Origin of the sequence: Yersinia sp. 2540 StPb PI (assembly GCF_052217165.1) — a bacterium.
GTDB classification, from domain to species: Bacteria; Pseudomonadota; Gammaproteobacteria; order Enterobacterales; family Enterobacteriaceae; genus Yersinia; species Yersinia enterocolitica_E.
In genome coordinates this window covers 57,672-115,342 of record NZ_JAZGQC010000003.1, presented here as the reverse complement: position 1 = coordinate 115,342, position 57,671 = coordinate 57,672, and the positions used below count along the sequence as shown (strand labels likewise).

Sequence of the window (57,671 nt, the reverse complement as noted above, 5' to 3'; positions counted from 1 at the left end):
CGCCGCCTTGCAGTCTCGGGATTTTTCACAGCGCCTGGAGGGTTCGGTGGTGCTCAGTCGTGGTCGTCGTGATATGGCAGACGAAGCTCCAACCTTGCCGCGTATGTTGTTGATGGTGGGAAAGAACAATGAAATTGCCGAGGTGGAGTGTTACCTGCCGATAACCCAGGCGGAAAGGATGCCGTCAGGGGGGCTGTTGCATTAAGGCGTCGTCAGGTAACAAGTGTCAATTATGGTCTAAAAGGGTTGTGTCGCATGATGGCGTTGTCCGGTAACATGCTTTTTTTTGATGTTGCCAGCCCATGCATCTGATCCGAAATGCCTTCAGTCGCCTGCATTACCCCGCCGATATTATCGCTCAGTGTGTCCGCTGGTATCTTGCTTAGTGCACATGATACGTAAAGGGCAACTCTAACATCCCGATGGCGAGGAGTTATCACCATCGGAACAGTTTTATCTGTTGGCTGCCTAAAAAACCGACATAGCACCTTTTGCTGACTTGCCTGCACTAATGCGACAGAGCCCTTTGTTTTCACTCGGTCGTAACGCCTTTCAGAATCCAGTCTTAAATAATCCTATCCTGAGGACAGTCTTATGCCTTACTCCAATGAGTCGAAGGAAAAAAAAACAACGTCAAAAGAAACCGAAAGGGATCACGTTGACGAGGTCTCCCAATGGCTTAGCCAAGGTGACGCTGGCCCCTCGTCGCCTGATGAGGGAGGAGATATCTCTGTACGGCAGAAGGCCGGAAGCGACAATGACAGTTTGTTCTCTTTTATTCGTAAGGCACATCTACAAGAAGCTCAGGAATTCAGGCGTAAGGGGTATAACAGCCAGGTGCCCGAGGTTGACCCGAGGTTAGTGACGCAGCTGCATGACGCCGTGACCGCTGCCAAATCCCGCATATACCTCCAGGCAAGCGTTGGGGGACCGCTGGGTTCCCTATGGCTACTGGAGCAGATAGGAAAAATAGAGCGCTTCACAGGCAGGCTTTCAGACGACCGCATACAAGACTGGGTCGAGCATGAACTGCCGCGCAAAAACAGTGAGGGAGCAGAGGAGACTTCATTGGGGAGCAGGAGCGTGGCCCAGTCGTTGGTAAGGCGGCTGGAGTTAACCCTGCAGACGTTGATACGTGTTGTCCATACCCTGCGTGCTATTGATGACTACAGCACGCCGGAAAAACGGCGCGACCTGCTCGTCACTGAGCTTACCGACGCGTTCTCTTCCCGTGATGACAATACGGTGATACAGGCTCTGGGGAGGATGACCGCAGAGGTTGCAGGAAATGCCGCCTGGTCTTCCCTTATACAGGCCCGGGCAGCGGCATGGGAGGCCGATAAGCCGATCACCTTCGGTGTGATGATCGAAACCACACGGCACGAAGCAGAAAAAGCCAATAAAAAAGCCCGTGAGCTGCAGGGCGCTTCGCAGGCTTTCTTTAGTGATGTTGCCGCCTTTCTCCAGAGCCTATCCCGCGATTTGGCAACAGCATCGATTAACGTAAGTCAGAGCGTTTCTCCCCAGGTCATGCCGCCTGTGAATAATGATGAGGTGGCTGCGCCGTTGTCACGATCAAACACACTCACGCAGAGAATCAAGACGGGTTTTGCTAAGAAAAAGGAGCAAGGGCAAGTGGTGCTTGCGGTGGCGAAAAGCTATGCGTATAGGGGCGCTGGGATCCTACGGCATGGTCATACAACTGAAATCCCATCAAAAGAACCCGAACACGTCATTGCCGATTCCATCATCAGAAGCATTTTATGGCAGTGGCAACAGCCGGCAATAAAAATTCAATACGCCAGCGCTGCGCTGTTGTCAAAAGTGGATGAGCTGCAAAAAATAGAAGGGATACTTTCATCCTACGCTGTGACGCCTGGCAAGGGAAATGAACAAGAGGGCAGCGATATTTCGGTCAGTCAGCCGGGTGAGGATGAAATGGATGCACAGGTCAGGCAATGGGTGAATGACAGCCTTGAACAGGAAAACCCCGAAAACCAACTGACAGCAAAAGTGGCGGTGCTGGAGCAGTTGCTGGGCGGTGATATCAACCACGCTCAGACCGTTTTGGCGCGTCTGGGTAACACAACCGAGAATATTCAGAATATGCTTCGGCGGCAGCGGTTTGCTGTTCTGAAAATGATTGTTGAACACCTCCCCGATATTGCCCTCTCCCTAAAGGCGGTGGATAAACTGCTGCCGGATATTGCCAAGGACCTCACTGCGAGTATTGCTGCCTTGGATAAAGCCCTACTGGCAGTAGCATCCCCCACACGCGACTTTGCCGAAGCTAAAAAACAGGTTGGCTATGCGCAATTGCTGGCGACAAAGGTTAAGGAAAATATATCGGCAGAGTCCGCACGGCTTACCGAAAGGCCGTTGGATGAATATTCTCGGGGCTCACGCCTTGCCAAACATTGGGCTAATCTTGCCAAAGAACAGAACCTGAGCAATTATCCGCCGCTTGATGCAGAACATGCATTTTCCTCACTGAAAAAACAGGGTCTGTTAGACGGGGTTCTTTCAACCGGAGACCCGGAGGGGTATCTCTTCGCCACCCGGCTTGCCGGTGAGCTTGAAAATGCCCGCAATGATGAATTGAGATTACCGATGAGTCCGGAGCAATATACTGCATTAGAAAAGGATCTTGTTGAGTATATTGTGAAGTGGGGGCAAAAGAGGATCTCACACGGGGGAGCTCGTATCGTTATTGAACTGTCTTTTGAGCAGGCATTGAATACGGTGGCATTCAACTTGTCTAATCTTGCTCGAGTACCATATAAAATCCTTAAGGCATCGATAAAAATACCTTACAACGTTAACAAGGTAAACAATTATACCATGCCCGGTCACGATAAGCCCTATAAGGCTATTTATGGCTTGCTGGGAAAGAAATTAAAGCAACTTGGCTTTAATTTAATTACGGCACCTGTGCCTGGGGTGGTCAAGTTTGCAGCCGGTTCTTGGGTGGCTGCAGGCGCAACTTTGTATAATTTACATGTTGGGAGTAGAGAGAAAACATTTAGTGCGATTTATCAACGAATAGCGGAAGGGAAAAAAAGGGAAAAAATAAAAATGGACTCACCGGGGGGGATGCTTTTTGATTCTGTGATTGATGGCACTTCTACGGCTGCTTTTAAAGGGATACGCAGGACCTGGCAATCAGAGGGAAGTGAAAGCGGCGTTATTTTCGATAAACAGTACGTTAACGAACATGTTGGTGACGCTAATGAGGAAACACTTCCGCAAGCGCAATGGGGTGAAATGGCGGCCGAAAATGATAACGCTGCATGGGCGAATGCTGCGGCGAACGAAAGAGAAGTCGAGCCGGTGAGTCATTCATCGTCATTACAGCAACAAACCGATGTTAAGCCGTTCTCTGATAATCGTGACCCGACTTCCGACCAACCCCGAGTCAGACGTAAACGGACAGTGGTGAATGAGGCTACCGCTCAATCTCATCAAGAACCTGATACAGCACCAGTCAACGCGACTCTAGAGTCAGAACATTTTGATTTTGATCGTGGCATACGTTATCAGGACTTCTCCGATGAACAGAAAAAACAAACCTATTTACATGCCATTAAATTCGTATTACTTCAAATAGAAAATGATGAAAACTTACGACAAGAAATTAGGAGTAAGGCCTCTCTTGCCAGGATAGGTGCCAAGATCGCAGTTCCTGTTGATATAAAAGGATACAAACTGAATAACACAATTTTCCTTCCTGATAATGCGGGCTCCAAATCGGGGGTTCTTATCCGTTTAGATTCGGAAATACCTTATTACTATGTCAGCGAAGGGAAAGACCTTTTAGCAAACATTGAATGGGCCATGCCTTACAATGCTGCTGAGCGTGGTCCTGTGAAATTTTATCTCAACTCTAAGGTGCCTAATAGTAATCACAGTGGAATTGATATACTCAATTATATCAGGACAGGGAGGTTCAACTTTGAAGAATACTTTAATTATAACGATCCAGAGCCGATGGATATTGCGAGTCTTTCTGAAAGACTCGCTAATACTATCGAGGCCGATTATAAGCTTAAGAACGCGACCCCAACAAACAAACTATTAATTTCCAGAGCGATTGTAGGCGCCCACATTCCTGACCCTGGGGTCAGTGCAACCGAAGCAGGATATCATCTTGACTTCACCTGGGCTAACTTGACTGCCGCAGAGTATCTGAGGTCATTCGCACGACCATTCTCTACCCTCAGTGGGGAGATGCAGTTAATTTCCAGCTCCATTAAGGGGGAAACGGTACAAGAAACAGAGTTGCATGTACATCAGGCTGAATATATAGGAAGCTGGGTTGACGCCACGGTAGGGGCTTTCACATCATTTACACCGGCAGGGTGGGTTCTCAATACCGCGCAATCAGCAGCGGACATTGCAGCTGATGTGACAGAGGGTAAGGAGCCTGACCCATTAGCGATTACTGCTTTGATTGTAGGGTGCATTCCTGGAAGCAAAATTGCAGCTAAAGTAGGGAAATTCAGCCGTATTGGCGGTAAGGCTGTTAAGTACGGCTTGATGCTTGGAAATAAAACTGTCGATCTGGCAATCGTGGGGAAAAGCATTAAGACAGCCGTAGACACTGGTGAACCCCTTGCCATTTATCAGGCATTTCTGGCCAGCGGCATGAGTGTTAAGAATTCTTATGACATGGCGAAAAATATGTCATCAAAGCTAAAAATAAGTAGAAAAATGGAAGAGAGTGCTCCACTGGAAAAACTTGAAGCGCTCCAAAATAATGCTCCCGAGTATTCTTTAAGCTCGACAATGCCCGTGCGCACATTCAGCGTTGGGGCGACAGAAATGCTCGGGAAAATAAACCATGGGGGAATTGAGATATCCAGGAATAACGGAGTCACCTGGGAGAGGGGAAGTAAACTTCATTTGTTAGCGTACAGGCTACAAAATGCCGGTGGGGGGCGCCAGCTTCCTGCAGAGGGTAAATCAACATATCAGGACCCTACACAATCAGATGAGAATCCATCGGAATATGAAAAAGATGCTCGGGTGATGGAATATTCAGGTCCCTCCGGCAGTAATCGGCTAACATTTGATCAAGTCACTAAACACTATATAAATCTTAATATACCTACCAGAGTTATATTATCCGGAAAATTTGCTAGGACAAAAATTCAGTCTTTTGATTCTAACTCTTCGAAATTTAAAAACAGTAATGACTTTACTCTTGCCCGTGCTAAATTTTCCACTAAAAAAAGCGTTGAACTTATGCCTTCGGACTCACTGACCGCTTCGCTTGACGATATGGAAAGTAAGACACTAACCTTAACAAGTCAGCTTGAACAATACTCAGGAAGTGATAAAGAAGCCATTACCGAAAATCTGAAGATTATCGGAGAGGCTCTGGATGACATAAGGAATAATATTAATTCATCTGATAGCTCCATTTATGGACTGGTTAAAAAAGGTGTATCGCCGGGAGATATAAGTAATCATTATGGAATGGTTCATTTCAAATATACAATTGAGAATGCCCATCTTTATTTGAGTGACCTTATTGCTCATCCTTATGTTATTGTTAATAAATATCCTATTTTTAAGGAATATTTGATCAGTAATAAACCCACTCTTGAATCTGATCTGTCTCGATATAACATAAAAAATATAGCCCGGTATCTTGGCGTTAAAGCCGCGCGCCGCGAGATTCATTATTATGAATCCATTCCAGAAGTCAAAGTGGAGACATTTTCGTTTAAGGGTGCTAATCCGATTACTCAAAGGATGGGTTATAAACTTGAAAATATTTCTAATTTGTTTTCAAAAAAACAAATTTATGACAAACAGTATGACAGCGGCGATCTGGAAGAGAGCCGTTCCCGTCAAATTAGTAACGATGATTTTCAAAAGAAAATAGACAATCTGAAAGCTAATGTAAGAGATTCATTTACACCCGTCCAGCCTATAAAAGTAATATCCGATGAAGCAACTGATAGGGAGATAAAGAGAATAATGACGAACGAAAATGCAGACATAATTTCCCACAATATTACTGATAGAGAAAACAGTATTGATAATGAGATAAAGGTTTTTTCTGATAAAGTTATCAACTCTGTTAATAATGCATATGACAAAGTATCTAAAGTGAAAGCCATTTTTGATTTGGCAGAATCTCGACCAAAAATTAAGGCCAAATTTAAAAAATTGCTTGATAAAGCTGCTGGATTGAATGATGAAGTTATCATTGATATTGATAAAGTAGATGTTTCTGCTATATCAGACATGGTCTACAACAGATTTAAAGATAATGTCAATAATCTATACGATTTCCTTCACTCACAAACGAAAGGGAATTATGATTCCTTTGTTTTATTTAAACATCGGCATTTTAATTCATCCCAACCTGATGCCTTTGCCCTGCCCTTTGACAGTAAGAAAAGAATTCTGCTGGCTATGTTGCCAGACAATCAGCGCCACGGCGGGTTAGTTGACACGGTGGTCCATGAAGCTTCACATAATGCTGCTTACACACGGGATCATACTTATCTCGGGAACGTGCGGGCTGACACCGGTTCATTTCCTTCCTCATTTGAGGATTCATCAGTTCGCGAAACGAAATATTTTTTTGCAGACGAACGGATACGTGGGCTGAGTACAAACTATGCTCTCGGTTTACCAGAAAATGCTAAACCCAACAAAACGCAAGCAACAGAGGCAAATGTTCTTTTGCAAAACAGCAGGCTGATAAAAGCAAACACACTTCTGGATGCTGCAGAATATAATACATTTATGATTGACGTTTTAAGTAGAGCCAGAATAAACGGCTCACGTATTGATTTCGACGCTGCTGTACCCAGAAATAAACGCTCTGTTTACGATGATAATCATAGGCTTGATGATACAATCATGCTGGCTTCATTGAGAGTTTCTCTTTCGGGCACTATTGCAAAAATCTGGTGATGGTAAGCTGCTAAAGCGCCATTTTGGCTGAAGGAGTAACACATAACCCCATTCAAAGGTCGACATTTTCAGAGTGCTATTATCTTCTGGGCAGTGCGCTGGTACTGCAAATACGGGATTGGGAACAGCCACGACGTATCCTTACCGATAAAGCACCGATCTACGGCAGAGCGCTGGCGTTGTTGAAACGAGAAGGGAAATACTTGCCGTATGTAGAGCACCGACAGATGAAATACCTTAACAACGTGATTGAGTGTGACCACGGTAAGTTGAAGCAGATAATCAATCCGATGTTAGGCTTCAAAACCATGAGGACAGTTTACCCTCTAAACTGAGCAAGCTGCCACGGCGCAGACGGGGATGGGCATAAGTCATATGCCAGCATACAGAGGCTTGTTGGTCATGGTGCTGAATGTCAGTGAGGGTAAAGCTACAAGTGCTTAAGTTACTGAGCAGCAATTGAAAATAAGCTTCAAGTGAACTCAATCCCTGATGTTCTCCGACGGGATCGATAAAGTGGATATCGCGATGATAAACATCAGATAGCTTGACCAGACGTGCTGTATCCAGCGTGGTATAAAATTGTGAAAAACGTGCCAGCAGTGCTTCAGCATTACTCATGGCGATGCTCCGCAGTATGGGTTAGCAGAGCGTGGTTATCGATAAACGTAATATTCAAGCCAGCATCGCACCAAGCGGTTGTGTCGCATTAAGGTACAGTCCGGTAGCCTGCTGTTTTTTTGTGATGTTGCCTGCCCATGTCTCTAATAAGAAAATCCTACAGTCGCCTGCGTTACCCCGTCGATGTTATCGCGCAATGTGTTCGCTGTTATCTTACGCCCTGAGCCTTAGCAACCTGGAAGAGATGATGGCTGAACGCGGTATTACCGTTGACCATTCCACGTTACACCGCTGTGTCATCCGTCTGGTGCCATTGCTGGATAAGGTATTTCGCTAACATAAACGCTCAGTGGGTCGTCGGTGGTGAATGGATGAAACCTATATCAAAATCAAAGGCCAGTGGAAATATCTGTACCGCAAGGTGGATGCTGCAGCTGCATTACGCATCTTTCGCAAGGGCATTCGCCACCACTATGAACCTGAGATAGTGACCCTTGATAAAAGTGGCGGCAACACGGCAGCGCTGACTACACTCAACGCCGACAAACCAGAAGAAGAAACCATTACTGTCAGACAGAACAAGTATCAGAGTAACTGGGTTGAGTAAGCTCACCGGAATATAAAACGCCGCATACGACCCATGCAGGGATTCAAATCGTTTAGATGGGCACAGACGATCCTAGCCGGCATCGAACTGATATATATGATACGCAAAGGACAATATCAACATCCGCAAAATGAGGGATTGTCAGCAGCAGAATAATTTTATCGGTTAGCTGCCTAAATAAACGGCAATACCACTTTTGCTGACCTGCCGACGTTATCGCGACACAACCTTTTGCGGCCCCGCAGGTAGAGGTAGCTATCGGAGTGGAGGTATTGAATCGCCTGCTGACCCCGCGCGACCGCATTGTGTTCGCAAGAAGGCTAAAACTGCCTAAATTAAAGTGGGTAAGGGAAATTTTAACCTTACTCTATCCATGCACCAACACCATTTAGAGTGGCTTAAGGAACGGTAATCCACCTTTGGTATTCATTCCCTATACATTGGAATACCTGAATTGGCGCATTCAAAACACCATCACCGAGCGCATCCATACAGAGTCCAGTTCCCGCATTAAAATAAACTCTTGTACTGTCTACTTTTAACCACTGCTGCTTAGCGCTATTATTACAGATATCCGTTACGACTCTTGAATTACTGTTTACCGTGAGACACCGTGTTGGCTGGTTTGCTTGGTGAAATCGGTAAGTCTCATCTTGCGAGAATACTTGATTACTGTTTACAGCACAATGCCATAGCCCCGCGATTGCTCCTCCCCCCAATAAATCAAGACAATATCCATTTGCATCATTTTTCAATTGCCTATCAGCCACCGGAATCCCGACATTATCACTCAGTGTGCATACTTGTTCCGCCGTACACACCGATTTTGCAATGGCGGCGCAATCTCCATAGGTGTAAGTGGAGCTACTGGTGGGTAACACCGTACCTCCATTGGCTTTAGGAATGCCATACACCGCTATAGTTCGAGGGACCTGAGCACAGGTAGAAGGTTGCTCATTACCCTGCGCAAAATTTTCCACCCATTCAGATAGTCGCGACAATCCTCCATAGCTTGCTGGAACTTGGATCGTAGCAACTGTTGTGGTGATGGCTGTCGTCGTATCTGTAATAGTAGCCATCCAGCCATTGCTGCCTGATTTGGCAACTTTAATTCTATAAGTGATACCTTCTTTCCAAGGATAGTTTATCCAGCATTGAACTCCACTTCCTTCATGACCAAAGAAAGCACACTGAGAACCTGTCGCTTCTTGCCATGCTGTAGCTCCCCAGATAGAAAAATTCAACGCCTTTTCATTGGCATTCCTGCTTTGTAAGCCCGCATACCCACCTTCTTGACTGCCAATGAAGCCCCACTGATGTGCCCAGTAAGTCCTTCCGTTATATCCCGGCTCAGCGGTTATTGTAATTGTGAACTCCATATCATTAAAACCCTGTGATGTGGCTGGCCAGGCACGATTGATTGTTGCCATTCCTCCCGCAACGATAGCATAAGCTGTAGAGTGCATAAGACAAAAAAGGAGTAGAATTATTGTGTAGAACACTGAGTGTATTATTTTCATTTTTGTATAACCTCTCAAGGTCTTTAGTTAATTTGACGTCGTAATCTTCATGCTTCTACGGAGTATATTGGAGATATCCTAATACGACTAAGATCAATGTATTCTAGGATATTGATAACATAAAATAATTACGAAATAAAAGTTAGCGAGATAATTATATTAGTGAGAGACAAAAGTAACGCTGCGACAACTTTACAATCGTTTATAAATTAATTTAATTTTTAAAATCATGTGCAATTCTATAATCTGGCGTCCTGTAAATTGTAGTTCATCGAGTTGGCTTTTCTCTCACTACTTAAAAACTATTTTTTGATTATGAAATATTAAAATTTGAATTTGAATATACAATTTAATTTTGTGATTATTGCTTTAGACTTTAATATGATTATTTTGGTAATTTATCCAATTAGTAGAGCATGTTTTTTCAATGAAAGCCCTGATGACTTTTTCATGCGACTCAAAAGAACGGCAGAAGCCGAGAGTTTTACAAGCCAGTATTTTGATGCGTGCGTGGAGGGGCATACTTTAGCGTTCAATGTGCTAAACCTTTAGGATTTTGGTCGTGGGGAAATATAAAAGGTTCATATTGTGCAACATATTCAAATAATTGTAGGTATCATCATGAAATGAAGCTAATAGTTGCAAGTTAAATAATTTCATAGTTAAAAAATGACGGCGGATTTATAGGAAGACACTATAAAAACCTGCACCATAAACATGAGGATTTTTAGAAAATGAAAAAATCATATAATTTACTGGTAAAGTTCAAACAGGAAGAAATATCCTGTGTAAAAGATGGGAAGTTATATTTTATTGACCATGATAAAACATTAAGAAATAACGACTTCTTACTTAACCTTAGTTATCGGATCGCTATTCCTGACTTGGCAGCTACCGGTGAAATAAAATGCACAGAAAACAATGTAGATTTCTCTCAATATAAAGGACTTGTTTATGTTGAAAATGATATGACATATTGTGAGCTGGAAGAAATCGCAGAGAAATTCAGACAGCTGAATATTGTAGAATATGTCGTCTTAGAGTCAGCAGAACCTATTATACCACCATACATACCTGACCTAGATGCCCCTTGTATCAGTGTATTGTCCAACACACCTGACTTCACAAGTAATCAGACCTATCTTCGCGCACAGGCTGGAACAAACGTTTATGGTATTGATGCTGACTACGCTTGGTCAATAGGCGTTACCGGGAAAGGCGTTCGATGCGCCGATATTGAATGGGGTAACATTTATGATCATGAAGATTTAAAAAGTGATAATTTCATAGAGCTTATTGCTACAACCAACCATGGCCATGACGATCACGGCGCTGCCGTGACAGGTGTCATTTTCGCTAGAGATAATGGCTTTGGCATGAAAGGGGCGGCCTTTGATCTTGATTACTTCTATGGCATATCTGAAATCACTTATGGCAGACCTGCGGGCATTGCTAAGGGACTGCAGTATCTTCGATCGGGCGATGTTTTCTTATTTGAGATGCAAACTGGAGGGCAAAATGGCAGGTATGTACCACCTGATTTTAATAGGGCTGTTTGGGATTTGACAAAAGAGGCTACAGATAAAGGAATTATTGTTGTTATGACGGCAGGGAATGGGAGTGAGAATTTGGATGATCCCTTTTACGCAGAATATAGGAACCGAGGAGACAATGGCGCTATTCTGGTAGGTGCTGGGTCAAGAGTGGGACGCAATCGGTTATCTTTTTCTACTTATGGTAGTAAGGTTCACGTGCAAGGTTGGGGTGGAGATGTAGCCACTACTGGATATACCAATCTTTTTAATGGTGGTCCTTTAAGGGGTTATACTTATACTTTTAATGGCACGTCGTCAGCAGGACCAATAGTCACCTCAGCAGTTATTGCGATACAGTCATGGTATAAAGCGAATCATAATGGTGCAGTATTATCTCCCCATGAAATGAGAAGTCTTTTAATCCAGACGGGTACTCCACAAGGAAGCGGCGGACATATTGGTCCTCTTCCTAATATCAGAAGGGCGATAGAAGTGCTCAAAGGTGGTGTTGTTGAGACTCCAGCGCCGTGGTCACCAAATGGCGTTCGGTACGAACTCGGTGATCTTGTTTCACACAATAGTTACATCTGGAAGTGTATATATGCCAATACTTCCAATGCAGGGTGGGCGCCGGGTGCACCGGGTGTGTATTTATGGAGCAGGGTAGTCGTGTAGTATTAAGCATGTTTTTCGAACACGTTATTCTGAAAGATAAGCCATATTATCACCGGGTGTCAATGCACCCGGTTTTTTGTGAATCATGCCTAAGAGTCTCTCAGTGTCAGCATAGTTGTCACCCCTTCTGAAAATGAAGGTTCCGTCGCATTAACCGCGAAAGTTGCATTGCCCGGTTTTCAGGCAGCTAACAGGTAAAACTGTTTCGACGAGGAGGATCCGTCCCCTGCTGGATGCCGATATTGCCTTTTGCGTATCATGTGGATCAGCTCAATACCGGCCATAATTGTCTGCACCCGACAAAACAACTTAAATCCCTGCATCAGACATATTCGGTGTTTGATATTCCGGTGATCCTGCTCCACAAGGTTATTCAAGTAATTACTCTGCCTGATGGTGATACTTTCACCTTCTGGTTTGCCCGCTTTTAGCGTAGCCAGCGCGGCCATGTTGACACCACTTTTATCGATGGCCATTACCTCAGATTCGCCACAGTGGCGAGTGGCCCTGCGGAAGCAGTGCAGTACAGTTGCGGTAGCCAGCTTAGCCGTCAGCAGGAAATCGATGGTCTGGTCTCAGTATCAACAGCCCAGTACCGGTATTTCCACTGGCCCCTGATTTTGATATAGGTTTCATCTATACGCCACCGGCGTTCCACGTGACGCTTATGCCGTCGAAATGCCCTGTCCCGCAATGGCACTAGGTGGATGACCCAGCGGTGAAGTGTGGAATGTTCAACGACAACACCATGCTCAGCCATCATTTCTTCGAGGTTGCGCCATCTCGAGGTATAGGTGAGAAACCAACGAACACATTTCGCGATAACATCGACGGGGGTGATGCCAGCGACTGAATGCGTTTCGGATCACAGGCATGGGCAGGTAACATTACGAAAGAAAAACAGGTTACCAGATAAGGCCTTAATGTGACAGAACCCTAAAAAAGCCTAAGCGCACAACAATTAGTTGATAGTGTAAGTTCCTTTACCGGCAGATTTCGCGCGATACATTGCGGCATCAGCCTTGATCAACAGTGCCTTCGTGGTTATCTTCCCATCAGGCGAGATTGCCGCACCGATACTGGCCGACAGCTTCACATGCTGATGACCAATCTGCTCTATTGCCGCTAACTGTGTCAGCACTTTCTCGCAAAATTCACTCACTTGCCACCGTGGTTCTGTTAACGGCCAGAGGATAACCGTAAATTCATCGCCCGCTAGGCGTGAGACGCTGTTATGGGCATGAGTACAATCGCTGAGCAATTTGGCAAAAGTTTGCAGGACCCGGTCACCAAAATTATGACCAAAGTTATCGTTAAGTGTTTTGAATCCATCCAGATCAATTAACAGTAATGCCATCTGCTGCTGAGGGCCACAATTTGGTAATATCGTGTTCAACTGACGTAGAAACGCGCGTCGGTTGGTTAATCCGGTCAACATGTCGTGGGTGACATCGTATTCCAAGCGTTGCTGCAACTGTTTAAGCTCGGAAATATCCATAGAAAGAATATAAAACCCTTGAGTTTTACAGGGTACCAGTGTGGTATGAATTGCCAGTGTTCCTTGGCGAGTTTGCAGTTCATTCTCAAACGTCACGGTTTCACCACGCAGCACTCGTGCAATCATCGGTTTGGCAGTTGCATAAGCTTTATCCCCCATAAGCTCATGTACCGTCATCATTTTGAGTCGGTCTGCATCCAGACCAAACCAGGTTTTATAGGCACTGTTTACGAAGAGATAGCGTTCATTAACATCGATCTGGCTGATCAACGCTGGCATATTGTCGGTGATCGCCTGTAGACGCTCTTTTTCCGTTCTAAGTTGAGACTCCGTGAGTATCCGGTCCTCAATCTCCAGATTAAGCCGATTGACCACAACATTCAGTTCTTGAGTTCGCACTTCTATCTGGTTTTCGAGGCCATGTTGCAGTGTAAACAGAGATGCTTCTGCTGCTTTGCGCTCACTGATATCCATAACGACGGAAATAAAATGATGGGGATGTCCGTTGGGCAATCGATTTAATGCCACCGTGAGTTGCACCCAAGTGATTGAACCATCAGCTCGAAAGTAACGTTTCTCTATCGAGTAGGTATTTATCTCATTGTCTAATAGCTGTTTCAATAAGCTAAGGTCGGTGTTCAAATCATCAGGATGCGTGATATCCTGAAACGTGCGTCCCATTAGCTCTCGTTCTGAGTATTGTAGTATTTCACAAATTCGCGGGTTGACGCGTAACCAGTAGCCTTCCAATGAGACTAGCGCCATCCCCACGGCCGTCTGAGAGAATATTTGTTCAAATAAGGCTTCGGTACGCTGCAAGTCTGATTTCAGGCTATCGGTATAGATATTGAGCTCAATACCGTGCAGATACTCTTCAATAATCGTGGAAAAATCACGTAAGTCAGACGCCATATCAAGCGGGAATTCCTGTGGATGGCTGTCAATAATACACAGAGTACCCAGCGGAAGACCCCCCAGTGAAAACAACGGTTGTCCGGCATAGAAACCTATTTTGGGTCCACCGGTGACCAATGGGTTGTCAAAAAAACGCGGATCGGCCGCGGTGTCAGGCACAATCAGCGCATCCCGTTGCAAAATGGTGTGACCACAAAACGAGATGTTACGAGGCGTCTCCTGCACATCGAGACCCGACCGAGATAGAAACCATTGACGATCCCGGTCAATCAGCGAAATCAATGCAATACTGACGTTAAAATACTTTGCAGCCAACCGGGTTATACGGTCCAGTTTTTCCACCGAATTCGTGTTCAGTACGTTCAGCGACTTTAAGACCGACTGCCGCTCGGCTTCATTGTCGGGAAAGTGTGGCTCGAGCATGTGTACTCCTGCTTAATTTTTCAAAGGCTATTTGTAGCGATATGCAATAAAAAACAGTTGGGATCATAATTAGAGAAAATTTTCGTTCACCGACATACATAGGGTGCAACCAACCATCAGTATATTGTGGTATATAAATTGCGTTACCATCGATGGTCTTATTCTTGTTCAGTTTCAAACGTCAAAATAACTTTTTGAAATATGCATTGCGATAATATAAAATATTTTAGGTTAAATAACGTACAATCTTCTCGGTACGCAAAGCGGGCTGGTTTTTTACTGGTGACTGGAGATCACAATTTCATTGAACCAATTAACCCAAATATTATCATTAGCAAAATTAGCTTCTTCAACCACTACATGGAGGTTGCTAAGAAAGAAATTGCCAGAACGGATTAATGAACCACTCCCCTACGTTACAAATTTTACCGTTGTTACTGACAAAGAATGCTCATCGATATTTTCGTCAGAAAAGCACATAAATGGCTTCTGCTGATCTTCTCCTATTTTTTATAAACTATCGATAAGTTGTATTTCAATTTATACTAACTTCATAAAGTACTCTTTGGTATGCTACCTGAATGGTATATATAAAATTTTGGAATGCCTCTAGTTGTTTTAACTTGATGTATAACTTTATCTTTTGAGATATGCCGATGGTTTGCCTGCGTTAATGCAATGCCCCTCAGAAAAATAATGAAGTACAACCAGATTCATACTGCGTTAATTAATTAAAACTATCTTGTTTATTTCATTATTTCATTATTTCATTCTTCATCTTTTCTATTAACATATTATCAACGTAGGCCTTGATTTTATTAGGGCCGAGAAGGCCAATAATTACCCCAATTAATGGCTCAGTCTTTTCTGGTATTTGTAGTAATTCCATAGTGGATACTACGCCCAAAGAAATAAGTGCACTCATCATTGATAGAGATACTTTTATTCTCATGGCGCTGTTAATGTTTGATTCCCATAAAAAACATATGAAAAATGATATTATAGATGCCCAGAAAATAGAACAGTTGTTAACTATCCATTGCAATGATAGTTCGATAATTTTTTGCATTAACTCAGCCATTCGGTAATCCATTTATTATCTGAATGTGACTAGACTACAATACGCCATGTCTTTTCTAGGCGACATGAAGTTATTTAATATTCTAACTTATTATTTTAATGAAACTAATAGTTTATTTTTTAGTATCAATTAGTGATGCCCTCTGGGAATAAATAAATTAATGTGGCTAATCTTCGGTAAACCATAATTTCCCTGAGTTGTATGTCATCTATGGTTATTCCGTTGTATTTATATTCCTTGATGGCGTTTTAATACGCCAAGATGGAATTTACAAAATAATTTTTCAGAGAAATTATTTTTATATTAAAAATCATGAAATTAACACCTGGATCTATTAATTAGTTTACGAAATTTTTTAAATAGGTATGTTTTATTTTGCATTTTTAATTATTTTTAGGTGAGGGATGAAATTATTTATAGTCACCGATCTCTCATGATGATAAAAATAATCACCTTCCCTGCCAAGTAAGTTAATTCATGTACTCTATTTCTTTAATTATTTCAATTCCAATCGGAGTATGAAAATAACCGGGCTGTACCTTTATTACTCCCATAAAGGTGGACATATTAAACATGTCTAGAGAAGAAAGTCACTCAAATCTAGTAGTAATTAAATAAAATAATAATAAATAACGTCATAATTAACCTTGAATTTTTTATTTGATGTTATCAGTACTGACTGGTTTTTATAAAACATAATCTACTTGTTACTAGAATAGTCCATGTTTTATTTTTAGTGTGAATATTTTCATTTCATATTTTATAACATCAATTATATAAAATGAAGGGTTCTGTCGCATTAAGGCCTTATCTGGTAACCTGATTTTTTCGTGATGTTACCTGCCCATGCCTGTGATCCGAAACGCATTCAGCGGCCGGCACCACTCCCGTCGATGTTATCGCGAAATGTGTTCGTTGGTATCCCACCTAGGCCGAGCTGCCGCAACCTCGAAGAAATGATGGCTGAGCGTGGTGTTGTCGTTGACCATTCTACACTTTACCGCTGGGTCATCCACCTGGTGCCATTGCGGGACAGGGCATTTCGACGGCATAAGCGTCATGTGGAACGCCGGTGGCGTATAGATGAAACATGCATCAAAATCAGGGGCCAGTGGAAATACCTGCACTGGGCTGTTGATACTGAAAACCAGATCATAGATAACAGTGGTGTCAACATGGCCGCGCTGGCTACGCTAAAAGCGGGCAAACCAGAAGGTGAAAGTATCACCATCAGGCAGAGTAATTACTTGAATAACCTTGTGGAGCAGGATCACCGGAATATAAAACGCCGAATATGTCTGATGCAGGGATTTAAGTTGTTTTGTCGGGTGCAGACAATTATGGCCGGTATTGATCTGATCCACATGATACGCAAAAGGCAATATCAGCATCCAGCAGGGGACGGATCCTCCCCGTCGAAACAGTTTTACCTGTTAGCTGCCTGAAAAATAGGCAACGCAACTTTCGCTGTTAATACGACAGAATCGTATGTTTATCTTCGCAGAGAGTATTTTTTAATATCTTAATTATATTAAATAAAGTTTAATTTAATTTAAAAAAACAAATGCCTGCTATACTTTAAAAATAATAAAAAATGCTCCCATCATAATATATTATTTTCTCTATAAAAATATTCAATGCTAATGTGATCAATATCAACACTCTACTCTTTCATCGTTTTTTCTAAGTCATTAACAAAATGGAGTAAACAATATACTAGTTACAGTGAGAAAATAAAATTGGATATTCGGAGGTGTTTTCGTGATTAATTAAACAACCATTTTAATATAAAGCGGATGAATTTATTTTTTAGATAAAGATTTGTGCTCAGCACAATAGTTTCAATCTGGGTGTTTGGAATGATTATCGTATTGTAATACGGTTATCATACTCAATAAATTCATTTAAGGATTTAAATCATGGACGATATATTAGACGACAGTTTTCAAATTAATTATTTCAAGGATACTATTATGCACACTAACGATTTGTTAATTTTTAATACAAATAGCACTAGCAATGATTTACAGGGAACCTTACAGGCCAGTATACAGTTTGTGCAAAGCCAGATTATTCCTGTAACACCTAAGCTAGGAGACCCTCAACCTTATTTAACAGGAAACCGTAAGGCATTAATGATGGTAAAACCAAACATCATCCTAGATAATCTGCTTGCTACCATTTCAGACAAAAATAAACAGGTTATTGGCAGTTTGCAGCTAAACCCTCCAGGAGAATTGCCGGACACGGTATATCATTTTGAGCCACTACCCGGCAATACTTACGTTATCAATACCAGCAGCCAATTAGCTAGTTTGGCAGATCCGGATGGTAACTATCTTAAATCACTACTATCAACATACTCTATTGTTGATATTCGAACCGCCGATGGCTTATTCGTCGATCATATTTACTTGCCAAATACCACTGAGCAACGAAAAATGGTTCGTATGACGTCCAGGGCAACCTATAGCTCAACGATCCACTACAGCGGTCAAGAATTCATCATTACTCAAGGAAATACGGTACAATTCCAGTTCTTTAATGGTCGTTGGTATCGTAGTGGGGAAGTAACAAATCAATGGTTAATTTACTCGCAAAATACTTGGAGTATTGATCTCCCTGCCGAATGGATAAAACCCGGTATGACCATGGCTTTCACCAGTGGTTCGTTGGTGGGGCAATTGAATAATATCCGAGTTGGTGCGCCCACAGAGCTCATACTTAACACGATCGACATCGGTATGCTCACAACTCCTCGTAACTCGTTTCGTTTTGCAAAACAGCCTGATACCCACAGAGAGTATTTTCAGACAGTTCCTGTTTCGCGGATGATAGTGAATAATTATCAATCAATACATCTACAGGAAGTTATGCTTCCTACCGGAAATTTATTGATCAATTATGACCCTAGCATAGGGGATTGGCACAATGGCACTATGCGACAAAGTATCGGTAAGGAACTTATTTCCTTAGGAATAAATCATGCAAGCTATGGGCTTAATTCTACCGCGGGGGAAGGTGAGGATTCTCCCTTTACCGTTGCTCAACTCTCGGCTCATAACAGTATAGGGCGTTATTCCAATGGTGTTGTTGTTCATGGCGGTTCTGGCGGCGGGAGTATCGTCACGCTTGATAATTCACTTGGCAACGAATTTAGCCACGAAATAGGTCACAATTACGGGCTAGGACACTACCCTAACGGCTTTAATGGATCTGTGCACCGGGGTGCAAGCGAAATCAATTCCACTTGGGGATGGGATATGGACTTACATAAGTTCATACCCAATTTTAAATTGGATGTAACCAATCAGCCTTCCTGTTATGAAAATACCTGTGAGCTCCCATTCTATGGACATTCTTTTGGGTTTGATCCTATGGCGGGTGGCGAGCCAATGACATCACTAAATAATTTTACATTACATACTCCTTATACTGCGACGCTCGTGCAGCAGTTTCTGGAAAGCAAAGCAATTTTCTCCAGTGATTCACCCACAGGTTTTAGTAAATGGGATGAAAAACAAAAAAGTATGGTTCCTTACTTTAATCGGGTTGATATTGATAGTCCAACGACTGTTCCCATCAGCGATCTCAGTGCAAATGGTATTGCTGTTCTACTGAATAAATACAGAGTAATAAAAATCGCAATGCAGGATGGCCATTGGACTAAAGCAATTGACGTTCCAGAAGCAAGTCAGAATAACAAGCAATGCATCATATTAATAGATCATAGGGCTGGATATAATAGTGAACTTTATATAAACGGTCAGATAATCACGGTAACAAAAGGCTTCAGAATGGGTTACCTGTCAGACGGGCAACGCTGGAATGAAACAATTTTGCTAGACTCAACTTTAACGAGAATTACCGCATCAAATCAAGACCTAAGTGCCCCCGCGCTGAAAATTTTGCTAACCACATATAAGGTGCTAAATATTGCCATGCAGGATGGTAATTGGGCCAGCGAAGTTCACATTCCTCCTGCGTCCCAAGATAACAATCAGTCTATATTAATAATTGACCAAAGCGCTACCTATAATACAACCCTTTATATTAATGGTTTAATTATAACGTTAGCAAAAGGTACCCATAAATATTACGTCTCTGATGGAAAAAGTTGGAGAGATATTGTTCAGGCAACAGATCTAAGTATTGAACGAGTTCCTCAGTTAAAAGGTGTAGCAGTAACAACACTGATAGGATATTACGATCCTGAGGGAGTATTAACAAGTTATATATTCCCTGCCTTGCACGGCGCATATGGATTTATTTATTCAGATAACACTAATATTCTAACGAGCAGTGATATGCAGCTATGGGTCGAGTCGGCAACAGGAACCCTTCGCTTCAAACTTCATAACAATCGTCTCGCTACTAAGGTGATGAATAAATTCCATATTAATATTCCAGCATCGACACAAAACCGGACGGTATCTATTGTTCGTAACGGAGTGAAATTAGTTTCACGTACGATTACACCAGCAACGGAGACGTTAACTTACACCATCAATGGAGAATAGAATCCGGCATATTTACGATCCGCCTGTTCTCTCAGCTACTGACGGTTGTGTAGAATTAGCATAGGCAAGTCAGCAAAAGTTGTGCTGCCGGTTTTTTAGGCAGCCAACAAATAAAATTGTTCCACCAGTGATATCCTTCTCCATCTGAATGTAGGAGTTGCCCTTTGCGTTCTGTCGCATTAACAGTGAAAAGGCAGCAAAACACGGCCAAGAACAAGCAATCACATCACTATTTTATTGATATTAAATCAGATTTTATAAATTATTTTTGTACCCGACTGGTCACTCCATTGGTCCGCAAGCAACCGGTAAACTCACAAGTGAAGGTGTTATCACCTGTCTTGACAGTAGACCAAATGGACTATGTGATCCTGACAAGCACGTATGCTAAAAATCTCCGTTCAGATAACCAGGTTATGGGTGAGAACCATCTTCGTGGCGAACTGGGGCGGCGATTGATTTCTTTATCCTAGGGACCTAAGGTCATCTCCTCATTAATTCCAGTCTTTCTTTCCCTTTGAGATCTTTTTCGGTTTTTGCGTTAAAGCCCCGAATTCTCCCCACCTTACCCCCTTTTTCTGTGGATAAGGCTGTATCTTGTGTTTCTCATCTCATCTTCATACACTATGATGTGCCGAGAGGCACAGGGTCACGGCATGACGGGCGTCGGTTGTGGCCCTTTCTTGTTTTCTTTGCTCGGTATTTAATCCATTATAGAAAAATAACCGAATGATCCCGGTTCCGATCAGGGAATTATTGCGCTCGGCTGAGCGTGACTTTTACGGCACAATGGTGATAACACTTGGCAATATTGAGGGCGCGTTGTCACATGACGGGTCATCAGTCCGACGATCGCGGAGATTAAAAACGTGAGCCTTATACCCCACGAACCGGAAAACTTTTCGCGTAGCGCGATCGGCAGTTATTTTGACTGGCAGGGCGCAGCCGAACTGCGCAACATGGCGCTACGGGCCAATCTTGGTACGCCGGCATACCTGTTAGCCCCGGAAGTGTCGGTGCTGCTCGGGTATTTTGCTGACTTACATCAACGGTTGCTGATGGAAACGCTGTGGAATACCGGGGCCCGGATTAATGAAGCCCTGTCCATCACCCCGGCCGATATTGAGCTGGACGGAGGACGTCCTTTTATTGTGCTGCGTACACTCAAGCAGCGCCGGCGTAAACCGGGCCGGCCCACGAAAATAGAACAAGTTCAAGGATTTGACCGGGCTATCCCGTTATCGGACCAAACTTATACGCTTCGTTTACGGGAATACCTAGCCACATTCAAACCCAAACGACATGAACCGTTGTGGCCGATCACCGATGACACGGCGCGTAACTGGTTGACCCGTGCGGTTGACAGTGCCAAACGTGATGGGATTGTATTTCGGGTGGATCCGGTGACCACCAAAACTTTTCGGCACAGCTATGCCATGCACCTGATCCAACACAGTGTGCCCTTGAAAGTGGTTCAGGCCTTTATGGGTCATAAAGAACTAAAGAGTACCGAAGTGTATACCAAAGTATTCACCCTTGAGGTTGGCCAGCAGTTTGGTGTGCGGTTCAGTATGAATGCTGATGATGCACGACGGCTGATCTGTGCTATTCCCATGAGCAGTGATGGTGAATTCAGGCCTGTCCCCATCGATGTTCGCAAGGAAATCGTGAAATAAAAAGCAGTTAGTTATTGATTAATATGAACATTATACTTAATACTTAATACTTAATACTTAATACTTAATACTTAATACTTAATAGATGATAATTCATACTTATGATGTAATACGAATAATTGACCTAACAGAGGGTGGATGATGATCACGATTGTCGGATGTAACAAAGGTGGCGCGGCCAAGACCACGACTGCCATCAATATCGCCATTGGCCTGGCACTGCGCGGGGAAGACGTTTGTCTGGTTGACGCAGATGTTCAGCGCTCCGCCTCTCGCTGGTATGCCGAACGGGAGCTATCGGGACTTATACCGGCCATCACCTTGATTGAGAAACGTGACAATATCTCCCAGACGCTAAAAAGTCTGGATAACCGGTTTGGTCAGGTTATTGTCGATGTCGCTGGCCGTAACAGTCGGGAACTGATCACCGGTGGTACCGTTGCCCATCAAATCATTGCGCCTCATCAGTGTTCCCAGTTGGATCTGGATACGTTGATGGAACTTCAGCAGCAGCTGGAGAGTATGCGAGATTTGAATCCCGAATTAAAAGCTTGGTGTTATCAGACGATGGCGACAACTAATCCCTTGATACGGGGTACGGAACGCAATGAGTTTCTCGAGTATGTGAAAGAGTTCGATGGGCTGGTTCCTCTGAGTAGTGTCGGGTGCTACCGAAAAATTTATCGTGATGTGATGTCCGATGGGCGCTCAGTACTGGAAACCGACAATGACAATGCCAAAGCGGAAGTTTTGGCTTTGTTACAGGAGGTTTTCTGATGGCACTTAAAAAGCCCCAGTTGCGTAAAGAAGTGACTGAAGCAGACGCCGAAGCACTGGCGAACCGGTTGGCTGACAGACCTTACGGTGAAGAGAAAAAACCGTCCTTACAGCCTGAAACGCTAACCAGAACTACTATATCGTTACCTGAAGGCTTGCTGCGTGAGCTTGAAGATAGGGCTCTGGCCAATAAGCGTGCGGGAGTCGCGCCTAAAAATGTCAGTGCGTTGGTTCGCGAAGCCCTAGACGCGTATTTTAAAATGGAGTGATAAAACATAGAGTATAAAATAATAAATATGAAGTATGAAGTATGAAGTATGAAATTTTGGGTGTTAATAGTTTACAAGATTTTTGGCTTGGAGTGTTTTTCTAAGCCTTAAATTGGGCTAATAGTGTGACAATCTACCCTCAATATATTGAACGGTGTGTGACATATTGCCTTGAGCAACCAGGATTTCTGGATGACTGTGACATATGACCCTCACTCTGGTGAGCGATGTTAGATAATTGCTATATGTGCTGGTCTTTCATGGGGAAAAAAAAACTGCCGACGTACACATGGAGGGTTATTTGTCACACTTCAGTGTAGGAAAATACGATGTGAGTCGTCATACGACCTGATTTTTTTTCAATATAATCAAGACTTATTGGCGTTCGTTTATTGATCTCTTCGACAATTGGATTGAGGAATCGGCGCCTGAAATCAGGCATTCGCGTATAGCTCTGTGGCAATTGATAGCGTTCAATCATCCATTTCACCCCCAGAATAGCGACCCCGGTCCCATCACTTCTTCTGTATTGGCATAATGACTCATAGAGTCGCATGGCATAGGGGCTGGTGATCTCTTTCGTTTCACCGAGACGAAACTGCGTAAATCGATTTTGTAAACCGATAAAGAAGGGAATGAGATACGGGTTTAAATGTACGCTGTACACGCCCCGAGCCGGACTGTGCGCACGCTTAATAAACCATGGATAGGACTCATAGCCTTTTTCATCCCCAAAATCCTCCTCAGGTCTATAGAACGTGACCTCTTTTCCGACAAAGTTTTTCAATGCATTACGAATATCTTTGCTGGCTTCCGCTGATGTTAAATTGAATATCTCGGCGTATTTTGACACGGCAATTTCACAGATGCCGTTATGCTGATCAATTCCTTGGACACTGTCCACTTTTCGGATCTGGTCAACAAAAAGATAAAGCATACGTTTCTGGTCTCGAGACAGGCTGTATGCGGCTTCGGTCAGTTCATTGGATTGAACGATACGTTGGCCAACTTTACGGGGCTTATTTTTTAATTCAGGCGCCATACCCATCTTTATCTCTGTGATAACTGTGACATGTCTGGATGTTGTCACGGGTGTGAGTCTCTGTCAAATTCCTGTGAATAAAGTCTATTCGTCAGGGCAATTTGTCACGGTTTTCAGGGCAAATTGTCACGATTTAACCCTGTGTTGAGGGTGATATGTCACGGAATGAGGGTGATTTGTCACGCTGGTTCTGCTGAGAGCCCCGTAATATAAAGCCTTGGAGTTCCTCTAAAAAGGTTTAAAAAGGATCTTAAAAAGATCTATTAAAAATAAGCAGTGTATATGTGTGTAAGTCGCGATTTAGGCAAGAAAAATACAATAAAGATGTCGCTATCCGGCGAAGCCGGATGCTTCTCTCTTATTCGCTTCGCTTTTATGCTTCCTCCCTATGGCTACGCCTTCGGGCAATACAACATGACGACTTCAACATCACCATATATTCCTTAACAATAATGTCCAAAAGCAAATCCTATTTAAACTTTAAAACCTTCTCCGAAAGATCTCTGTAAATCCTGACTTACAGCCCCCTAAGCGCTGCCAGCAAGCTGTCCGCACTAAGGCCCCGATACATCGCGGCTATGCCGCGCTAACGGGGTTAAAAGGGCTTATATCACTCCTTCATTGGTAGTCAGTCCGCAGGGCTTAGCAGGGCGAAGGGGGGGTTAGGATCTTTGATGATCCTCTACCGGCTTACGCCGGGTTTCAGCGGATTCGCTTCTGTGACACATGTTTCTTCAGATCACCGCTTTACATGCGCTAAGCGCATAAAGTCAGTGCTTCGATGGCGTTAAGGCGCTCTATCTGCGATAAATACGTTCAGATGAGCAATGAGGTTCTGCCCTAAAATGACCGTTCATCTATTTATTCTCGTTGTTTTCAGTCATGTCTTTTGTCTTCTTCACTATACGTATTACGGTTCGGTATGGAACCCCGCATAATCTGGCCGTATCGCGGATGCTCTGCTTGTTTTTAATCCTCAACTCAATAATCTTGTTGTGCAACAGCCGGTCAGCTTGTCGTCCCCTAAATTTCCCAGCCACTCTGGCTTCGGTTACCCCCTCTTCCTGACGCCGGCGTCATACTTTTACTGACTGCATTAATCTGGGAGTAACATCACATGAACAAGATCAGAGTTGTTGGTATCGATATCGCCAAATCTGTTTTCCAGGTATGTGTCTGGATGGTTGATAGCTCTGTTGCCTGGAACAGAAAAATATTGCGTCAGAAATTGCTGGATACGCTTCGCCAGTTTGAACTGGGTACTTTACTTGCTATGGAGGCCTGTTCAACCTCTCATTTCTGGGGGCGAACACTCAGTTCTATGGGATATAGCGTAAGACTTATGCCATGCCCCGCATGTGTGAAAGCGTTTGTCAGAAGCCAGAAGAGCGATGCACTGGCAATCTGCGAAACAGCATGCCGCCAAGGCATTCACTTTGTACCGGTCAAAACCACGTAACAGCAGGATATCAAAGCGCTGCGGAATACCTGTCAACTCATGGTTGAGCAGAGAACCACGCTGGCTAACCAACTTCGTTCTCTGCTCGCTGAATATGGCCTCATTATTCCTGTCGGGATCCAGCGTCTTCAGCAGCAATTACCAGAACTTATTGAAGATGCGTCTAATGACCTGACATTCACGCTTCGCCGTTACTTTATTCATTGCGGGAAGATATGCAGGCCCTGAATTAACGGATCACGTGTCTGGATAGCGAAATTGCTGCGGCATTTATCAGTGAGGTGGATGCAGTACAGTTCTCTAGTGGTAGAGAATTATCCGCCTGGTGCGGTCTTGTTCCACGGCAGCATAGTTCGGGAGGAAAACAAATATTGTCCTCTGTGACAAAAAATGGCAATCGTAGCCTGAGAACATTAGTCATCCATGGTGCGGGTAACTTTACCTACTTATAACGCCGGATATATGGCCGTAAACAGTATCGAACCAGTACTTGCCACACACGGGGCGTCCATATATGATCAATTAAAACTGGTCACTGTATTAGACTGTTCATAGAATAGTCGCTCTAATTCATTTGATGTTAAGCTACATAACCGCCATTTTGTTTTTATTAAAGTTAATTAATTTATATAAAATACATCTTATTAATTATTTTAATAATTACTAGAGTAGCTCCTATTCCGCAGGTTATGTGAAATTTATCATTTCATTTTATATAGTCATTATAATATAAAATGCAGGATTTTGTGTAAGCCCTAGCTGGACCCCGATTCAATTGTTGTCTATATTAATAATAACTGTATGCCATACGGTGTGGCAGCGCTACTCACGCTGGTCTGGGAGCAGACAATCTACCCAAGGATTTTAAATGGTCATACAACCGAAAATCTGTTACGGATACTATAAGTGGCGATGTCCTGCTAAAGGCGATCTATATCAATTAATAATTCAACATAATATCTATCACTAGATATAAACGGGGTTTTATATGTTTAATGAGAGAGATGAAAAAAATAATTGTAACGATGGTTATAATGTATATTCAGTGCCATCTTGGGGGCCAAGTATAACTTCATTTTTCCAAAAAAATGAAGCTGAATTGCTTTATGTTGAACAGATGATCCCATCCGATGGAGATAAAGTTTATATTTACTGGAGTGGCTGCAATTTTTATTTTGGAAAAAGAGGGGGGTACGCAGGTCTTCAGCACCAAAATGATAACGTTCTCGCTGGGCAGGTTTTTAGAAGAAACAATATTTGCTCTATTTGGGATTTAGCTGACCAGGATCCTTCGCTTCCTCCTGAAGTTAATCTGACATATGGACTGCCAGGATTGTATTCCAGTCATTTTGGTGGCGAAGGCACAGGTCTACACACTTCGCACCCTATGCCCTGGGTTCAAAACCAATGGTACGCACTGGTAATCAGGCGGTGGGATAATCCAGTTGGTTCAAATAGTACTGGTATGGCAATGTTTATGTATTCGTATCTAGATTCGAAATGGACTCATTATATGTCAGCTGATGTCCCTGGAGAGAACCTTCCCATTACGGGCAATAGCTGCAATGGCTTTATTGAGAGGTTTTCAGGAAATGCAGAATCATACCATGGCATTTATGGTAAGCATTTTAGAATGGATAAAAATGGTGTGTGGGAAAAACCAACAAACTATGTTGCATCTGCAGGGGGGGCACCTAGTATATGGAATGCCGAATTATATGAAAATGAAAATATAAAATTAAGCGTAGGTCCGTCAAATAATACAAACGACAGAATTACATTAAACCCAAATCTATCTTATAATAAACCAAAGCCAGTTATTTCACCCATAATTACATTATTAAATGCCTCATATGTAAAAGAAAGGAACATCATAGATGTTTCATGGGGGTTAAACGAATCAACACCACCTCAGTTAACATTCACAGTCCAAATAAGAAGGGGGGGGACGGATGGAGAGCTATTAATTAGTCACACGGAAACAGCTCCACATAAAAGAGCTATTCAGCTGAATGCTGGTGATTTGCAATCAGGTAAGTATTTTGTAACATTTGAATACTACGACATTTTTAATCAAAAATCTAACTTTGGATATAATAATTTTACGGTCTGACTTTTTACTAAAATGCCATATTAGAAAGTTGTTCTCTGCATTTTTTAATAAACGGACACGTTTCACTAATTATTTTCAGTTAAGACGCTATTTTTCATCTTACAGAAATTTATAAACTGTGGCGCGAACGATACGAAGCCGCCGGGAAATCACGGCGGCGCTGTGAAAAACACATGTTCTACTAATTGGAGTCATTGCCCAATGAAGAAATAATTACACTGGAATCTAGAGTGTTAATTACTAAGAAAATTTTTTATAACCTACTGAAAAATAATTTTATTTTTAACTAAAGGAACTGTAATGCGAGCTAAGCTAAAATATATGATTTTTGTACTGTGCGTTGTTGCTACTGGTACTGCTAATTCATCTGGTATTCCCAGTGAATGCATAAATGGTGATGGAAGTCTAAATGTGCCATGTCTATGCAAGTTCTTGTGCGAAAAAGGTGAAGGAGGACTTCTTTGTAAGTGCGATAAACCTCCATTTGGATAACCTACAAATAGGCAGCGGCGGAAGTTAGCAAAAGTGGCGCTGCCGGTTATTTAGGCAGCCAACAGATAAAATTGTTCCGCAGGTGACAATCCCTCATTTTGCGGATGTTGATATTGTCCTTTACGTTCATGTGGATTAATTCGATGCCAACCAGGAGCGTCTGTGCCCACCGGAACAATTTGAATCCCAGCATCAGGCGTATACGACGTTTGATATTTCGGTGATCCTGCTCAATCAGGTTATTCAGATACTTGTTCTGTCTGACAGTAATGGTTTCTTCTTCTGGTTTGTCGGCGTTGAGTGTAGTCAGCGCTGCCGTGTTGCCGCCACTTTTATCAAGGGTCACTATTTCAGGTTCATCGTGGTGTCGAATGGCTTTGCGAAAGAAGCGTAATGCAGCTGCAGCATCCCGTTTGGCGGTCAGCAGGAAGTCGATGGTCTGGCCTGAATTATCCACCGCGCGGTACAGATATTTCCACTGACCTTTGACTTTGATGTAGGTTTCATCCATGCGCCACCGACGACCTACTGAGCGTTTATGTCGTCGAAATACCTTATCCAGCAAGGGCACCAGACGGATAACACAGCGGTGTAACGTGGAGTGGTCAACAATAACGCCACGCTTTGCCATCATCTCCTCGAGATTACGCAGGCTGAGGGCATAAGCGAGATACCAGCGAACACATTGCGCGATAACATCAGTGGGGTAATGCAGGCGACGGAAGGCTTTTCGGATTAGAGACATGGGCAAGCAACATCGTAAAAAAACAACATGTTACCTGACGACGCCTTAATGCGACAGAGCCAACTGACCCCTAATTATCCTCTTACCGTACGTTTTCGTACGGTTGGCCCTCAAACCGCTGGTAGAGATGCCGGATTCTTTAGTCCTTCCAATAACATAATAATAATTAATGATTGACGATTTGTTAACATTATGATTATTTGCTGTTTCTGGTATACAGAATATGTAGTGCAATGGACTGAGGAAACTGAAATGGCTGCAAAAAACTGGTTATCCGATCGTATCAATTTAAGCAGACCCCATCAGGAAAAAATATGGGCTCAGGGAATAAATGATTTAACGATTGCATCCCGGACTGATGGAAGAGGAATTGTCTGCAGCGCCGGGCGGGAATATATCGATTTTATGTCCTGCTCTTATCTCGGGCTTGAACAGCATCCGGCCCTAAGTCAGGCCATTAAAGCGTCGGTTGATAAATTTGGTGTTCAGTATGCCGCCGCAAGAACCCGGGCAAAATGCGATATTTTTGATGAGCTCGAAGAAAAACTGAATACGATCTTCCTGGACTCCTATACGGTGATTTTCAATTCCGTGGGGGCCGCGCATCTGGCAGTCCTCCCGATCCTCGGCTCAGGAGAGTTGCCGGGGTATAGCATCAGCCCAAAAGGCGTACAGTGGATCGTGGATAAAACGACACACGCCTCGGTGCAAATATTACAGGGGATTCTGGAACAGTTTGGCCGTTACGACAGGATAAGCTTCACTGACCAGGATAAATTGTATACGGCATTAGACCTGTGCCGGCAGAACGGCAAAACGCCCGTGCTGATATCAGACTCCCTGGGTTCAATGGGGGGCAGTAATGATGTCCGTTATCTCACGCAATTAGCGGCAGAGTATCAAGGGTATTACTATGCCGATGATGCGCATGGCACCTCGATCATCGGGAAAAATGGGTGCGGGTATACGCTGCACCAGACGGGGGAATTCAGTGACAATCTTATCCTGCTCTCCTCGCTCTCAAAAGCGTTCGGCTCTCATGGTGGTTCGGCCTCTTTCAGTCACCCACAGACCGCCTCATTCATCAAAAAATATGCGCTGAATTATATTTTTAGCGGCCCTCCCTCATTACCCGGTATTGCCGCATGCGTGGCCTCTGCGGATATTCACCTTTCAGGCGAAATCACTGCGCTGCAAACGAAGCTTAAGGACAATATTCACTTCTTTGACAACGCAGTACATAATGTGGAAGTCAAAGATAAAGCTAGCCCCATCCGTACGATCCACATCGGCAGCGAAACCGAAGCCGAAGCCGTTAACACCTCTGGGCGACTCCGCAGCCATGGTTTTCTGGCCACCGCGGCCATGTATCCGACAGTACCTAAATCGGCAAGCATTATCCGGGTAGCCCTTTCTGCCGCGCATTCCATTGACGATCTTGAGCGATTCGCCGCGTCCGTGAATTTCATTACAGGGGGGACGGCATGCTGACAGAGCTGATCACCGCCTACCGCTATTCAGCGGCCTTGCATGCGTTCGTGAAGCTCGGGGTACCCATCTGGCTGGGACGCATGGGACCAATGAGCTTGAATGACCTGTCTGTAGCCAGCGAGGTGGAGGCCCATCGTCTGTCACGCCTGCTGGATGTGATGGCAGAGTGCCGTGTTGTGCATATTGAGGATGCGCGCTATGCCCTTGCAGATGAGGCCGGTGCCCTGGCGGACGCAAACAGCCTTGAAACGCTGTGGATCTTGTGCGAATTGGGCGAGGAATACTGGAGCATGTGGTCGGAATACCCCTCATCCCTGCGTTCTGTCGACCCGGTATCCGCTTTTGAAACCCGTCATCGAGTGCCCTTCTTTTCATACCTCCGCACCCGGCCAGAACTGAAAGGCACCTTCGACAGGCTGATGGCAAAAATTACCGATGAACTTTCCACTGAACTCGTCAGCCACATTGCGTGTGATGCGCAGGCAGAAGTCGTGGATGTGGGCGGAGGGCAGGGCGCGCTGATGAAAAAACTTCATCAGCGCTACAACCTTAAATCCGCCACGGTGCTCGATGTTTACCCCGGGAACAGCAGGAACGAAGCTGGCATCAACTTTGTGGATGGTGATTTCTTTACTGGGATCGTCGGGGGCAAGAACATCTATATCCTGAAAAATATTATCCACGACTGGGATGACGCCAGCGCCTTAAAAATTCTGCAAAACTGCCATCGGGCCATGACGCCAGAATCAACGCTATTTGTCATAGAAATCATCAAGCAGCCTGAGAGCAGCAAAGGCAAGACGCTGGACTTGCTCATGGATGCACTCTTTCTGGGGAAGGAGCGATTTTATGCTGAATATCAAGTGCTGGCGCAGGCGGCCGGCTTCGTCATCGACAGAACACTCTCCACCTCGCTGTCACAGTCCGTCATGGTATGGCGAAAGGAAAAAGCATGAATTTATACTGGATCGTCGCAAAGGAAGAATACAACAATGTGGCCGGGATTGAGCAGGCTTATGCAGAGTACACCCGTGAACTCGGGAAACGGGATATCGCCTTCAGCTTTATCGCGCTGGAGAACTGTATCGTTTCCTCTCACCCAGACAGGGGACTGGCGCTACTGTACAAAGACCAGCCGCTGGATGAATCTGCAGCGGCATTTATAATCTCCCCCGCCAACCTGAATGCCCAAGCCCGCGCCATCTCCTCGACGCTGCGCCATTTCCTCCGTATCAGAGGTGCATGCCTGCTGAACGACGGGATTGCCGGTATTGAAACTCTGGAGTGGGACAAAATCGGCCAGATGACCCTAGCAGCGAAAACCGGCGCGCCGGTGCTCCCCTTTAGCATGCTCGGGTATCACCGGCAGGTCACTCCCGCCATCGAGCACTTTGTTGCACGCTACCCCGGCGAGTATATTTTTAAACCCGCCAGCACCGGCATGGGTTTTGGCGTGATCAAGTCAGGGAGCTCTCAGCATGCGGTCAGCACCGGAAATTTGATTTCGACATCGCCTGTCGAATATTTAATGATGCCCTTTCTGGCTGACGCGTGTGATGTCCGGTTTTTGTTTATCGCGCAGAAACTGGCATTCATTAAATTCCGCAAACCCCGCGGGAAAGGCTATATCGGAAATGTCGCCCTAGGCGGAGAGCAGACCATCCTGACGGAACAGACGTTCCTGGCAGACTATGGCCGTGAACCATTTTTCCCGGAAATGCTGCAGTTGTCCCGGGACATGATGGCGCAGGCAGGCTGTGCGGTATTGTCAGTTGACTGGCTGATGAATACCGACGGTTTTTATTTTAATGAGATGGCAACGGCAGAAACCGGCCTGACGAAGCTCCCCGAAGGGATCAGGGCATTTGTGTTCGATCAGCTGGCAAGGATAATTCACGATAATCATGCATGCGAATAAAACGACCTATTTCATTTATCTGACGGTATTTCTCGCGGAGTTTTCATTTTTCTTTGCCCTCCCACTGCTGGGGAAATCACCAGATCTCAGTGCCTCCAGTGTGGCGGCCTGTCTCGCCGGGGCGGTCCTGCTGGAAAGTCTGCTTATGCTGACCTCCACCGGCTATCTTGAGCGCTTTTCCAGAAGGAAGTTGATTTTCGTTTCCCTGCTGCTGAGAAGCACTGCCTTTTTGACTATTTATCTGACATTGTCATTACCCGGCTGGCTGCTCTTCTTCTTGCTTATTGCGGTATCAAAGTCGGTATCCAAACCTTTTTTACGGGAGGTGCTGGCCGCAACCCTGAGCGGACCGCAGCTGAAAAAAGCACTCAATACGTTCTCGCTGTGCCAGAACTCGGCGGTATTCGTGGCGCCGATGCTGGCGGTAGCGGCGATGAAATTTGCATTTATCGGGACCGTTCTGCTGGCACTGCTTCTCTCCGGTGTCGTGATGGCCCTGATGGCGCTGCGACTCATTTATACCCTTCCGGCCAGCCATAAATCGTCCACCGGTTCGCCACTGGCGGATATGCGGGTAGGGTTTCAGTGCGTCATGGCCAGCACAGACATACAGCGCATCCTGCTTTCGTCGTTCTTCTGTTTTCTCATTATGGGGGTGTTCATAACCGCCACGACGCTGCTGGATAAAATCAATCCCGACCTCGGTGCATACTCCGGGGTATTTTTCTCTATCGTCGGCGTGACCATCTGCCTGTGGCAGGGGGGTGTGGCGAAACTGACCTCCTTCAGCGACAGGTACAGTTCGCAAATTATTATGGTGGGCGGGGTACTATCATCAGCCTATTTGCTGGGTTCCGTGTACATTGCCGTTACGGCGTTGATTGCCTACAGCATTTATGAGTCCGTGATCATTCCGGAGCTTTACTTTCAGGCCACGCATATTGCGTCTGGTGTCTCTGCCAGCGTGTTGTTCAGTTATATTCTGATTGTGTCGAATGCCGGTGAAGCATTCGGCTCCTGGCTTACCGGATTTGCGATCACGCATCTGGCTGACCACGTCCCGCTGTTTATCTTTATCACGGTGCTGAGCTCCGCGATGATTTCGTTCATCTGCCTGAAAAAAACCGACAGAAAGGAGGCTCCGTGTCAGCCATAGTCTTCGCCACCGGTGGAACCACCGCTGATGCCAGAACCGTCGAGCATCCATGGGAAAATTATCAGTTTGTAACGTCGGCGGCGGCGCAGGCGCTGCGCCCCCTGTTCACGGATTTACAGGTTCGCGCGGTCGCTAACTGCCTGACGGCGGGCAATCTGTGGGGCGGTTTTCTGTTTGCCCATGAAATTTGCCGTCATCTCGGGGTGAAATATTATCCTTTCGCCTCGGTTGTTGAGCATGACGCACTTTGTGAAGCCGTATGTGCAGGCACCATCGACACGATAATATGCCTGCCAAGCTTTGCTGAACGTTTATTGATCCCGGAGCGTAAAGCGCAACTGGCCTCCGTTAGGAACATTTTTTATCTCGGGGAAATGTTCTCCGACTCACTTGTCGAAAAGACGCAGAAGCTGCTTCCGGACGTGTGTATCAAACCTCTGGCGTACACGTCGCAGGAAACCGGTCCGATCGGTTTTCAGTGCGCGCACCTGAGTGGTACCCGCTACCATATTTATGAGCATGTCGACCTAGTTTGTTCTCCGGTCAGCGGTGAGTTCAGTGTAACGGTCAGATATCCCGGACAGAGCCATCTTCTGGATCATACAATGGGAGACGTGGGTATCCTCGAGCGCGATGTCCTGTGTCCGTGTGGCCATACAGGCGATGTACTGCATCTTCAGGGGCGGATCCCCACATCAAGAAACATCCTTGGCACTTCGGTTTCAATCCATGAGTTCGCCCGTGTGTTGTCAGAGGGCTCTGGCTCCATTTCCGATACTGATTTGCAACTGATTGAGGTCGATTACGAAGATCAAGGCCTGGGGCTTGTTCTTATGGTGTGCCAAAGAAGCCGGCTCTCAGCAAACACAATTGGTGATCGGCTTAAATCATCACCGCTGATCAGAGAATTGATCAGCGACGCCCTGTATTTTCATGTTTTCATTGCAGAGAAGCGAACGTTTCTGAAATCGGAGTTCACCCATAAAATCAAACCCTTCATGAGGACGAGGTGCCGGCCTGCTGAAGAAAACGCATCCTGCCTGATAATAAAATAACTAATTTATGTGTTTGATGCTCAGTCGAGCGAAAACTAACGTTAGGTGAGAAAGCGCTCTGTCGCATTAAGGCGTCGTCAGGTAACATGTTGTTTTTTTACGATGTTGCTTGCCCATGTCTCTAATCCGAAAAGCCTTCCGTCGCCTGCATTACCCCACTGATGTTATCGCGCAATGTGTTCGCTGGTATCTCGCTTATGCCCTCAGCCTGCGTAATCTCGAGGAGATGATGGCAAAGCGTGGCGTTATTGTTGACCACTCCACGTTACACCGCTGTGTTATCCGTCTGGTGCCCTTGCTGGATAAGGTATTTCGACGACATAAACGCTCAGTAGGTCGTCGGTGGCGCATGGATGAAACCTACATCAAAGTCAAAGGTCAGTGGAAATATCTGTACCGCGCGGTGGATAATTCAGGCCAGACCATCGACTTCCTGCTGACCGCCAAACGGGATGCTGCAGCTGCATTACGCTTCTTTCGCAAAGCCATTCGACACCACGATGAACCTGAAATAGTGACCCTTGATAAAAGTGGCGGCAACACGGCAGCGCTGACTACACTCAACGCCGACAAACCAGAAGAAGAAACCATTACTGTCAGACAGAACAAGTATCTGAATAACCTGATTGAGCAGGATCACCGAAATATCAAACGTCGTATACGCCTGATGCTGGGATTCAAATTGTTCCGGCGGGCACAGACGCTCCTGGTTGGCATCGAATTGATCCACATGAACGTAAAGGACAATATCAACATCCGCAAAATGAGGGATTGTCACCTGCGGAACAATTTTATCTGTTGGCTGCCTAAATAACCGGCAGCGCCACTTTTGCTAACTTCTTTACGCTAATACGACAGAGCCCTAATGAAAGAGTATTGTTGCGATAAATGGATTCTTGCGTAAAACAGAACAGTTAACAGCATTAGTGTTAAATGATGAATAATATCAGGGCACGGAAAAATGTTAACCCATCATTGATACATCTTTTATCAGCTCTCCGCATACCTCTGCCACGGCTGTTAGTCGCCAGCAATCGTCTTACAATGACTGCTATATACAATCTATATAGTAAGTGGTATGCTATTACTATATGCTTTACATATAGTAATAAGAAAGAGAGGTTAATCATGACGACTATTGATGAAACTAATATAGCCGCGACAGTTAAACGCCATCCACGCGTCGGTAAAAGCAAAGTGGAAACCCGCGCACAAACTACGCCGAAGAAATTTCTTTTCCAGCTGCGTGCGCGTGACAACGAGTACGGAGTAAGCGAAGAAACGTTTACCCGCCTTATGGAAGAGCTGGCTCTTAACCAGACTGAGCTAGTCCATAAAGCGTTACGCTACCTGGCGCACGATGTTCTACCAGCCTATGAACTTGATAATGGCCCACTGACAGATGCCCAGCATGCTGTCATTTCTAAAATGTCAGGTATGGAAATCTCAGAAGAAGATCTGGACTCTCCATTATTCAAATAAGCAGGAAGCGCATGGCTACTGATTTTAAACCATTACCGAAGCCCGGAGACATACTCTGGTGTAAGTTTCCTCATCGCGAGGACTTAGGCAACCCTGGGCCATACCCGCGCCCCGGGCTTATACTGAACGTGTTTACCGATATTAACGCGGTGCTTATTACCTATGGAACGTCACAGATCGGTAAGGTCTACGATGGGGAATTTGTCATTAATGAACAACTTGATACCGCTGGGCTTGATGTTCCGACAAAATTCGACTTGAATCGACTTCAAAAACTACCCTTCAATGACGTGTGGTTTGACGCATCACCTGGTGTAACAGTCAAGATCCCATTACCAAAAATGGGTGTCATACCGCCAACGTTTATGCCTGTCATGCGCGCCGCTTGGGCGAAGCGCCCGAAATAATACAAAACCCGGTTCGGCAGGTTTCAGTGTCATTTTCAGAAGGCGACTGCATTAATATCAAAAGTCGATAACACAAACTATTTTAGAAGTAAATAATGCAGTCATCCTGAAACTTGTGAGCATATTGAGTCGTTTTTGGGATGAAATCACCCACCTACAGTTTTCACACTAAAACTCTATTTACAGTAAAGGGGCTTGTTGCAAATAATGAGAGTCGGTGATTTTACTCATTGATGGGTGGAATAATTAGGCTAAAACCGTCTCAATGTTAAAGAGCCGATTCATAAAGGTGGATCTTTCCTGCACTAGACATTCAGGTTCGTCACGGCGTAGCCAAATATCAAATTGACCTTTATTCAGTCGTCGCAATGTTTCAAATCCCTGAAGCGTTGACCACGCTCGATTTGGCCGTTTGAACCCCCCGGCCGCTTTTACCAATTTTTTGATGGGTGCATGGTCAGGGGTCCGCTTGGAAAACGGAAAATATCCTACGCTAAGACTATTTTTTGTACAGACCACTATCTACTGAGCGTAACGAGCGGTATTTCCCTAATCCCAGCTTAAGATTGGTTCGCCAGACGTAATCTCCGCTCAGGTTGATATGTTCCCAACCCAGCGGCGACAGATGAGAGATCAGTTGCTCATTAATCGGGATCCCTTTTCGTCTCAGGGAATCTATGGCCCTTTCTATATATACCGTATTCCACAGGGAGATCGCCGCAGTCAGTAACGTCAGACCACTGGCACGATAGCTCTGATTCTCCAGTCCCCGATCTCTGATTTCACCCAGCCGATGCATAAAGACCGCTCGCGCAAGGGCATTGCGGGCCTCACCTTTATTCAGCCCCGCCTGTACACGTCGACGCAGTGATGGATCGCGAAACCAGTCCAGCATAAACAGTGCCCGTTCGATGCGCCCGATTTCCCTCAATGCCTTTGCAAGGCCATTTTGTTTAGGGTAACTGGCCAGTTTTTTCATCATCAGCGATGCGGTCACTGTCCCCTGTTTTATCGAGCTTGCGAGGCGAAGCACCTCATTCCAGTGTGTCTCAATGTCCTTAAGATTCAGAGGGGTTGTGGATATAACAGACTGAAGTCCAGGATAACGCTCAGCCTTTCCATGAATAAAAAGCCGCTTGTCGTGAAGATCCCGGATCCTTGGCGCAAAAGCGAATCCGAGCAGATGCATCAGCGCGAAAACATGCTCAGTGAAACCTGCGGTGTCGGTGTAATGCTCTATAATTTCCAGATCACTTTCGTGATACAGCAGACCATCAAGTACGTGGGTGGAGTCCCGCACGCGGCTGATCACTTTGGTGTAAAACGGGCTGTACTGGTCCGAAATATGCGTGTAAATCTGCACGCCTGGCTCCTGACCGTATTTTAAATTGACCTGACCGGCATAACGCCCGTGACTGCCAACCCGAAAGTTCTGCCCATCAGACGATGACGTTGTTCCATCGCCCCAGAATGCCGCCAGATGCCGCTGTTTCTGAGCATTAACCAGCTCAGCCAGTGCTGCTGAATACGTTTCATCCCTGATGTACCAGGCCTGAATGCCCTCGAGTGACGATTTTGTGATTCAGCCATTTTTGTCAGTCCCAGGTTGATCCCATCCGCCAAGATGGTGGTCAGTAACAATTTTCTGTCTTTCGGTCTGACGTTATTATTTTTGAGATGTGTGAAATGGCGGGTAAAACCGGTCCAGCCGTCCACTTCATCCAGCATTTCCGTAATTTTAGGGTGAGGCAACATACCGTAAACCAGATCGGCAAAAGGGGATGCTGCTGAAGGGACACTGTTATCCAGCGGGGTAATTTTCACACCTTTATCCGATATATCAACATCAGGCAAATCACCGGCCAGTGCCATCGCATTCACTTCCTCCAGGCGCGATGCCAGAAGCGTCATACGGCTCTTGATGTATTCATGGCAATCGGTCGGAATAGCAAGGGGTAACTGATTATCCCGGAGTGATTTTTCAAATTCGTCTGACGGGATCAGATAATCATCGAAATTCCTGTAGCGGCGCGACCCCTTTACCCAGATATCGCCAGAACGTAATGCTCCCTTAAGCTCATTCAGCACGCAAAACTCGTAATATTTGCGGTCAATACCGGAGGGAGTGATCACGACCTTTCGCCAGCTTTCAGGAATTAACCCGGTTGGTGCGGATGGCGGGACTTTTCGGAGTTGTTTCCGATACATCTCCCTGACGGTATCGAGCGCGTCACTGAGCTGTATTGCGGCGGGCGCAGCCCTGAATTGCAACGCTGACAGCATCCGGGGGGCATATTTACGCAGCGTACTGTATTTTTCTGTGATCAGATGAAGCGGGTCGAAGGTGTCCTTACGTGACAGGAACCGCGTTTCCTCCACGCTGTTGAAGAATTCCGGCCAGGGAAGGACATCTTCTATTGCTGCCCAGGGGTCTTCACCGGATTCTCTGGCGTTAAGTAATGCCTGCCCGACAGTAACGTACTGCTTCAGCTTGCTCTGAATAAGCTTTCCCGTTTGCTGAAGCCGTTCGGCCTGCGTACGTTTTGCCCTGCTGAACAGACTGCTAAGAATGCGCTCGTGCAGATCAATAACTTCGTCAGTCAGGGTGGCTCTGGCTTCCGATATTATACAAACCAGCGAGGCATAACGGCGGACATCCGTGAATTTAGCCAGGTCCCGGCTACTCATTTTCCTGCCTTCGCGCGCGAGTTTCAGTAGCCGGTTCTGGTGAACGGAAAGCGCAATGCCGTCAGGCAGTGCCAGCGACTCAATTGCATTTAACCGGTCGATATGTTGCAGGACATTTTTGCCATTAATTTTTCCCGGAGGCTGGAGCAGCCAGGCCAGCCGTGAAGGTTGTTCACCCTCAGATATCAGCAGACTGTCCAAAGCCGCTTTTTGCCCCGGTTCAAGCTGCGCGATAAGCGCAGAAAAAACCGCCCTGTCGGCAAGCGTTGTTGCTTCAGCAAGAGTCCGCTCGATGACATCAACAGAGGGGAAAATAACATTATTAGCGTGGAGCCAGGAGAGCATTTCCTCTGCAAGCAAAAAGCCTTTGTCTGTCCGCATGGCATGGGGGTAAAGGTGGCGAACGCAGTTTTTTTGCAGGGCCCGGTTGAAAGGGGTTAATTCCAGGTAGCGGTAGAGTTCAGCCAGATGTTCCCAGCGGGTGACCTCTCTTGATGCATACTCGGTCCACAAATCAGGATTAAGTTTCAAATGAGCCGCAAGCCGGGAAATAACCCCGTCGTGAGGGGACATACTTTTGTCGGGAGGAAACCCCGGCCCTCGCAAATAGCAGAGTAAAACAGCAAAGCCCAGGCGGTTTGCCGGTCTGCGGTGTTTATTAATGAGAGCGAGGTCATGTTCACCCAAAAAACACATGCGCGTCAGAAGAACGTCATCATCCGGTACAACCAGCAAGCGTTCTTTTTCTTCACTGCTGAGTATTTGTCTCCGTGGCATAAATGCTTCCTCTGCATATAGTTTATTTGAGTTATCGCTTAGTACTGACCGAAACCGGTCGGTTTCGTACATCTATTATCATTACCGTCCGAAAGTCAGTGAATTTACTATCGTACATGCGTTATGATTCGTACATCCTTTTCGTACAGAAAATATCACTATGTCACGTGTTTTTGCCTACTGTCGTGTCTCAACCCTAGAGCAGACAACCGAAAATCAGCGAAGAGAAATTGAGACGGCTGGTTTCGCTGTAAAATCTCAGCGACTGATTGAAGAACACATCAGCGGCTCAGTTGCCGCCAGTGAGCGGCCAGGTTTTTCTAAACTGCTCGACCGGATGGAAAATGGCGATGTGCTGATTGTTACCAAACTAGACCGACTTGGGCGCAATGCGATGGATATCAGAAAAACGGTGGAACAGCTGGCTGCTTCAGATATTCGCGTTCACTGTCTCGCTCTGGGCGGAGTGGATCTGACCAGCCCGGCAGGAAAAATGACCATGCAGGTCATCTCTGCTGTGGCGGAATTTGAAAGAGATTTGCTGCTTGAGCGTACGCACTCTGGTATTGCGCGAGCAAAAGCAGCCGGAAAGCGGTTTGGACGTCCTTCAGTACTGAATGAAGACCAGAAAACTACGGTGATTGCACGGATTAACGCCGGGATCAGTATCAGCGCCATTGCGCGGGAATTTAATACCACCCGGCAAACCATACTCAGAGTAAAGGCAGAACATCAATGACCCTGAGTTATCAGCTGGACGGTCTGCTATGTGCTAGGAGCGGTCATTATCGTTGCAAACTCATGCTCAAAAGATGACGGGTGTTCTTAAAGGGGATAGTCCGCATCCTGGATGCCTGATTTTGTCAAACTTACACAATCAATTATTTCAGCTCAATTTATGTAATGGCATAATCAGGTTGGCAAAAGTGAGAGTGAAAATGGATAAAAAATCTAAAAATCAGATAGTAGATAGTGACATTGCCCGTTTATTACTTAAACACAGAAAGGCTCGCAACTTGACTGTAACTGAGCTTGCTCAGCGATCGGGCGTCAGTCAGGCTATGATTAGCAAAGTTGAACGAGGTACCTCTAGCCCCAGTGCAACAATACTTAGTCGTTTAGCTAACGCGATGAATATTACGTTATCAAAACTATTCGCAGAGCTTGAACTGCATCAGAACTCACTTGTTCTCTTTGCTCATCAGCAACAATTTTGGACGGATGAGCAATCAGGTATGACCCGCTGGTCTCTTTCCCCTGCGGGGGCATGCCCGGAACTGATAAAAGTTGAAATCCCTGCAATGGGTCGACTTACGATACCCGCCTCCGCTAATGAGCACCTTTCCGGGCAAACACTGTGGATGCTGAGTGGTAGCCTTGATTTTAGGGTCAATCATCAGACCCACCATTTACAAGCCGGTGACTGTCTTGCCCTTACCTTTGCAAGCGAATACCAAATGAGCAATCCTGATAGCGAGCGGAGTTGTTCTTACATCGTCGCTTTTAGCCAAAAAAAGCAATGATATTTCCTTTGCCACAATGGTTACATTTTCTTCGCTATTTTTAGATGCAACAGGGGGTATGGCCTTCCCTGATTATCCCGCTCGGAACGCCCTGATACCTGAAAACCCATATGCTGATAAAACCCTACAGCTTGCTGGTTTTGTTCATTTACATCGACGCTTAAATCTGGATGCAGCGCCAGTGCATGTGAAATCAACCGTTTGCCGACGCCAAGGCCGCGAGCAGAAGCATCTACAAAAAGTGCCTCCAGATGACCCTCATGCAAAAACATAAATCCTAATGGCTGATCATCCTGATTTGTTGCAACCCATACAGGGGTTTCTGAAAAAAAGTCGACAACTTCTTTTTCGATTTCTTGTCGGTCATGAGCTGTCAGAAAATCGTGCGTAGCATCTACTGAGCTCTTCCAAATTGGTATAATTTCTGACGCTTCAGATGGTCGTGACATTCTGATTTCTAACATTTTTGAACCTTTAAGTGATCTTTACTTCGTGTATTAACGTACAAAATGAGACCACTTAAATTTACTATAGTGAAATTAAATTCACAATAGTGATTTAATCGTCAATTCTTTTATTCCTCATGAGTAGTGGTAACACGCTGGTTGGCTTGGCTCTATTCAGCATCTGCGACAAAGATCCTAGTCTTTTTTTAAAACAAACTTCCGCTTCGCTCAAAGCTGCCTGTCATGCCTGCTTAAAAAACAGGCTTAGCGTAGGATATTTTCCGTTTTCCCAGCGGACCCCATTCAGGTCACCAAGAAAGAAGAAGCGTATAATATTCGTTTCCAGGCCATTCGTGATAATAAATTAATTAATTGGTCGGGTATGATGATACCTGGTGAACATAAATCTGTTAATCAGGATGGTAACCAAATTAAGGTGAGCTTCTCTCGCCAATAACCCGTATTACTTTAGATCCCCCCGCCAGGCACAATGGTTGCACCTGGCTGGTAGATTGGTTATAATGTAACCGCAGAGAAAGGTTACAGCCTTTCCCTGCTAATCTAACTAACTGATTAGATTGCTTAAGTGAATAAGCTGATTACACAACATTAGTAATGACATCTTTGAGATAACACTGGCTAATACTACTGGAACCGCAAATTTCCCGATTAGCCAGATTTTCAACATCGGAATCCCATACAAGAAAACGAAAACAATAGAAACAAAATAAAATAACATTACCAAAAGTCGTAGGAATACAGAGCAAAATTTATTTTTCTGGTAGGCTGTGTATATATTACGTGTATGAGAACATACGTGATGAGTAACGTTTGCTACGTCGCCGATGGAAATTGAAAGTAAAACCATAGTATCTATGATGGTAGATACAATACCGTTGAGAAAGTGTGACATTAGTTATACGTTCCTTATATAATTGAAAATAGATAATTGTGTTTGAAACATTAATTTTCATGATTTGCAACTCACTGTTTAGTGATTGAAAAATTACAAATAGAACCAGCCGCCACAATATTGAAGCGTCAAAGGTTTATTTTTTTAGATAGAACTTCCGGTCATGTTTTATATATTATTCATCATCTTTCTCCTTTTACTGTTAATAGGTAATATTGCCAAACTAAGATAATAGTTCGCCGCCAAAAAGAATATTTTCTTCTTAAGGTGGGTGATCTATAAGATGGGGTGTATAACAATTCTTGGAAAGGAACAGTTATTGGAAGAATTTGTGCATTTACTTTCTTCTACTATTTTTAATTTTACATTAAAAATGCTAAAATGTCAATAATTTAAATTCATTTCCCTTAGGGAAAATTATAACATAATTGAAATTGTTGAATTGTGCAAAAAGTGCTATATTTCGGAGGTGTCTCATCACCGTCCTAGCACTTGGGTTTACCGGTAGACTGCCAAACTCGGACGAGTCCCCTACTCCCGCCCTGAATGTCTGCTATAATCCGTTCTGTCTCAGGGGCTTGCATACCGCCAGAGACAGACAATCGGGGCGTCTCGGGCGCGTTACGCTCCGATTGTCACCCTTTTTTACTTGGCTTTTCCCCCCTTTAGCGAAAACTCCCAAAACCCGCCGTGACCGATCACCTATTTATTTTCGTTGCTTTCTTCAATAGCCATTTTTGCTTTGTTGACGATCCGTATAACTGTTCTTTCAGATACACCAGTGAGCCTTGCTGTATCCCTGATACTTTGGCCATTTTTGATGCGCAGCTCTATTATTTTCTCATGCAAAAGGCGATCTGCTTGTCGTCCCTTAAATTTCCCCGCCGCTTTGGCTTTGGTTATCCCCTCTTCCTGGCGCCGACGTCGATCGCTGTAATCTTTACGTGCGATAGCGGCCAACATATCTAACATCATGCCATTGATGGCTTTCAGTATTGCTTGGGTGAACTCATCACTGGCGTTCGCGGTCAGTGCCATGTGACTTGTGGGTAAATCCAGGCTAACAACGACAAGTCTTTTTTCCTGGATAAGATGTTTTAGTTTCTGCCATCCCTCTTCATCCAGTCGGGAGAGTCGGTCGACCTGTTCGATAAGAATAATGTCACCCGGTGCCGCATCATCGAGCAGTCGTAAAAGTTCTGGCCGCTGGAGTGACGCCCCGGACACATTTTCGGTGTACCAACTGGCCATCCGAAAACCTTTCTCTTCCACAAAAGCTTTCATACGGTTTTTTGCCCGGAGAGCGTCTTGTTCTTTGGTTGAGGCGCGGAGATAGCCGTGAATGTACATTTTTTACCCACAAGTGACGTTTAGGTGATGATCATAATGTACATGACAGATAAGTGATGATCCAATGGGGAAATGACCATAATTTTAGCTATGACATTAGGGTATATATAAATGTCATAGATTTTGGGCAGGATGAAATTCATGTATATCTTTGTATTACTACTTTGAATTAAAAAACTAACTGGCACATTAAAATGGATAGACTTATAATGAATGTAAGATTATGTCTTACGTGAGGTATTTATGGCTAGGACAATGACAGTAGATATTGGTGAGGAACTTCGCGACTTCATAGACTCGCTGGTTAGCTCAGGTGATTATAGAACTCAAAGCGAAGTGCTCCGTGATGCTTTGCGTTTATTGCGTGAAAAGCAGGCTGAATCCCATTTACAATCATTACGGGACTTATTGGCTGAAGGTGTGAGTAGCGGTACGCCAGAAACCTGGAACAAAGATGTATTCCTGCAGAGAATAAGGGAAAGGGTTAATCTGAATGAAAGAGATTAATCTGACACCGAAAGCAATTGATGATTTGGAAAATATTTGGCTTTATGGCCAGATACAATTTGGTTTAGCCAAGGCGGATGAATATGTCGCTCGCTTTTCTGACATATTTGATATTTTGGCCAGACATGAAATTGGTACACAACGATCTGAGTTGGGTGAAAATATTTTTTCTCTTCCTATTGAAAAGCATGTGATTTTCTTCGTTCCATCCGAGTCTTCTATCACTGTAATTCGTATTCTTAATCAATCACAGGACGTAAATCGTCACATTACCTGGAGATAGAACTGCATCCTGAGTACAAGGGCTGAACGATGTCCTGATTACTCTTGACCCAAAACCAAACAATATCGCTAGTTTCAGAAACGTTATATCAAAATCCATTTATGCTGCTCTATATCAAAATGTAGCGACCTCACCCCTTAAGAATATCTCAGATTTCGTGTAGCGCAATCGGCATTCTTGTATACGGACTCATTCTGAAATGAGGATCTGAAACTAAAGATAAAAATCATCTTGTCTTTAAGTAAATATTTTACATAAACGTCTATATGTAGCATTATTGTATGTATACTTAAATGCTACATGTTGAGGTGTTTTGTGTCGGTAAATACTAAACAAATCTATAGAGTGGCCGAGCGCTCTGAACATATGCTCACTCTTCTGACCAAACAGATTAAGGAACAAAAGGAAGAGCTGGAAGAAACAACTTATTTCCAGACTTATGCCAAGGCTGCTGTTGCCAAATTACCTAAATTGACACGTGCAAGTGTTGACTATGCTGTCACCGAAATGGAAGAGCAAGGTTACACGTTTTTGAAGAAACCGGCTGGAACATCTATAAAATATGCAATGTCACTGCAAAATATTATAGATATATATCATCATCGTGGTGTTCCTAAATACCGTGATCGCCACGATGAAGCCTTCACTATTTTTGTTGGTAATTTGAAAGGTGGTGTATCGAAAACAGTAAGTTCGGTTTCTCTTGCTCATGGATTACGTGCCCACCCTCACCTACTTTATGAAGATTTAAGAATTCTGGTTATAGATCTTGATCCTCAATCTTCAGCTACAATGTTTCTAAATCACTCTCGTTCTATTGGGGCTGTAGATACAACCTCTGCTCAGGCAATGCTACAGAATGTCACCCGCGAAGAACTTCTGTCTGAATTTGTCATTTCTTCTATTGTGCCGGGAGTTGATGTTATCCCTGCTTCTATTGAAGATGCATTTATTGCATCGCAATGGAAAGAACTGTGTACCGAAAATTTGCCTGGCCAGAATATCTATACCGTTCTTAAAGAGAACATTATTGATAAACTCAACAAGGATTATGATTTTATCTTTATTGATAGTGGCCCACATCTCGATGCTTTCCTGAGTAATGCCATTGCTGCATCTAACTTGCTTATGACTCCGATCCCCCCTGCTCAGGTCGATTTCCACTCCACTCTAAAATATCTCACTCGTCTTCCTGAACTCATTGAGATGATTGCAAAATCAGGGGCTAAGTATCCCCTTCAGGGCAATATAGGATTTATGTCTAAATTGCAGAATAAATCTGACCACAAGCTTTGTCATAGTCTGGCCAAAGAGATATTTGGGGGTGATATGTTGGATGTGGCCCTACCACGGCTTGACGGTTTTGAACGATGTGGCGAATCTTTTGATACGGTTATTTCCGCCAACCCCTCTACCTATGTTGGTAGTAGTGAGGCATTAAAAAATGCTCGTGCTGCAGCGGAAGATTTTGCTAAAGCTGTATTCGATCGCATCGAATTTATTCGGATGAACTGAGGTAACCCATGACAAAAAAACGCCCAACCATCGGCCGGACATTTAGTGGTTCTCCTTTGTCCAATATATCAACTGATAATTATCGTCAAATATTCACTCTTTCCTCAGGGAAAAAAGCTGTATTCATGTTCGAAACCATTCCGGAAGAGGATATTGCTGAACGTTCATTTGTATCTCTGGCCACAAATGGCAGAGATCAAGCGGGTGTCACGGAGGAATCACTTCAGGACATTATCAGAACCATTCGTCTTCAACAATTTTTCCCGGCAATTGGACGTATAATTGATGGAAAGATTGAAATTCTCGACGGTTCACGTCGCAGAGCTGCCGCATTGATTTGCCATGTCGATCTCAATGTCTTGGTTACTCAGGATGATATTGATATGGATGATGCGAGAAAACTCGCCGCTGATATTCAAACCGCAAAAGAACATAATTTACGTGAGATTGGATTAAGGCTTTTACTTCTCCGTGATTCAGGCATGAACCAGAAAGAGATAGCCCAATCTGAACGCTTATCTCCCGCGAAAGTTACCCGAGCTATTCAGGCCGCGTCGGTACCTGAGATGATGTTAGAGCTTTTCCCTGTTCAATATGAACTAACCTATCCAGATTATAAATTATTGCTCGATATTGATGAACAATTACGGCTGCGTAGTCTCGAACTAGAGACATTTGTTGATTCTGTTAGGAAGCAAATAAAAACAATTTATAATGCCAGTGAACTAGTCTCTGATGAACTGAAAAATGAAATAATCAAATCGTTCCGACATGTTTTAGACGAAATTTTAGCTAAACCAGGAAAACAGGCTGCTGTTGTTGAAAAATTATGGGACTTTGAAGAAAAAGATAAATACGCTAGAAAACGTATAAAGGGGCGCGCTTTTAGCTATGAGTTTAGCCGTTTGCCAAAAGAGTTGCAGGTAGAACTTGACCGACTTATTTTGCACACAATGAAGAAACATTTATCACAGTAATTCTATCAACTCAGTGGCGATTTCAGCCTGAAATTGCCACTGAAATCAGTGCTGTAATCTGCTTATTTTCTTATCCAACCATAAAAGTTCGCCATCGAATAAAAATCATTAATTAATTGTTTTATATTGATATTTTATTTTTATTTCAGGGTGAAATCGCCAAAATTTCAGTGAGGTTACTCTACTGAAAATAGATAAAATATCTATGGCGAACTTTCTTATTGTCATTGCTGGTATTTATCGTGAAATATTATGCGTCTTTTCTTCCATCAAGTTAGGTTAAATAGAGAAAGTTAGTCACTGCAGATTTTGACAACAGATGTTTGTCGTGTCGGTTTTTACTACATATTAAGTGACCTACCCCCAGGATTAGATACAACGCTCACTTAGTAATGTCGGATCCTGACCCGCTCCTCGTATGTGATCCATTCATAATCAGGAATAACCGGCTTCATTCTGGCTGCATATTCTGGCAACCGGCAGATTTCTCGGCAAATTCAGAAGGAGTCATCCAGCCCAGGGCAGAATGGGGACGGCTCTGGTTATAGTGTATCCGCCAGCCCTCGATTTTGCACCGTGCATCCTCCAGAGACATGAACCAGTTCTCGTTCAAACATTCCTGCCGCAATCTGCCATTAAAGGACTCCACCGTAGCGTTGTCCGTCGGTGTTCCCGGGCGTGAGAAGTCGATCCTGATCCCTCTTTCATTCACCCACTTGTCCAGCATTTTCCCTGCAAATTCAGAACCATTATCGGTTTTCAGCAACTGCGGTAAAGGACGCCTGATTCAGCATCTCTGCCACTTCTGTTGAACGCAGATTCTGTCCCACGCAGATCCCCAGGCATTAGCGGGTGTAAAGGTCGATAACCGTCAACAGGCGTAGTCGTCGCCCGTCAAACAACGCATCAGAAACAAAATCCATGCCCCAGACGTGGTTTGGATATAAGCCCTGAGGCTGAGGCTGAGGCTGCGGCTGCTGGGCAGATTTATTGCGACGTGGCAGTTTGAGGCGTAGCGACAGCCCTTGCTCACAGTAGAGGCGGTAGATCCGTTTGTGATTGTCGCGCCAGCCCTCACGCCGGAGCATCACGTGTACCCGGCGATATCCGTAGTGAATTCGCGTTTCGGTGATCTCACGAATACGCAGGCGCAGTGCGCTGTCATCGGCAGCAACAGAACGATATCTAAACGAGCTGCGGCTGAGCCGTAGCGCAAAACAGATTTGTCTTTCGCTGGCACCGTATCGGGCCTGTAAATCCCTGACCCATTCGCGCAGGCGTGCCAGCGTCAGTTCTTTTTTGCCAGCACATCCTGTAGCATCGCCTTGTCGAGGCTCAGATCAGCAACCAGCCTCTTCAGCCTGAGATTTTCCTCTTCGAGCTGCCGCATGTGCTTCAGCTCTGAAGGGGAAATTCCGCCGTATTTTTTACGCCACGTGTAAAAGGTGGCATCAGAGATACCCAGTTTACGGCAGACTTCAGGTACCGATGTACCCAGCTCGGCCTGTTTCAGGGCAAAGACAATCTGTTCTTCGGTGAATCGTGACTTTTTCATCGGCACAACCTCCACTCAGGGGAGTGTTTATCATGCCGGAATTCTGTTTCTGAATGGAACAGGATTTTGGGGTAAGGTCAATTACTACAAGCGTTTCTCAGGGCAGTTTGATGGCTGGTCAAGTATGAGAGTCAATATTCAATGGCGGTTAATGTTTCAATGGAACGACGGATATGCTGAAAGCATCTACCTCGATCCTCATCAAGACACCTAGCAGGGGGATTTATGCTTGATACCACTACTCGCGAACCTACTACGGTAGGCGAAATTTTGCAGGAAGAATTTTTAACCCCATTAGCCATTGGGCAGGAAGAACTGGCCGATATTATGGGCGTGACTCGCGCAACGGTTAACCGTTTGTGCAAAGGCCGTCGTCGTCTGACTGTAGAGGAAGCGACGCTGTTTTCTGAGTTGTTTGAGACGACGCCCGAATTTTGGTTGAACCTCCAAGCCGCTCATGACCGTTGGGAAGCACGAGAAGCGCTTCAAAAACATAAGCGACCCCCAATGCGTCCTATCATGGAAATGTTGGGACGGCGTATCTCACACGCCTGATCCTGCCAAATAGAAACCGCTCCATCTGAGCGGTTTTTTTCATCCCAAATCTGCCCATTTGCCTTTATTGGCCAGAACCGGCGTTGAGCCGGCACTGACCAATATACCCCCCGCTTGCGACGAGCTTCGCTCGTGCCGCTCTCACTGCTGGCACTGATGTGCCAGCGTCTGGGAAAGTCAGGCTAAAGCCCGGCCTTTCTGGTGATCCCCTTTACTCTGGCAATAGCGCTGTGAGTCTTTCGCCGTGACAGACGCTATGCCGGGGCGCAGTCAGCGCAAGGGTTCGCTGGCGCCGGCTACGCCGCCCTTGCACTGCCTGCTTATACCCCGTCTCGGTCTTAATGTCACAGCGCCATACACCCAGCGCCGGCAAAAGCCAAAAGGGTATACACCAGAAGAAAGTCGAAACGAGAGGGTTTTATGACTACAACACTGAGAGATGCATTGGTCGCCCTGATTGGGCCTGAAGCGGGGATCACCCCGTACAGAACGGATGAAGAAGATAACCTGGCCCGCAGTACGTTAGCGGCCCAGGCTTTATTGAATTTTATGGATAACAGTCAATGTGATGAAATCGATGTTGAGTCGGTATTCAGTGATCTTATCGCTGATTTGTTTCATCTGGGATCATTGTTGCATCGGCAGGGGCTGTACACCGATTTTGGTCTGTGGGAAGAACGTGTTCTTGTTCGCGCGATGAATCATTTCCAGGCAGAAACGGGCATTGAGATTGATGTTAAGGGGGCGCATCCTGATGCCGCTTGCTCACTGCTGCTTTACATCAACAATAAAAAATCAACACAACACGTCGCGACAATGGCCAGTCAATTAGCCGCAGAGTTATCACTCATTATTAAAAATGTTGAGGGGTTGCCAACGGCGAATGCACTTCTGGCGGTTGTCAGTGAATGCCATAAATAGTCGTATGGCCAGAATAAGGGCATGCATTTAGCCCTTTCCCCCTTGTTCAAGACGGTATCAGGGCACGCATAATTAATGTTACTCATTCTGAGTAGCATTGAAAGCAATTTTACGCTACCAATAATACAAGTAAACTCTGTTTGGGTGTATTAATTGACTCATATTGAGTAATTAACATTGATTTCCAACATCACTCATCTATAATAAGACTCAAATTGAGTAACTTAAAAGGGCACTGAAATGAAACATATTTGCTGTGACGACGGCTCCACTAATGTAAAGCTGGCCTGGTTTGATAATGACAACCTCAACACTTTCCTCTCCCCCAACTCTTTTCGCCCCGGTTGGAAAATCGAAGGCATGGGAAGCCGACGCACGTTCAACTATCAAATTGATGGCGTGAAATACACATTTGATGACGTCAGTCACCAGGCAATCAGCACAACTAATATTGAATATCAGTACAGTGATACCAACTTGTTGGCGGTGCATCATGCTTTGCTCAACAGCGGCTTGGAACCCCAGGCGGTTAAATTGACAGTAACATTGCCTATCAGTGAGTTTTATACCGAGGACTGCCAGAAAAACACGGTGAATATTCAACGTAAAATTGAGAATCTTTTACGGCCGGTAGTGCTGAATAAAGGTCAATGCTTTGATATTTCGGCAGTTGAAGTGATGCCGGAATCATTACCCGCTGTTTTCTCTGCATTGGCCCGTGAGAATGTCGGGCCGCTTGAAACCTCACTTGTCATTGATTTAGGCGGTACGACGCTCGATGCAGGGGTGATTGTTGGCCAGTTCGATGACGTAACGGCAATCCATGGCAACCCGATGATCGGTGTTTCACTGGTGACGCAGGCTACCTTAACGGCATTACGTATCGCGGAGAGTGATACCAGTGCATTCGTAGCCGATACGGTTATCCAGCGTCGTCACGACCGGGAGTTTTTATCTCAGGTTATCAATGACGGCTCGCGGGTTGATAATGTGATTGATACGATTGAGACAGCGATCAGTCGCTTAGGTGACCGTGTTGTGAATGAATTAGCCCGATTCCGTCATGTAAACCGGGTATGGCTGGTCGGTGGGGGCGCCCCACTGATAGAATCAGCGATACGAAATGCCTGGAAATTACCTGCAGAACGGATAACGCTAGTTCCCAATCCGCAATGTGCCTTGGTCAATGAAATGGCGTTGTTTAAGCTTAAGGGGTAACAGAACGTGAGCGAGAAAAGCAGTGATAACCGCCGGAAATTTACCTGCTATCTGCAACTGGATAGTGAAGCTGATCGCCATGCGTTGGATGTCGTTGAGTCCATATCACAGCGGGTAAGGGGGGATTTCTTGCGTAATGCCGTTATTACGACAGCAGCACTGCATCAGCTCGACCCTCGGTTGCCGGTGCTATTGGCCACCCTGTTTAATGGCCAGTTGACGGCTGATCAACTGGTCAACTTGCTGACTCAAACTACCGGATGGAAACCCAGCCAGGCGGATATTCGCGACGTGATCGCCTCATTAGGGGCGGTCGACATTGCCCCTAATGAGGCGGCAGTCCATAAGGAAGATGAACACAACTCAGATGGACTGGAAAATATTCGTAAAAAGATGGATAAGCTCATTTGAATTGTAGAAAAATAAGCAAAAATTTCCCTTTCCATTACTAAAAAGGTGCAAAAATTGCTTAAAATTCATTAAATTTATGGAGCACAGGAGCCGTATTAAATGACTGGCTACGACTTGCGATTATGGCGCTCTGGACAATTTTGGACGCGAGATGAGGTTAGATCAATTCGCATCGGAAGTCGGTGGCGGCAGGAGGATGCTGCGGAGCAACTTGGCGTAACACTGCGAACCTATCGCACTTATGAACAATATACGCCACCATTAGTGGTTGAGCTAGGTGTGCAAATTTTATCACTTCAAACCATGTTATCAGAGTTGGCCAGATTGCCTTTCGATCAGGCAATAAATCGTTTGCGAACTCTGACGGGGTGCACTAAACAAGAGCTCGGGGTCATGCCGACTTATCAGGTAGTGATGCCATCGTTAGGGTTAAAACAGTGGCGCTCAGCTCTAAAGTGGACTCAGGTACAGGTTGCGGAAAAGTTAGGGGTCACTATTCGGACCTATAAGAGCTATGAACAAGGATCCTACAAGCTTCCACGGCGGGTTATATTGGCTATTCAGGCACTGACATTGTTGGTTATGCTTCCCCAACTGGCGAATGGCCAACCTGATGATCTCCTGCCACAACTCCGGTTGCTGCTACAAACCGACGGGGCATAGCCCGTCGTTCTATGGTGGCCAAACACCGGCCACAGAAAGGATACCCGACCTTGTCGGGTCCCCCATGGACGATATTCTGCCCGATCAACGAAATCCCCCTTACGCCGTGCCCTGACACTAATCCGGGCCACGGTTCCCACAAGGGGATGCTACGCCAGCCCTTCACCCGTTCGCACTCCCTCCCTGCGGTCATTCGCTTGCGCGTGCGGCTTCCAGTTCTGCCCTTGTAAAATCCGTTATTTGCCCGTCTTGGTTTAGGGGCACGGCGTAGGCCGCTACCTTAATCTGATAACTCGGAGCGAATGTCATGAGCAATTTTATCCCTCTTCACGTCCAGCAAGCCCCCGTTTACGTTTTGTCATTGGAAAGTACCCCGTTTTCCCGCTCGATATCTGACGATGATTGCTGTGCCTGGTGCCGACATCTTTTATATCGCCCAGGGGAACTGAGTCTGTGTCAGTTACATAACATGCATGATTGGCCTGCGAGGTTTAATGAAGATGGATATCCGGTTAGTCGCCAGTAATTACTGCCCGCAAATACGTGGGGGTGAGCCAATGCACCGTTATATGCAAGCTCTGGATAGATTGATTGAAAGTGGTGGCCAATATTGTCCGTTACCTCTACCGGATGACCCCCCTAAGAAGTTGTTCCCCGCTTACGCCGTATTATGTCGAGAGCGCCGTGATCGTAAATGGCTTATGCAGTTTGAGCGCAAAGAGCGTAGTCAGGCAAAACAAAAACAGCAAAAGAGGCGACGCTATCAGTGCCTGGTCGCGCAGGCAGAAATTGAACTGGCTTTTATTACCCCGAGTGAACTTGCTGCGTGGTACAAGCGTCAGGAACGGCAGGGAATAGATGACGATGATTTGGTCGAGATGGCACAGGCTTGGGGCCGCCAGTTTGTCAATTTACGGTGCGAACCCTTCTTCATGGGGAACCCAATGTGGTCTATTGTCAGAGAAATGCGCGAAGAATTGGGGAATAGAACGGTTGTAGAACAGTGGCTTGATTCACTTATGCTCTCGAATAAACTGGAGAATTGTGCAGGGGTGAAAGTGAAATTTGAGGGGAGTACAGATGGCGAATAGGCTAAAGGATCAACTGAGCTACATAAAGAATATCAACTCATACAAGCGCTGGCTGCGTAAGAACTATTTTTATGATTATCGCAACGACAAGCAAGTGATCTCAAAACGTTGGCTGGAAGAGGGGCCGGAAAAATACCCGTGCTATGTGATACGTATGTGTACCAGTTGCAATTACGAAGAGACAGAGCCATTTTTCATCTACGGCGATGACTTAATCGACATGAGCCTTACCATACAACGAATGGTTAACTCGAGCTTGTAGAAGCTGAAAAAGCTGTTAAGTCAAAAGGCTGTTGTGGCTTCGCCACTACGGCCTTATCCCTTACTATGCCGTATATCGATATGATTCAGCGTTGAAATAAGTCAGCATCTTCTAATTATATAGTGCTTCTCTCTACTATTTTTCTTATTCCTATGGTGGCCATTCTACCTGTTCGTTCTTCCTGTACACATCATCAAACAGGGATGGGGGCCCCTTCGGCTCCCTGTGCGCAAGCGCCCAGGTCGTCGCTTACACTCCAGCTCTCCCGCGCCATCGGGCGCAGTCCAGCTTCCGCAGAGCCCCGCGATGCGTGCCTCTGTCCTGTCGGATAGTACGCGATGCCTGAACGTCAATTGCCCTCGCTTGCAGCGGCCTCTGGCCGCGCCGCTTCCCACTAAGGACGCCCCTCCGTACCGTCGTGTCGCGGTGTGTTCATCCTGTCTGTGCAGTTCGGAACGCCATCACTCGGTAAGCCCTCTCGCGGAGGGCTGCTTGTAGCACCACCGCCAGGATGCCCGCAAGGGTAAATAGCACGCCGCAAGCGGCGCCCTTGCGTTCCTCCCGTCGTCGTTGCTCCTTTGCCCTTGCCGCGATAGAACTCACAGAGAGATGGACAACCACCGAAGGAGAGCAACCAGGATGAACACACAAACGTCAAGACCGCCGCTTCCTGAATCTACAGAAAGATATGAGGAAAAAGAAACCACTATGAGCACTCAGAACGGCATAGCAAAAAAATCGGCCCTAAGTCGTGCGTTCGATAACGCCATACAGGAGGTCGCAATGGCAGAAGAGGCCCACGCCCATTATGGGGAGACGTTTTGTTTTAGGGATGCTGTCCATTATTGGTTATTCAGTTTTTTCAGCAGTTTCAAAAAGCATTAAACCCCCTAGAGCCAGCCGCTGGCTGGCTCTTATCAACCAAGGAGAAATACGATGTATCAGACAGTGTGTAACACGAATGATCGTTTTAGCTGGGATAGCAATACTGAGGCAGTTTACTGGTTGTTAAGGGAAGAGACGGCTATGACCAAGCCAGCCGAAATTTCGTTGGAACGCTACATGGATATGATTGGCACGATGTATCCGCTCGACTGGCGCGGCAATATGGTAAACGAATCGTTCAAGCTGGCCGAAATGTATTGCGGCAATGTGGCTTGTATCTACGCCAAGGTAGGAGATCGTTATTTTGAGTTTCGTGACGTTGTCACTCTGAGCCACGAAGAAATAATCGAACGGATAGAAAAGGAGGTGTTAAGCCAAAACCAGAAATGAAAAAAGCAGACTTGCGTCTGCTCTCTCTGCCGGTTTCGCCCTAGGAAAGTTTAACCGGCTATCAATTATCTATTGGAGTAAAAACTATGAAAATTGACGCTCGTATCATTGCACCAACTGCCAGTTTTGTAAAGCAGCCCCCGAAAAAACAGCAGCGCATAAACCATCCTGCAATTGCTGTAGACGAGATCAGCCTGTCAAGCAAAGCGCGGGCACGCCACATTGCCAAATGCCAGAGCAAAAAAAGGTCGGTCAGAGTACCGGCAATGCTTATCAGTGAACTGGGCCAGTTACTCCGCACGCTGGAACTTAAACGGGCTTATGCCTGATTAAACGCACCGCCCCAATGATGGGGCGGTATTCCATCGAACAGGAGTGATGCAATGAATGAACAAACAGTTTTGAGTGCCACTTATCTGGTTAGGGGCGCACTGGATCGACGCGAAGATTTTATTAAGGCGCTTGAGCGGTCGGCAGTCAGTGAGATGGACATGATTGCGGCCTTGATATCTCAAGCAAAAGGGGTCGAGGCTGTCGCTGAATATGTCTCCGAAAATTATGATTTTTCGGGCGTTTGGTTATATGAAGTAGTAGAGCCTTTTGGAGAGGAATTAATCAAGTTTCATGATATCCCCCACAACGGATTGGCTGCGGATGTTTTGGCCGAACTGCTTTATGGATGGTTGGGGATTGCCCCAGATGAAAAAAACGGTTTCATCGATGCCGTCAAAGATCGCTATCTAAAGTCGTATTAATAGCGCGGGGCTGGGGATGTGCTTGCAGAAAACATCATGGTTAAGGTGATATCAAAATTGAGGAAAAAGTATGTTGAAATTTACAGCAAAGAGTATCAAACCGGTATTGGCAGAGATTAAACATCATGGTGGTTTATTGTTGGTGAAGAATGACGGGGTGTATGTCATGGCAAACAAAGACGAGCAGAATGGGGGCCATACTGTTGCTTATGCCGTTGGACTCGGTCCTGCTGACTTGCCAGACCGAGGTGCATTACATCATGCTTGCGCTGCGGCTTGTGGTGGGGATGATTTTGTCGAATTTCTGAGTTTGCCCCCTTTCATCATGTCTACTTTGGTGGAGGGCTATCACGATCTGATGATTAAAATGAATAAGTGCAACATGAGTGTGGAGTTGTGGCCGAGCGAAGACGCAGCATGAATACGTTGTTGAAAATTAAATAAGCGAAAATATTGAGCCTACCGCCTTCATTATGGGCGGTTTTTTGGTTCGTCTATCGGAGGATACCGGCATTGAGCCGGTACCCCCCGAAAACTCCACGCTTGCAGCGGGCAAAGCCCGCGCCGCTTCAACTGTTGCCACTGATAGTGGCAACGTCAAGGATACCTGGCTGCGCCAGGTTGAGAGTATCTGCATCACTCTTCCAGTCCACAGGCTGAGCACAGAGTGCCTTATGCCGTGACAGACACTAGGCTGGGGCGCCGGAGTCACAAGGGTACGCTTGCGCCGTTATCCTCTCCCGTTCGCACTCCCTCCCTGCGGTCGTTCGCTTGCGCGTGCGGCATGCGGTAACGCCGGATAAAGAGTGACACCAGAAACAAACTCAAAGGAGAATTAATATGCAACGTCTATATACCGGTTTTGGTAATGCGACTGTTATCCGTCAAGAACGCCCACTGACTAATGGTGAGCTAGAAAGATATGTACCGAGTGTTTTCTCGGAAGAAAAACATGAATCGCGCAGCGAACGCTATACTTACATACCTACGATCACCCTTTTGGAGAAACTGCGTGAAGAGGGCTTTCAACCTTTTTATGCCTGTCAAACTCGTGTTCGTGATGAAAACAAGCGCGGACATACTCGCCATATGCTGCGTCTACGTCGAAATGGGTTTAGCAAAAATGATGAAGTTCCCGAAATTATTTTGCTTAACAGTCATGATGGTAGTAGCAGCTATCAAATGATCCCCGGTCTTTTTCGGTTCGTCTGCAATAACGGATTAGTATGCGGTGATACGTTCGGAGATGTGCGTGTCCCGCACAAAGGTGATGTGGCAGGACAAGTTATCGAAGGTGCCTATGAGGTTTTAGGTCTGTTCGATAAAGTGACTGAATCACGAAACGAAATGAAATCCATTATGTTGAATAATGAAGAACAACAGGCTTATGCAGAGGCCGCATTAGAGTACAAATATTCAGACGATCATCAACCTATTACCGCTGACCAGATTTTAAATGCTCGCCGTTGGCAGGATAAAAATACTGATTTATGGACGACTTATCAGCGGGTGCAGGAAAATATGATAAAGGGTGGACTACATGGCATTAATGCGCAAGGTAAGCGCAGTAAAACCC

The 57,671-nt window shown here is 45.2% G+C and carries 48 protein-coding genes and 10 pseudogenes (2 of these 58 cut by a window edge); 44 read left to right on the top strand and 14 right to left on the bottom strand.

The window, feature by feature from the left end:
* The 4 genes and pseudogenes from V1956_RS24460 to V1956_RS24445 all read left to right on the top strand — a co-directional run.
* On the top strand, window positions 1–205 hold the final stretch of the coding sequence (locus tag V1956_RS24460) for a hypothetical protein (RefSeq protein WP_442825904.1). Its footprint begins 2,786 nt before the window's first position; the window shows 205 of its 2,991 coding nt (coding positions 2,787–2,991); its start codon lies off the left edge, out of view; it ends in the stop codon at window positions 203–205.
* Between the two features lie 97 nt (window positions 206–302).
* A pseudogene (locus tag V1956_RS24455) lies at window positions 303–383 on the top strand (IS6 family transposase); the annotation flags it as partial.
* 211 nt (window positions 384–594) lie between these two features.
* Window positions 595–6,933 carry a hypothetical protein gene (locus V1956_RS24450; RefSeq protein ID WP_442825903.1) on the top strand — a complete coding sequence of 2,113 codons (6,339 nt, stop codon included), beginning with the start codon at window positions 595–597 and terminating at the stop codon, window positions 6,931–6,933.
* A gap of 128 nt (window positions 6,934–7,061) precedes the next feature.
* Window positions 7,062–7,256: pseudogene (locus V1956_RS24445) on the top strand (DDE-type integrase/transposase/recombinase); the annotation flags it as partial.
* On the opposite strand, the gene V1956_RS24440 reads toward V1956_RS24445, so the two are convergent.
* Window positions 7,234–7,554: a nuclear transport factor 2 family protein gene (locus V1956_RS24440; RefSeq protein ID WP_442825902.1), complete on the bottom strand. Its 321-nt coding sequence runs from the start codon at window positions 7,552–7,554 to the stop codon at window positions 7,234–7,236. The pseudogene V1956_RS24445 and the gene V1956_RS24440 sit on opposite strands and share 23 nt — an antisense overlap.
* Window positions 7,555–7,691: 137 nt before the next feature.
* Here V1956_RS24440 and V1956_RS24435 point away from each other — a divergent pair.
* Window positions 7,692–8,317 (top strand): annotated as a pseudogene (locus tag V1956_RS24435) (IS6 family transposase).
* A 242-nt stretch (window positions 8,318–8,559) separates the two neighbouring features.
* On the opposite strand, the gene V1956_RS24430 reads toward V1956_RS24435, so the two are convergent.
* Window positions 8,560–9,681, bottom strand: coding sequence for a DUF3472 domain-containing protein (locus V1956_RS24430; protein ID WP_442825901.1), 1,122 nt, complete (start codon window positions 9,679–9,681; stop codon window positions 8,560–8,562).
* Window positions 9,682–10,050: 369 nt separating this feature from the next.
* A pseudogene (locus V1956_RS24425) lies at window positions 10,051–10,197 on the bottom strand (IS1 family transposase); the annotation flags it as partial.
* A gap of 218 nt (window positions 10,198–10,415) precedes the next feature.
* Between V1956_RS24425 and V1956_RS24420 the strand changes: the two are divergent.
* Window positions 10,416–11,891, top strand: a complete 1,476-nt coding sequence (locus tag V1956_RS24420) for a S8 family serine peptidase (RefSeq protein ID WP_442825900.1) — start codon at window positions 10,416–10,418, stop codon at window positions 11,889–11,891.
* A gap of 179 nt (window positions 11,892–12,070) precedes the next feature.
* Here the strand turns inward: V1956_RS24420 and V1956_RS24415 are convergent.
* The 3 genes and pseudogenes from V1956_RS24415 to V1956_RS24405 all read right to left on the bottom strand — a co-directional run bounded on the left by V1956_RS24415 (window position 12,071) and on the right by V1956_RS24405 (window position 15,808).
* Window positions 12,071–12,766, bottom strand: a pseudogene (locus V1956_RS24415) (IS6 family transposase).
* A gap of 86 nt (window positions 12,767–12,852) precedes the next feature.
* Entirely contained in the window at window positions 12,853–14,727 is a 1,875-nt protein-coding gene (locus V1956_RS24410; RefSeq protein WP_420072366.1) for a diguanylate cyclase domain-containing protein, read from the bottom strand.
* A gap of 754 nt (window positions 14,728–15,481) precedes the next feature.
* A complete protein-coding gene (locus V1956_RS24405) occupies window positions 15,482–15,808 on the bottom strand; it encodes a phage holin family protein (RefSeq protein ID WP_442825899.1) in 327 nt (108 codons plus the stop codon).
* A gap of 846 nt (window positions 15,809–16,654) precedes the next feature.
* On the opposite strand from V1956_RS24405, the pseudogene V1956_RS24400 reads away from it, so the two are divergent.
* From V1956_RS24400 to V1956_RS24375, 6 genes and pseudogenes are all read left to right on the top strand, one after another.
* Window positions 16,655–17,253: pseudogene (locus V1956_RS24400) on the top strand (IS6 family transposase).
* 474 nt (window positions 17,254–17,727) lie between these two features.
* Window positions 17,728–20,328: a M66 family metalloprotease gene (locus V1956_RS24395; protein WP_442825898.1), complete on the top strand. Its 2,601-nt coding sequence runs from the start codon at window positions 17,728–17,730 to the stop codon at window positions 20,326–20,328.
* A 164-nt stretch (window positions 20,329–20,492) separates the two neighbouring features.
* A complete protein-coding gene (locus V1956_RS24390; RefSeq protein WP_420072388.1) occupies window positions 20,493–20,801 on the top strand; it encodes a CcdB family protein in 309 nt (102 codons plus the stop codon).
* 396 nt (window positions 20,802–21,197) lie between these two features.
* Window positions 21,198–22,004, top strand: coding sequence for a tyrosine-type recombinase/integrase (locus V1956_RS24385; RefSeq protein WP_420072389.1), 807 nt, complete (start codon window positions 21,198–21,200; stop codon window positions 22,002–22,004).
* A 141-nt stretch (window positions 22,005–22,145) separates the two neighbouring features.
* Window positions 22,146–22,781 carry an AAA family ATPase gene (locus V1956_RS24380; protein WP_420072593.1) on the top strand — a complete coding sequence of 212 codons (636 nt, stop codon included), beginning with the start codon at window positions 22,146–22,148 and terminating at the stop codon, window positions 22,779–22,781.
* Window positions 22,781–23,050 carry a hypothetical protein gene (locus V1956_RS24375; RefSeq protein ID WP_420072592.1) on the top strand — a complete coding sequence of 90 codons (270 nt, stop codon included), beginning with the start codon at window positions 22,781–22,783 and terminating at the stop codon, window positions 23,048–23,050. Before V1956_RS24380 ends, V1956_RS24375 begins: the two co-directional genes overlap by 1 nt.
* A 304-nt stretch (window positions 23,051–23,354) precedes the next feature.
* Here V1956_RS24375 and repE read toward each other — a convergent pair whose 3' ends face one another.
* Together repE and V1956_RS24365 are read right to left on the bottom strand one after the other, a co-directional pair.
* Window positions 23,355–24,098, bottom strand: a complete 744-nt coding sequence (gene repE / locus V1956_RS24370; protein ID WP_420072450.1) for a replication initiation protein RepE — start codon at window positions 24,096–24,098, stop codon at window positions 23,355–23,357.
* Between the two features lie 851 nt (window positions 24,099–24,949).
* A pseudogene (locus V1956_RS24365) lies at window positions 24,950–25,168 on the bottom strand (recombinase family protein); the annotation flags it as partial.
* A 41-nt stretch (window positions 25,169–25,209) separates the two neighbouring features.
* Here V1956_RS24365 and V1956_RS24360 point away from each other — a divergent pair.
* The 4 genes from V1956_RS24360 (at window position 25,210) to V1956_RS24345 (ending at window position 27,664) form a co-directional block, all read left to right on the top strand.
* Window positions 25,210–25,551 (top strand): hypothetical protein, encoded by a 342-nt coding sequence (locus V1956_RS24360; protein WP_442825897.1) that lies wholly within the window; start codon window positions 25,210–25,212, stop codon window positions 25,549–25,551.
* Between the two features lie 39 nt (window positions 25,552–25,590).
* A complete protein-coding gene (locus V1956_RS24355; protein ID WP_420072452.1) occupies window positions 25,591–25,779 on the top strand; it encodes a hypothetical protein in 189 nt (62 codons plus the stop codon).
* Window positions 25,780–25,832: 53 nt separating this feature from the next.
* Window positions 25,833–26,003, top strand: a complete 171-nt coding sequence (locus tag V1956_RS24350) for a transposase (RefSeq protein ID WP_442825896.1) — start codon at window positions 25,833–25,835, stop codon at window positions 26,001–26,003.
* 536 nt (window positions 26,004–26,539) lie between these two features.
* On the top strand, window positions 26,540–27,664 hold the full coding sequence (locus V1956_RS24345; RefSeq protein WP_442825895.1) for a DUF3472 domain-containing protein: 1,125 nt from the start codon (window positions 26,540–26,542) through the stop codon (window positions 27,662–27,664).
* 542 nt (window positions 27,665–28,206) lie between these two features.
* Here the strand turns inward: V1956_RS24345 and V1956_RS24340 are convergent.
* A protein-coding gene (locus V1956_RS24340; RefSeq protein WP_442825894.1) for an IS6 family transposase occupies window positions 28,207–28,901 on the bottom strand; the annotation gives its coding sequence in 2 pieces (ribosomal slippage) (window positions 28,207–28,283 and window positions 28,283–28,901; 696 coding nt in all).
* Window positions 28,902–29,153: 252 nt separating this feature from the next.
* Between V1956_RS24340 and V1956_RS24335 the strand changes: the two genes are divergently transcribed.
* From V1956_RS24335 to V1956_RS24300, 8 genes are all read left to right on the top strand, one after another.
* Complete coding sequence (locus V1956_RS24335; RefSeq protein WP_442825893.1) at window positions 29,154–30,392, top strand: aminotransferase class I/II-fold pyridoxal phosphate-dependent enzyme; 1,239 nt, start codon at window positions 29,154–29,156, stop codon at window positions 30,390–30,392.
* Window positions 30,386–31,348, top strand: coding sequence for a methyltransferase (locus tag V1956_RS24330; RefSeq protein WP_442825892.1), 963 nt, complete (start codon window positions 30,386–30,388; stop codon window positions 31,346–31,348). Before V1956_RS24335 ends, V1956_RS24330 begins: the two co-directional genes overlap by 7 nt.
* Window positions 31,345–32,310, top strand: a complete 966-nt coding sequence (locus V1956_RS24325) for a hypothetical protein (protein WP_442825891.1) — start codon at window positions 31,345–31,347, stop codon at window positions 32,308–32,310. The genes V1956_RS24330 and V1956_RS24325 overlap by 4 nt, the downstream gene beginning before the upstream one ends.
* Window positions 32,297–33,466 carry an MFS transporter gene (locus V1956_RS24320; RefSeq protein ID WP_442825890.1) on the top strand — a complete coding sequence of 390 codons (1,170 nt, stop codon included), beginning with the start codon at window positions 32,297–32,299 and terminating at the stop codon, window positions 33,464–33,466. The genes V1956_RS24325 and V1956_RS24320 overlap by 14 nt, the downstream gene beginning before the upstream one ends.
* Window positions 33,454–34,521: a hypothetical protein gene (locus V1956_RS24315; RefSeq protein ID WP_442825889.1), complete on the top strand. Its 1,068-nt coding sequence runs from the start codon at window positions 33,454–33,456 to the stop codon at window positions 34,519–34,521. The genes V1956_RS24320 and V1956_RS24315 overlap by 13 nt, the downstream gene beginning before the upstream one ends.
* A 115-nt stretch (window positions 34,522–34,636) precedes the next feature.
* Window positions 34,637–35,331, top strand: a protein-coding gene (locus V1956_RS24310; RefSeq protein WP_442825888.1) for an IS6 family transposase whose coding sequence is annotated in 2 segments (ribosomal slippage) — window positions 34,637–35,255 and window positions 35,255–35,331 — 696 coding nt in all. Because the reading frame shifts where the segments join, the coding sequence is not laid out codon by codon here.
* A gap of 318 nt (window positions 35,332–35,649) precedes the next feature.
* Window positions 35,650–36,003, top strand: a complete 354-nt coding sequence (locus tag V1956_RS24305; RefSeq protein WP_420072327.1) for a hypothetical protein — start codon at window positions 35,650–35,652, stop codon at window positions 36,001–36,003.
* 11 nt (window positions 36,004–36,014) lie between these two features.
* Window positions 36,015–36,410: a hypothetical protein gene (locus V1956_RS24300; RefSeq protein ID WP_442825887.1), complete on the top strand. Its 396-nt coding sequence runs from the start codon at window positions 36,015–36,017 to the stop codon at window positions 36,408–36,410.
* Window positions 36,411–36,656: 246 nt separating this feature from the next.
* Here V1956_RS24300 and V1956_RS24295 read toward each other — a convergent pair.
* Both V1956_RS24295 and V1956_RS24290 read right to left on the bottom strand, forming a co-directional pair.
* A pseudogene (locus tag V1956_RS24295) lies at window positions 36,657–36,869 on the bottom strand (IS6 family transposase); the annotation flags it as partial.
* 40 nt (window positions 36,870–36,909) lie between these two features.
* A pseudogene (locus V1956_RS24290) lies at window positions 36,910–39,875 on the bottom strand (Tn3 family transposase).
* 160 nt (window positions 39,876–40,035) lie between these two features.
* Between V1956_RS24290 and V1956_RS24285 the strand changes: the two are divergent.
* Entirely contained in the window at window positions 40,036–40,614 is a 579-nt protein-coding gene (locus V1956_RS24285; RefSeq protein WP_442825886.1) for a recombinase family protein, read from the top strand.
* Window positions 40,615–40,813: 199 nt separating this feature from the next.
* Window positions 40,814–41,398, top strand: a complete 585-nt coding sequence (locus tag V1956_RS24280) for a helix-turn-helix domain-containing protein (RefSeq protein WP_442825907.1) — start codon at window positions 40,814–40,816, stop codon at window positions 41,396–41,398.
* 20 nt (window positions 41,399–41,418) lie between these two features.
* Here the strand turns inward: V1956_RS24280 and V1956_RS24275 are convergent, their stop codons facing one another.
* Together V1956_RS24275 and V1956_RS24270 are read right to left on the bottom strand one after the other, a co-directional pair.
* Window positions 41,419–41,862, bottom strand: coding sequence for an acetyltransferase (locus V1956_RS24275; protein WP_442825885.1), 444 nt, complete (start codon window positions 41,860–41,862; stop codon window positions 41,419–41,421).
* Between the two features lie 1,597 nt (window positions 41,863–43,459).
* Entirely contained in the window at window positions 43,460–44,107 is a 648-nt protein-coding gene (locus V1956_RS24270; protein WP_442825884.1) for a recombinase family protein, read from the bottom strand.
* Window positions 44,108–44,350: 243 nt separating this feature from the next.
* On the opposite strand from V1956_RS24270, the gene V1956_RS24265 reads away from it, so the two are divergent.
* From V1956_RS24265 to V1956_RS24250, 4 genes are all read left to right on the top strand, one after another.
* Window positions 44,351–44,614, top strand: coding sequence for a type II toxin-antitoxin system ParD family antitoxin (locus tag V1956_RS24265; RefSeq protein ID WP_442825883.1), 264 nt, complete (start codon window positions 44,351–44,353; stop codon window positions 44,612–44,614).
* Complete coding sequence (locus tag V1956_RS24260; protein ID WP_050883276.1) at window positions 44,601–44,897, top strand: type II toxin-antitoxin system RelE/ParE family toxin; 297 nt, start codon at window positions 44,601–44,603, stop codon at window positions 44,895–44,897. Before V1956_RS24265 ends, V1956_RS24260 begins: the two co-directional genes overlap by 14 nt.
* Before the next feature lie 300 nt (window positions 44,898–45,197).
* Window positions 45,198–46,412 (top strand): AAA family ATPase, encoded by a 1,215-nt coding sequence (locus tag V1956_RS24255; protein ID WP_442825882.1) that lies wholly within the window; start codon window positions 45,198–45,200, stop codon window positions 46,410–46,412.
* A gap of 8 nt (window positions 46,413–46,420) precedes the next feature.
* Window positions 46,421–47,389 (top strand): ParB family protein, encoded by a 969-nt coding sequence (locus V1956_RS24250; RefSeq protein WP_442821536.1) that lies wholly within the window; start codon window positions 46,421–46,423, stop codon window positions 47,387–47,389.
* Between the two features lie 451 nt (window positions 47,390–47,840).
* On the opposite strand, the pseudogene V1956_RS24245 reads toward V1956_RS24250, so the two are convergent.
* Window positions 47,841–48,944: pseudogene (locus V1956_RS24245) on the bottom strand (IS3 family transposase).
* Here V1956_RS24245 and V1956_RS24240 point away from each other — a divergent pair.
* From V1956_RS24240 to V1956_RS24175, 14 genes are all read left to right on the top strand, one after another.
* Window positions 48,835–49,158 (top strand): type II toxin-antitoxin system RelE/ParE family toxin, encoded by a 324-nt coding sequence (locus V1956_RS24240; RefSeq protein WP_442825881.1) that lies wholly within the window; start codon window positions 48,835–48,837, stop codon window positions 49,156–49,158. The pseudogene V1956_RS24245 and the gene V1956_RS24240 overlap by 110 nt on opposite strands.
* Before the next feature lie 11 nt (window positions 49,159–49,169).
* Complete coding sequence (locus tag V1956_RS24235) at window positions 49,170–49,499, top strand: HigA family addiction module antitoxin (RefSeq protein WP_049615233.1); 330 nt, start codon at window positions 49,170–49,172, stop codon at window positions 49,497–49,499.
* A 420-nt stretch (window positions 49,500–49,919) separates the two neighbouring features.
* On the top strand, window positions 49,920–50,420 hold the full coding sequence (locus V1956_RS24230) for a hypothetical protein (RefSeq protein ID WP_442825880.1): 501 nt from the start codon (window positions 49,920–49,922) through the stop codon (window positions 50,418–50,420).
* A gap of 240 nt (window positions 50,421–50,660) precedes the next feature.
* Window positions 50,661–51,638 (top strand): plasmid segregation protein ParM domain-containing protein, encoded by a 978-nt coding sequence (gene parM, locus V1956_RS24225; RefSeq protein ID WP_050289029.1) that lies wholly within the window; start codon window positions 50,661–50,663, stop codon window positions 51,636–51,638.
* Window positions 51,639–51,644: 6 nt separating this feature from the next.
* Window positions 51,645–52,049: a plasmid partitioning/stability family protein gene (locus V1956_RS24220; RefSeq protein ID WP_145544680.1), complete on the top strand. Its 405-nt coding sequence runs from the start codon at window positions 51,645–51,647 to the stop codon at window positions 52,047–52,049.
* Window positions 52,050–52,148: 99 nt separating this feature from the next.
* Entirely contained in the window at window positions 52,149–52,712 is a 564-nt protein-coding gene (locus tag V1956_RS24215; RefSeq protein WP_050289026.1) for a helix-turn-helix domain-containing protein, read from the top strand.
* A gap of 500 nt (window positions 52,713–53,212) precedes the next feature.
* Window positions 53,213–53,803, top strand: a complete 591-nt coding sequence (locus V1956_RS24210) for a plasmid SOS inhibition protein A (protein ID WP_442825879.1) — start codon at window positions 53,213–53,215, stop codon at window positions 53,801–53,803.
* Window positions 53,793–54,065, top strand: coding sequence for a hypothetical protein (locus tag V1956_RS24205; RefSeq protein ID WP_050074454.1), 273 nt, complete (start codon window positions 53,793–53,795; stop codon window positions 54,063–54,065). The genes V1956_RS24210 and V1956_RS24205 overlap by 11 nt, the downstream gene beginning before the upstream one ends.
* A 639-nt stretch (window positions 54,066–54,704) precedes the next feature.
* On the top strand, window positions 54,705–54,950 hold the full coding sequence (locus V1956_RS24200) for a hypothetical protein (protein ID WP_442825878.1): 246 nt from the start codon (window positions 54,705–54,707) through the stop codon (window positions 54,948–54,950).
* Window positions 54,951–55,091: 141 nt separating this feature from the next.
* A complete protein-coding gene (locus V1956_RS24195) occupies window positions 55,092–55,340 on the top strand; it encodes a hypothetical protein (RefSeq protein ID WP_442825877.1) in 249 nt (82 codons plus the stop codon).
* 86 nt (window positions 55,341–55,426) lie between these two features.
* A complete protein-coding gene (locus V1956_RS24190) occupies window positions 55,427–55,669 on the top strand; it encodes a hypothetical protein (protein WP_442825876.1) in 243 nt (80 codons plus the stop codon).
* A gap of 54 nt (window positions 55,670–55,723) precedes the next feature.
* Entirely contained in the window at window positions 55,724–56,095 is a 372-nt protein-coding gene (locus V1956_RS24185; RefSeq protein ID WP_442825875.1) for a hypothetical protein, read from the top strand.
* 70 nt (window positions 56,096–56,165) lie between these two features.
* Complete coding sequence (locus V1956_RS24180) at window positions 56,166–56,516, top strand: DUF3085 domain-containing protein (RefSeq protein WP_301213100.1); 351 nt, start codon at window positions 56,166–56,168, stop codon at window positions 56,514–56,516.
* 419 nt (window positions 56,517–56,935) lie between these two features.
* Window positions 56,936–57,671: the 5' portion of a DUF932 domain-containing protein gene (locus V1956_RS24175; protein WP_145544671.1), read on the top strand. Its footprint extends 86 nt past the window's final position; the window shows 736 of its 822 coding nt (coding positions 1–736); the start codon lies at window positions 56,936–56,938; the stop codon falls past the right edge of the window.

Coding starts and splice junctions, on each gene's coding strand:
- V1956_RS24450 (WP_442825903.1), top strand. CDS start 595: ATGCCTTACTCCAATGAGTCGAAGGAAAAAAAAACAACGTCAAAAGAA.
- V1956_RS24440 (WP_442825902.1), bottom strand. CDS start 7,554: ATGAGTAATGCTGAAGCACTGCTGGCACGTTTTTCACAATTTTATACC.
- V1956_RS24430 (WP_442825901.1), bottom strand. CDS start 9,681: ATGAAAATAATACACTCAGTGTTCTACACAATAATTCTACTCCTTTTT.
- V1956_RS24420 (WP_442825900.1), top strand. CDS start 10,416: ATGAAAAAATCATATAATTTACTGGTAAAGTTCAAACAGGAAGAAATA.
- V1956_RS24410 (WP_420072366.1), bottom strand. CDS start 14,727: ATGCTCGAGCCACACTTTCCCGACAATGAAGCCGAGCGGCAGTCGGTC.
- V1956_RS24405 (WP_442825899.1), bottom strand. CDS start 15,808: ATGGCTGAGTTAATGCAAAAAATTATCGAACTATCATTGCAATGGATA.
- V1956_RS24395 (WP_442825898.1), top strand. CDS start 17,728: ATGGACGATATATTAGACGACAGTTTTCAAATTAATTATTTCAAGGAT.
- V1956_RS24380 (WP_420072593.1), top strand. CDS start 22,146: ATGATCACGATTGTCGGATGTAACAAAGGTGGCGCGGCCAAGACCACG.
- V1956_RS24375 (WP_420072592.1), top strand. CDS start 22,781: ATGGCACTTAAAAAGCCCCAGTTGCGTAAAGAAGTGACTGAAGCAGAC.
- repE (WP_420072450.1), bottom strand. CDS start 24,098: ATGGGTATGGCGCCTGAATTAAAAAATAAGCCCCGTAAAGTTGGCCAA.
- V1956_RS24360 (WP_442825897.1), top strand. CDS start 25,210: ATGAACAAGATCAGAGTTGTTGGTATCGATATCGCCAAATCTGTTTTC.
- V1956_RS24355 (WP_420072452.1), top strand. CDS start 25,591: ATGGTTGAGCAGAGAACCACGCTGGCTAACCAACTTCGTTCTCTGCTC.
- V1956_RS24345 (WP_442825895.1), top strand. CDS start 26,540: ATGTTTAATGAGAGAGATGAAAAAAATAATTGTAACGATGGTTATAAT.
- V1956_RS24335 (WP_442825893.1), top strand. CDS start 29,154: ATGGCTGCAAAAAACTGGTTATCCGATCGTATCAATTTAAGCAGACCC.
- V1956_RS24330 (WP_442825892.1), top strand. CDS start 30,386: ATGCTGACAGAGCTGATCACCGCCTACCGCTATTCAGCGGCCTTGCAT.
- V1956_RS24325 (WP_442825891.1), top strand. CDS start 31,345: ATGAATTTATACTGGATCGTCGCAAAGGAAGAATACAACAATGTGGCC.
- V1956_RS24320 (WP_442825890.1), top strand. CDS start 32,297: ATGCATGCGAATAAAACGACCTATTTCATTTATCTGACGGTATTTCTC.
- V1956_RS24305 (WP_420072327.1), top strand. CDS start 35,650: ATGACGACTATTGATGAAACTAATATAGCCGCGACAGTTAAACGCCAT.
- V1956_RS24300 (WP_442825887.1), top strand. CDS start 36,015: ATGGCTACTGATTTTAAACCATTACCGAAGCCCGGAGACATACTCTGG.
- V1956_RS24285 (WP_442825886.1), top strand. CDS start 40,036: ATGTCACGTGTTTTTGCCTACTGTCGTGTCTCAACCCTAGAGCAGACA.
- V1956_RS24280 (WP_442825907.1), top strand. CDS start 40,814: ATGGATAAAAAATCTAAAAATCAGATAGTAGATAGTGACATTGCCCGT.
- V1956_RS24275 (WP_442825885.1), bottom strand. CDS start 41,862: ATGTTAGAAATCAGAATGTCACGACCATCTGAAGCGTCAGAAATTATA.
- V1956_RS24270 (WP_442825884.1), bottom strand. CDS start 44,107: ATGTACATTCACGGCTATCTCCGCGCCTCAACCAAAGAACAAGACGCT.
- V1956_RS24265 (WP_442825883.1), top strand. CDS start 44,351: ATGGCTAGGACAATGACAGTAGATATTGGTGAGGAACTTCGCGACTTC.
- V1956_RS24260 (WP_050883276.1), top strand. CDS start 44,601: ATGAAAGAGATTAATCTGACACCGAAAGCAATTGATGATTTGGAAAAT.
- V1956_RS24255 (WP_442825882.1), top strand. CDS start 45,198: ATGTTGAGGTGTTTTGTGTCGGTAAATACTAAACAAATCTATAGAGTG.
- V1956_RS24250 (WP_442821536.1), top strand. CDS start 46,421: ATGACAAAAAAACGCCCAACCATCGGCCGGACATTTAGTGGTTCTCCT.
- V1956_RS24235 (WP_049615233.1), top strand. CDS start 49,170: ATGCTTGATACCACTACTCGCGAACCTACTACGGTAGGCGAAATTTTG.
- V1956_RS24230 (WP_442825880.1), top strand. CDS start 49,920: ATGACTACAACACTGAGAGATGCATTGGTCGCCCTGATTGGGCCTGAA.
- parM (WP_050289029.1), top strand. CDS start 50,661: ATGAAACATATTTGCTGTGACGACGGCTCCACTAATGTAAAGCTGGCC.
- V1956_RS24215 (WP_050289026.1), top strand. CDS start 52,149: ATGACTGGCTACGACTTGCGATTATGGCGCTCTGGACAATTTTGGACG.
- V1956_RS24210 (WP_442825879.1), top strand. CDS start 53,213: ATGGATATCCGGTTAGTCGCCAGTAATTACTGCCCGCAAATACGTGGG.
- V1956_RS24205 (WP_050074454.1), top strand. CDS start 53,793: ATGGCGAATAGGCTAAAGGATCAACTGAGCTACATAAAGAATATCAAC.
- V1956_RS24200 (WP_442825878.1), top strand. CDS start 54,705: ATGAACACACAAACGTCAAGACCGCCGCTTCCTGAATCTACAGAAAGA.
- V1956_RS24195 (WP_442825877.1), top strand. CDS start 55,092: ATGACCAAGCCAGCCGAAATTTCGTTGGAACGCTACATGGATATGATT.
- V1956_RS24190 (WP_442825876.1), top strand. CDS start 55,427: ATGAAAATTGACGCTCGTATCATTGCACCAACTGCCAGTTTTGTAAAG.
- V1956_RS24185 (WP_442825875.1), top strand. CDS start 55,724: ATGAATGAACAAACAGTTTTGAGTGCCACTTATCTGGTTAGGGGCGCA.
- V1956_RS24180 (WP_301213100.1), top strand. CDS start 56,166: ATGTTGAAATTTACAGCAAAGAGTATCAAACCGGTATTGGCAGAGATT.